The 57,671-nt window shown below is 63.5% G+C and carries 50 protein-coding genes and 1 tRNA gene (1 of these 51 running past the window's edge); 33 read left to right on the forward strand and 18 right to left on the reverse strand.

From position 1 onward, the window contains the following. Nucleotides 1-248 precede the first annotated feature (248 nt). The 3 genes from IV500_RS02340 to phoH2 all read left to right on the forward strand — a co-directional run bounded on the left by IV500_RS02340 (nt 249) and on the right by phoH2 (nt 3,287). Nucleotides 249-1,019: an isoprenyl transferase gene (locus tag IV500_RS02340; RefSeq protein ID WP_196395380.1), complete on the forward strand. Its 771-nt coding sequence runs from the start codon at nt 249-251 to the stop codon at nt 1,017-1,019. A gap of 18 nt (nt 1,020-1,037) precedes the next feature. After that, nucleotides 1,038-1,682: a YoaK family protein gene (locus IV500_RS02345; RefSeq protein WP_196395230.1), complete on the forward strand. Its 645-nt coding sequence runs from the start codon at nt 1,038-1,040 to the stop codon at nt 1,680-1,682. A gap of 276 nt (nt 1,683-1,958) precedes the next feature. Further along, nucleotides 1,959-3,287 (forward strand): RNA 5'-3' helicase PhoH2, encoded by a 1,329-nt coding sequence (phoH2, locus tag IV500_RS02350; protein ID WP_312875794.1) that lies wholly within the window; start codon nt 1,959-1,961, stop codon nt 3,285-3,287. Nucleotides 3,288-3,312: 25 nt separating this feature from the next. Here phoH2 and IV500_RS02355 read toward each other — a convergent pair whose 3' ends face one another. Continuing rightward, entirely contained in the window at nt 3,313-4,158 is an 846-nt protein-coding gene (locus IV500_RS02355; protein ID WP_196395231.1) for a hypothetical protein, read from the reverse strand. A gap of 57 nt (nt 4,159-4,215) precedes the next feature. Here IV500_RS02355 and IV500_RS02360 point away from each other — a divergent pair, with 57 nt between their 5' ends. Beyond that, nucleotides 4,216-4,725, forward strand: coding sequence for a prepilin peptidase (locus IV500_RS02360; RefSeq protein ID WP_196395232.1), 510 nt, complete (start codon nt 4,216-4,218; stop codon nt 4,723-4,725). 8 nt (nt 4,726-4,733) lie between these two features. After that, the gene (locus IV500_RS02365; protein ID WP_196395233.1) at nt 4,734-5,204 is read left to right on the forward strand and encodes an NUDIX hydrolase; all 471 of its coding nucleotides are present in this window, start codon (nt 4,734-4,736) and stop codon (nt 5,202-5,204) included. A 78-nt stretch (nt 5,205-5,282) separates the two neighbouring features. Here IV500_RS02365 and IV500_RS02370 read toward each other — a convergent pair whose 3' ends face one another. Beyond that, on the reverse strand, nt 5,283-6,725 hold the full coding sequence (locus tag IV500_RS02370) for a class II fumarate hydratase (RefSeq protein WP_196395234.1): 1,443 nt from the start codon (nt 6,723-6,725) through the stop codon (nt 5,283-5,285). Nucleotides 6,726-6,793: 68 nt separating this feature from the next. On the opposite strand from IV500_RS02370, the gene IV500_RS02375 reads away from it, so the two are divergent. Next, nucleotides 6,794-7,654 (forward strand): Fpg/Nei family DNA glycosylase, encoded by an 861-nt coding sequence (locus IV500_RS02375; RefSeq protein WP_196395235.1) that lies wholly within the window; start codon nt 6,794-6,796, stop codon nt 7,652-7,654. Between the two features lie 35 nt (nt 7,655-7,689). Here the strand turns inward: IV500_RS02375 and IV500_RS02380 are convergent, their stop codons facing one another. Both IV500_RS02380 and IV500_RS02385 read right to left on the reverse strand, forming a co-directional pair. Further along, nucleotides 7,690-8,340 carry a carbonic anhydrase gene (locus IV500_RS02380; protein WP_196395236.1) on the reverse strand — a complete coding sequence of 217 codons (651 nt, stop codon included), beginning with the start codon at nt 8,338-8,340 and terminating at the stop codon, nt 7,690-7,692. Then, a complete protein-coding gene (locus IV500_RS02385) occupies nt 8,337-9,017 on the reverse strand; it encodes a DUF4245 domain-containing protein (RefSeq protein ID WP_196395237.1) in 681 nt (226 codons plus the stop codon). Before IV500_RS02385 ends, IV500_RS02380 begins: the two co-directional genes overlap by 4 nt. Before the next feature lie 152 nt (nt 9,018-9,169). Here IV500_RS02385 and glpX point away from each other — a divergent pair, with 152 nt between their 5' ends. Next, on the forward strand, nt 9,170-10,219 hold the full coding sequence (glpX, locus tag IV500_RS02390) for a class II fructose-bisphosphatase (protein ID WP_196395238.1): 1,050 nt from the start codon (nt 9,170-9,172) through the stop codon (nt 10,217-10,219). Between the two features lie 72 nt (nt 10,220-10,291). Next, the gene (locus IV500_RS02395; RefSeq protein ID WP_196395239.1) at nt 10,292-11,350 is read left to right on the forward strand and encodes a lipid II:glycine glycyltransferase FemX; all 1,059 of its coding nucleotides are present in this window, start codon (nt 10,292-10,294) and stop codon (nt 11,348-11,350) included. A gap of 60 nt (nt 11,351-11,410) precedes the next feature. Here the strand turns inward: IV500_RS02395 and manA are convergent, their stop codons facing one another. From manA to IV500_RS02415, 4 genes are all read right to left on the reverse strand, one after another. Next, entirely contained in the window at nt 11,411-12,724 is a 1,314-nt protein-coding gene (manA, locus tag IV500_RS02400) for a mannose-6-phosphate isomerase, class I (protein WP_196395240.1), read from the reverse strand. Nucleotides 12,725-12,745: 21 nt separating this feature from the next. Then, on the reverse strand, nt 12,746-14,341 hold the full coding sequence (locus IV500_RS02405) for an LCP family protein (protein WP_196395241.1): 1,596 nt from the start codon (nt 14,339-14,341) through the stop codon (nt 12,746-12,748). A 9-nt stretch (nt 14,342-14,350) separates the two neighbouring features. Then, nucleotides 14,351-14,857: a 5-(carboxyamino)imidazole ribonucleotide mutase gene (gene purE / locus IV500_RS02410; protein ID WP_196395382.1), complete on the reverse strand. Its 507-nt coding sequence runs from the start codon at nt 14,855-14,857 to the stop codon at nt 14,351-14,353. Between the two features lie 104 nt (nt 14,858-14,961). Continuing rightward, nucleotides 14,962-16,191, reverse strand: a complete 1,230-nt coding sequence (locus tag IV500_RS02415) for a 5-(carboxyamino)imidazole ribonucleotide synthase (RefSeq protein WP_196395242.1) — start codon at nt 16,189-16,191, stop codon at nt 14,962-14,964. 150 nt (nt 16,192-16,341) lie between these two features. Between IV500_RS02415 and IV500_RS02420 the strand changes: the two genes are divergently transcribed. Next, nucleotides 16,342-16,857: a GtrA family protein gene (locus tag IV500_RS02420; RefSeq protein ID WP_196395243.1), complete on the forward strand. Its 516-nt coding sequence runs from the start codon at nt 16,342-16,344 to the stop codon at nt 16,855-16,857. 109 nt (nt 16,858-16,966) lie between these two features. Here IV500_RS02420 and IV500_RS02425 read toward each other — a convergent pair whose 3' ends face one another. Further along, nucleotides 16,967-17,719: a TIGR03089 family protein gene (locus tag IV500_RS02425; RefSeq protein WP_196395244.1), complete on the reverse strand. Its 753-nt coding sequence runs from the start codon at nt 17,717-17,719 to the stop codon at nt 16,967-16,969. 417 nt (nt 17,720-18,136) lie between these two features. Between IV500_RS02425 and IV500_RS21245 the strand changes: the two genes are divergently transcribed. The 3 genes from IV500_RS21245 to IV500_RS02440 all read left to right on the forward strand — a co-directional run bounded on the left by IV500_RS21245 (nt 18,137) and on the right by IV500_RS02440 (nt 24,022). Beyond that, on the forward strand, nt 18,137-18,751 hold the full coding sequence (locus tag IV500_RS21245; RefSeq protein ID WP_230854385.1) for a WhiB family transcriptional regulator: 615 nt from the start codon (nt 18,137-18,139) through the stop codon (nt 18,749-18,751). Then, nucleotides 18,751-22,323: a glycosyltransferase family 2 protein gene (locus IV500_RS02435; protein WP_196395383.1), complete on the forward strand. Its 3,573-nt coding sequence runs from the start codon at nt 18,751-18,753 to the stop codon at nt 22,321-22,323. The genes IV500_RS21245 and IV500_RS02435 overlap by 1 nt, the downstream gene beginning before the upstream one ends. Nucleotides 22,324-22,432: 109 nt before the next feature. Then, complete coding sequence (locus tag IV500_RS02440; protein WP_196395245.1) at nt 22,433-24,022, forward strand: DUF5719 family protein; 1,590 nt, start codon at nt 22,433-22,435, stop codon at nt 24,020-24,022. An 18-nt stretch (nt 24,023-24,040) separates the two neighbouring features. On the opposite strand, the gene IV500_RS02445 is transcribed toward IV500_RS02440, so the two are convergent. Both IV500_RS02445 and IV500_RS02450 read right to left on the reverse strand, forming a co-directional pair. Beyond that, nucleotides 24,041-24,547 carry a metallopeptidase family protein gene (locus tag IV500_RS02445; protein ID WP_196395246.1) on the reverse strand — a complete coding sequence of 169 codons (507 nt, stop codon included), beginning with the start codon at nt 24,545-24,547 and terminating at the stop codon, nt 24,041-24,043. 69 nt (nt 24,548-24,616) lie between these two features. Then, nucleotides 24,617-24,790, reverse strand: coding sequence for a hypothetical protein (locus tag IV500_RS02450; protein WP_196395247.1), 174 nt, complete (start codon nt 24,788-24,790; stop codon nt 24,617-24,619). A 122-nt stretch (nt 24,791-24,912) separates the two neighbouring features. Here IV500_RS02450 and IV500_RS02455 point away from each other — a divergent pair, with 122 nt between their 5' ends. The 5 genes from IV500_RS02455 to IV500_RS02475 all read left to right on the forward strand — a co-directional run bounded on the left by IV500_RS02455 (nt 24,913) and on the right by IV500_RS02475 (nt 29,538). Further along, complete coding sequence (locus IV500_RS02455) at nt 24,913-25,305, forward strand: DUF3499 domain-containing protein (RefSeq protein WP_196395385.1); 393 nt, start codon at nt 24,913-24,915, stop codon at nt 25,303-25,305. Nucleotides 25,306-25,406: 101 nt separating this feature from the next. Continuing rightward, the gene (locus tag IV500_RS02460; RefSeq protein WP_312875795.1) at nt 25,407-25,688 is read left to right on the forward strand and encodes a hypothetical protein; all 282 of its coding nucleotides are present in this window, start codon (nt 25,407-25,409) and stop codon (nt 25,686-25,688) included. Between the two features lie 19 nt (nt 25,689-25,707). Continuing rightward, the gene (locus IV500_RS02465; RefSeq protein WP_196395248.1) at nt 25,708-27,282 is read left to right on the forward strand and encodes an adenosylhomocysteinase; all 1,575 of its coding nucleotides are present in this window, start codon (nt 25,708-25,710) and stop codon (nt 27,280-27,282) included. 55 nt (nt 27,283-27,337) lie between these two features. After that, nucleotides 27,338-28,195: an MBL fold metallo-hydrolase gene (locus IV500_RS02470; RefSeq protein ID WP_196395249.1), complete on the forward strand. Its 858-nt coding sequence runs from the start codon at nt 27,338-27,340 to the stop codon at nt 28,193-28,195. Between the two features lie 116 nt (nt 28,196-28,311). Beyond that, nucleotides 28,312-29,538, forward strand: coding sequence for a L,D-transpeptidase (locus IV500_RS02475; protein WP_230854386.1), 1,227 nt, complete (start codon nt 28,312-28,314; stop codon nt 29,536-29,538). A gap of 89 nt (nt 29,539-29,627) precedes the next feature. Here the strand turns inward: IV500_RS02475 and IV500_RS02480 are convergent, their stop codons facing one another. After that, the gene (locus IV500_RS02480; protein WP_196395386.1) at nt 29,628-30,434 is read right to left on the reverse strand and encodes an RDD family protein; all 807 of its coding nucleotides are present in this window, start codon (nt 30,432-30,434) and stop codon (nt 29,628-29,630) included. 110 nt (nt 30,435-30,544) lie between these two features. Between IV500_RS02480 and IV500_RS02485 the strand changes: the two genes are divergently transcribed. Next, complete coding sequence (locus IV500_RS02485) at nt 30,545-31,537, forward strand: stage II sporulation protein M (protein WP_196395251.1); 993 nt, start codon at nt 30,545-30,547, stop codon at nt 31,535-31,537. 59 nt (nt 31,538-31,596) lie between these two features. Then, the gene (locus IV500_RS02490; protein ID WP_312875797.1) at nt 31,597-32,874 is read left to right on the forward strand and encodes a TIGR01906 family membrane protein; all 1,278 of its coding nucleotides are present in this window, start codon (nt 31,597-31,599) and stop codon (nt 32,872-32,874) included. Nucleotides 32,875-33,002: 128 nt separating this feature from the next. On the opposite strand, the gene IV500_RS02495 is transcribed toward IV500_RS02490, so the two are convergent. Further along, the gene (locus tag IV500_RS02495; protein ID WP_196395252.1) at nt 33,003-33,719 is read right to left on the reverse strand and encodes a hypothetical protein; all 717 of its coding nucleotides are present in this window, start codon (nt 33,717-33,719) and stop codon (nt 33,003-33,005) included. Between the two features lie 76 nt (nt 33,720-33,795). Beyond that, nucleotides 33,796-35,481, reverse strand: a complete 1,686-nt coding sequence (locus IV500_RS02500; protein WP_196395253.1) for a dolichyl-phosphate-mannose--protein mannosyltransferase — start codon at nt 35,479-35,481, stop codon at nt 33,796-33,798. 69 nt (nt 35,482-35,550) lie between these two features. Between IV500_RS02500 and rsmI the strand changes: the two genes are divergently transcribed. Beyond that, nucleotides 35,551-36,435 (forward strand): 16S rRNA (cytidine(1402)-2'-O)-methyltransferase, encoded by an 885-nt coding sequence (gene rsmI / locus IV500_RS02505; protein ID WP_196395254.1) that lies wholly within the window; start codon nt 35,551-35,553, stop codon nt 36,433-36,435. A gap of 7 nt (nt 36,436-36,442) precedes the next feature. Here rsmI and IV500_RS02510 read toward each other — a convergent pair whose 3' ends face one another. After that, on the reverse strand, nt 36,443-36,811 hold the full coding sequence (locus tag IV500_RS02510; RefSeq protein ID WP_196395255.1) for a hypothetical protein: 369 nt from the start codon (nt 36,809-36,811) through the stop codon (nt 36,443-36,445). 181 nt (nt 36,812-36,992) lie between these two features. Here IV500_RS02510 and IV500_RS02515 point away from each other — a divergent pair, with 181 nt between their 5' ends. Then, the gene (locus IV500_RS02515) at nt 36,993-38,489 is read left to right on the forward strand and encodes an NAD-dependent succinate-semialdehyde dehydrogenase (RefSeq protein WP_196395256.1); all 1,497 of its coding nucleotides are present in this window, start codon (nt 36,993-36,995) and stop codon (nt 38,487-38,489) included. Here the strand turns inward: IV500_RS02515 and IV500_RS02520 are convergent. From IV500_RS02520 to IV500_RS02530, 3 genes are read right to left on the reverse strand one after another with little or no spacing between them, the layout of a single operon-like run. Further along, a complete protein-coding gene (locus IV500_RS02520) occupies nt 38,486-41,029 on the reverse strand; it encodes a transglutaminase TgpA family protein (protein WP_196395257.1) in 2,544 nt (847 codons plus the stop codon). The genes IV500_RS02515 and IV500_RS02520 overlap by 4 nt on opposite strands. Continuing rightward, nucleotides 41,026-42,510, reverse strand: coding sequence for a DUF58 domain-containing protein (locus IV500_RS02525; RefSeq protein ID WP_196395258.1), 1,485 nt, complete (start codon nt 42,508-42,510; stop codon nt 41,026-41,028). The genes IV500_RS02520 and IV500_RS02525 overlap by 4 nt, the downstream gene beginning before the upstream one ends. Nucleotides 42,511-42,520: 10 nt before the next feature. Next, complete coding sequence (locus IV500_RS02530; protein ID WP_196395259.1) at nt 42,521-43,591, reverse strand: AAA family ATPase; 1,071 nt, start codon at nt 43,589-43,591, stop codon at nt 42,521-42,523. A 280-nt stretch (nt 43,592-43,871) separates the two neighbouring features. Between IV500_RS02530 and IV500_RS02535 the strand changes: the two genes are divergently transcribed. The 12 genes from IV500_RS02535 to IV500_RS02590 all read left to right on the forward strand — a co-directional run. After that, on the forward strand, nt 43,872-44,807 hold the full coding sequence (locus tag IV500_RS02535) for a TatD family hydrolase (protein ID WP_196395260.1): 936 nt from the start codon (nt 43,872-43,874) through the stop codon (nt 44,805-44,807). A gap of 429 nt (nt 44,808-45,236) precedes the next feature. Then, on the forward strand, nt 45,237-46,442 hold the full coding sequence (locus IV500_RS02540) for a resuscitation-promoting factor (protein ID WP_196395261.1): 1,206 nt from the start codon (nt 45,237-45,239) through the stop codon (nt 46,440-46,442). Between the two features lie 193 nt (nt 46,443-46,635). Then, on the forward strand, nt 46,636-47,526 hold the full coding sequence (gene rsmA, locus IV500_RS02545; protein ID WP_196395262.1) for a 16S rRNA (adenine(1518)-N(6)/adenine(1519)-N(6))-dimethyltransferase RsmA: 891 nt from the start codon (nt 46,636-46,638) through the stop codon (nt 47,524-47,526). A 245-nt stretch (nt 47,527-47,771) separates the two neighbouring features. Beyond that, nucleotides 47,772-48,797 carry a 4-(cytidine 5'-diphospho)-2-C-methyl-D-erythritol kinase gene (locus tag IV500_RS02550; RefSeq protein ID WP_196395263.1) on the forward strand — a complete coding sequence of 342 codons (1,026 nt, stop codon included), beginning with the start codon at nt 47,772-47,774 and terminating at the stop codon, nt 48,795-48,797. A gap of 66 nt (nt 48,798-48,863) precedes the next feature. After that, nucleotides 48,864-50,681 (forward strand): ABC-F family ATP-binding cassette domain-containing protein, encoded by a 1,818-nt coding sequence (locus IV500_RS02555; RefSeq protein WP_196395264.1) that lies wholly within the window; start codon nt 48,864-48,866, stop codon nt 50,679-50,681. A 214-nt stretch (nt 50,682-50,895) separates the two neighbouring features. Continuing rightward, nucleotides 50,896-51,708, forward strand: coding sequence for a type IV toxin-antitoxin system AbiEi family antitoxin domain-containing protein (locus IV500_RS02560; protein WP_196395265.1), 813 nt, complete (start codon nt 50,896-50,898; stop codon nt 51,706-51,708). Between the two features lie 189 nt (nt 51,709-51,897). Further along, nucleotides 51,898-51,969: transfer RNA gene (locus tag IV500_RS02565), tRNA-Gln, on the forward strand. A 131-nt stretch (nt 51,970-52,100) separates the two neighbouring features. Beyond that, nucleotides 52,101-53,609 carry a bifunctional UDP-N-acetylglucosamine diphosphorylase/glucosamine-1-phosphate N-acetyltransferase GlmU gene (glmU, locus tag IV500_RS02570; protein ID WP_196395388.1) on the forward strand — a complete coding sequence of 503 codons (1,509 nt, stop codon included), beginning with the start codon at nt 52,101-52,103 and terminating at the stop codon, nt 53,607-53,609. After that, nucleotides 53,606-54,586 (forward strand): ribose-phosphate diphosphokinase, encoded by a 981-nt coding sequence (locus tag IV500_RS02575; RefSeq protein ID WP_196395266.1) that lies wholly within the window; start codon nt 53,606-53,608, stop codon nt 54,584-54,586. Before glmU ends, IV500_RS02575 begins: the two co-directional genes overlap by 4 nt. Nucleotides 54,587-54,847: 261 nt before the next feature. Next, complete coding sequence (locus IV500_RS02580) at nt 54,848-55,462, forward strand: 50S ribosomal protein L25/general stress protein Ctc (RefSeq protein WP_196395267.1); 615 nt, start codon at nt 54,848-54,850, stop codon at nt 55,460-55,462. Between the two features lie 21 nt (nt 55,463-55,483). After that, complete coding sequence (pth, locus tag IV500_RS02585) at nt 55,484-56,068, forward strand: aminoacyl-tRNA hydrolase (RefSeq protein WP_196395268.1); 585 nt, start codon at nt 55,484-55,486, stop codon at nt 56,066-56,068. Between the two features lie 199 nt (nt 56,069-56,267). Further along, nucleotides 56,268-57,671, forward strand: the 5' portion of a protein-coding gene (locus IV500_RS02590) for a helix-turn-helix transcriptional regulator (protein WP_196395269.1). Its footprint extends 1,323 nt past the window's final position; 1,404 of the gene's 2,727 nt are visible here — the first part of the coding sequence; the start codon lies at nt 56,268-56,270; its stop codon lies beyond the right edge, outside the window.

Raw genomic sequence — 57,671 nt, forward strand, 5'->3', positions numbered from 1 at the left:
TGGGCGAAGAGACGACAGCCCGCTACGCCGGGAACCCCTGGATCCGCAACACCTACCACGACAACCTCAAAGACGCCCAAAACTTCGCCCGCACCATCATCACCGGCAGCGAGTAGTAGGGCTCTCCTAGGCGGAAGGTTTTCGGTGAGCCTCGAGGCGCAGCGGCAGGGGTAACGTAGGGGAAGCACATCAGCGCGGCCACTAGGCCCCAGAAGTTGGAAGCCAGGTGATAATTGTTGCAGCCGTACTTGTGGCCACGTAGGCTGCCTGCGCTGGTTTACGACTTCTATGAACGCCGACTGGCTCGATCGCTGAAGCTGGACAGAATCCCCAATCACATTGGCGTCATGGTGGACGGCAACCGGCGTTGGGCCAAGCAGTTCAATGCACCTACCCGGCAGGGTCACCAGGCGGGGGCGGATAAGATCCTGGAGTTTCTTGGCTGGTGTCAGGAACTGGGCGTCAACGTGGTCACGCTGTACATGCTTTCGACGGATAACATGGGGCGTTCTGCTGACGAACTCGACGAGCTGATGGGGATCATCGCGAACACTCTGGACCTGCTGGACGCGGACGCGAATATTAGCGTCCATGCAATGGGTGCCCCGGAGCTTTTGCCGGACTACCTCTCTGACAGACTTTCTACTCTCGCGGCACGGCGACCGGAGCAGGAGTGCCTCCACGTCAATGTGGCGATCGGTTACGGCGGCAGGCGCGAGATAGTGGATGCGGTGAGGGAGCTCCTCCATGACGCCGTCGCGCAGGGCAGCGACATCGGCAAGCTCGCAGATGAACTTGCGGTGGAGGACATCTCTAAGTATCTATACACCCGGGGCCAGCCGGATCCTGATCTGGTCATCCGAACATCGGGGGAACAACGGCTATCCGGTTTCCTGATGTGGCAAAGCGCCTACAGCGAGTTTTACTTCTGTGAGGCCCTTTGGCCGGCCTTCCGGAAGATCGATTTTCTGCGGGCATTGCGGGACTACGCGGGCAGACAACGCCGCTTCGGCGCCTGACCGGACCGGAAGAAAAAGATGCACCGGCACCATCGGACGGAAATCATGCTGGCTGCCGGGCTGTCCGCCGTCGCCGGCTTTGTTGACGCCGTCGGCTTCATCCATTTAGGCGGCTACTTCGTTTCCTTTATGAGCGGTAACTCCACCCGGGCGGGTGCGCTTCTGGCGGATGGGTCCTGGCTCGGCGTGATGCTCGCAATGGGCCTGGTGGCGGCATTCCTTGCGGGCGTGATTTGCGGTTCGCTGCTGCGTGGTGCGGTGCCTACACACAAGCGCATCGTCATCCTATTGTCCATTGCCGTGGTGCTGGCAGCCGCGGCCGTGATGTTCGACGCTGGATTCTGGGTAGCACTGGTTCCGCCAATGATGGCGTTTGCCATGGGGGCTGAGAACGTAGTCTTTGAACGCGATGGCGAGGTCAGCATCGGACTGACCTACATGACAGGCACGCTGGTGAAGATGGGACAGCGGATTGCTTCCGCGTTGGCCGGTGGTGAGAGACTCGCTTGGCTCCGGTACTTTTTATTGTGGTTTGCGCTGACCTGTGGCTCGGTTTTGGGCGGGCTGGCTTACCATGCGCTCAACTTGGACGCGCTGTGGCTCGCAGCAGCCGGAATCCTAACGGCGGCCGTAATATCCCGGCGCGTTCCGGTGCTCGGATAACAATTTCCGGTGCCTGGATAACAATTTGTCCCCCCTGCATCGGCCACTGCCGGCTGTTCTCCGGGATCGCGTAGACACACCGTGGCGGCAGGAACGGCTAAAATCCGGAATTGGGCGTAGCTTAGTGCTATCGGAGGGCTTCCTGCCCTTCGATCGGGAGGCCGGCTATGAAGCGCGATTTTGCGCAGATTACATCGCGGGGCCGTGCGCGGCCTACCGGCCCGCCCGCCTCACCCCTAGTAAATCCGGGTGCGTGCGCCTGGGACTGGAGTCGATGTGGCAATTTCTGAACGGGCCCGGATTGAACCAACGACGGCGGAGCACAGCTTCGTAGTGGACACCTCGGTGCTGCTGTCCGACCCACACGCGGTTCTGCGCTTCGCCGAACATGAGGTCATTGTTCCAATCGTGGTGATCAGCGAGTTGGAAGGAAAACGCCATGATCCCGAGTTGGGATACTTTGCCCGAAAAGCCCTTCGGTTGCTCGATGAATTGCGGGTAAAGCATGGCGGTCTTGACAAAGCAATCTCCCTTGGGGAAGAGGGCGGAACCCTTCGGGTGGAGCTGAACCACATTTCCTCCGACGTGCTGCCCGCCGGCTTCCGCAGCGGCGACAACGACAGCAGGATCCTGGCGGTGGCCAAAAACCTGGCCAATGAAGGCCGCAATGTGACGGTGGTGTCCAAAGACTTGCCGATGCGTGTAAAGGCTTCCGCCATGGGCCTGCAGTCGGACGAGTACCGCAATGAGCTGGTCAAGGATTCAGGCTGGACGGGCGTTGCTGAGCTGGATGTACTCGATGACGAGATCGGCACGCTGTACAGCCATGAGCCGGCGTTCATTCCTGCAGCAGCGGAAATGCCAACGAATACGGGGCTGGTCCTGCTGTCGAACCGCGGCTCAGCCCTCGGGCGGGTAGGGGCGGACAAGCAGGTAAGACTGGTCAAGGGGGACAGGGAGATCTTCGGTCTGCACGGGCGTTCGGCAGAGCAGCGCCTGGCGATCGATCTACTAATGGACCCCGAGGTCGGGATCGTGTCGCTGGGAGGCCGGGCAGGAACGGGGAAGTCGGCGCTGGCGTTGTGCGCGGGGCTTGAAGCGGTGTTGGAGCGGCGGGAACACCGAAAGGTGGTGATATTCCGTCCGCTGTACGCCGTAGGAGGCCAGGAGCTGGGCTACCTGCCTGGTTCCGAGAGCGAAAAAATGAATCCGTGGGCTCAGGCGGTCTTTGACACGTTGGGGGCATTGGTATCGCAGGAAGTTGTTGAGGAGGTTGTGGGCCGCGGCATGCTGGAGGTTCTGCCGTTGACTCATATCCGCGGCAGGTCCTTGCACGATTCGTTCGTGATCGTGGATGAGGCTCAGTCGTTGGAAAAAAATGTGCTGCTGACGGTGATGAGCCGGATCGGGCAAAACTCCAAGATCGTACTGACTCACGACGTGGCCCAGCGCGATAATTTGCGGGTCGGCCGGTACGACGGGATTGCCGCCGTCGTCGAGATCCTTAAGGGTCATCCGCTGTTCGGTCACATCACGCTCACCCGCTCCGAGCGGTCGCCGATTGCCGCGCTCGTCACCGAGCTGCTCGAAGGCATTGAGTCCTGACGCACTCACCGAAAGGGGCAGACGGCTAAGTGGCAGGGCCGAGGTCCCAGCTGATATGGCTGCGGACGTCGGTCAGGCCCATGCTGACCTCCACGAACAGATCGTCCAGCATATATTCGTCGACCCCGAGGACCTTCAGCCAGTGACCGGCGCCGGCCGTGGGTCCGTCCAACGACTGGCTGGCCACGCAGACCCCGGTCCCTGCGTCGATTCGGATGGCGGTGCGTCCTGGAAACAGCAGGGGATGGCCGGGGATGGTGGGGAGGTAAGTGTGATTGGCCGTCAGGATGCTTTCCAGCGCTGGACGGCCCTCGTGTTCGACTTGTTCAATCGGACCTGGTTCGGTCACATTGGCAAAGGGGTAGTCGAGTGGAACCGGTCTATCCCCGGCCAGTTCCACCGGGTCAAGCAGCGCCGGGAACCGGCCGTCGCCAAAGCGGGGCTCGCCATAGGCGGCCTCAGGGCGGCGCCGGACCAGGCCGTCGTCGTCGTACACCGGCGTGACTAAATGCGCCGGCAACAACCACGGCTTGCGCCGTCCGCTGATGAACAGGCCGTCCTTGGAATCGTTAATCCCGGTGGTGCTGTAGAGCATGGTTCCGTCCAGTGCTTCCACCCGGAGGGCGTGGGGCCGGCGCACCCAGCAGTTGACCGGCGCTTCTTCCTCAGCAGTGGCGGCCGGATCCTGCCGGTCAGACTCAGCAGCGACGGCCGGATCCAGCAGGTCAGCCACAGCGCCTTGACTGATGGGGCGGTCCAGGGTCCCAGCGAATCCCGGGGCCCGCCGAAAGCGCAATTCGAAGCGAAGGCTCTGCCATTTCCATGGCGACGATCTGCACAGATCCCTGAATTGCTCCGCTGCCGCAGTCATGTCCACAGCTTACGCCAGCACCCCCGGAGGGTAGGGGCAGTCGCGTACTATCGCTTTATGATCACACGGCTGGTGGAACTATGGGCGAACCACCCGGCGGCTGGCTGGCTGGTTCTGTTGGCCTGCGTTTGCCTGCTGGTGTCCGCGGTGCGTCTGAGCATGGTCGACATTCGAACACATCGGCTGCCGGACCGGATCATATTTCCGTCCTTCGCGGCCGCTTTGGTGCTGCTGCTGGCCGGCAGCCTGGTCGCGGAGGACCCGCGTTCCGCGCTGAGGACCGTGCTCGGTTCGATGGTGCTCGGTGGCTTTTATCTGCTGCTGCGGCTGATCTACCCCGCCGGCATGGGACGTGGCGACGTTAAACTTGCGGCCTTGCTCGGTCTGTATTTGGGGTATCTCGGCTGGCCCCAAGTGCTGTTCGGCATTATGGCCGGGTTCGTCTTGGGCGGACTGTTCGGTCTGGGACTGATCGTTACACACCGTGGCAGCGGTAAAACGCAGATACCGTTCGGCCCGTTCATGCTGGCCGGCGCCATCGCTGTCATGCTGGCCGCCGGCGGTTAGGCTGGCATATGCCTACTCCCGGCTTTGTCCTGACCCTGCGCGAGAAAATCGGCCATGACCCGTTGTGGCTCCCGGGTGTGACCGCGGTGGTGTTCGACGACGGCGGCAAGGTGCTGCTGGGGCAGCGCGCCGACACGGGGGACTGGACGCTGATCACCGGCATGCTTGATCCGGGCGAGGAGCCGGCCGTGGGAGCTGCCCGCGAGGTGCTGGAGGAAACGGGCGTGGTGGCCCGGATGGAAGGACTCGTGGCCGTGCACAGCCAGGCACCGATCACCTTTCCCAACGGAGATCAGTGCCAGTTCATGAACCTGGTCTTTAAGGCCCAATCGGTTTCCGGGGTGGCCCGGGTGAACGACGACGAGTCGGTGGACGTCGGATGGTTTGGTCTCGACGAACTGCCCCCGTTGCGTGCGGCGCATCAGCAGTGGTTGCAGTGGGCGCTCGATTTTGCCGGTGAGACCCGCTTCCTGCGCTGACGGCTACTGCGCTGACGGTTCCTGCGCTGACGGTTCCTGCGCTGACGGCTACTGCGCTGACGGTTCCTGCGCTGACGGCTACTGTGGTGGCCGCGTCATGGACAGCACGTCCAGGGAGGTATCGAGCTGTTCCTCCGTCAATTCGCCGCGCTCCACGAAGCCCAGGGCCACAACAGCCTCACGGATGGTCTGCCCTTCCTTGATGGCGTGCTTGGCAATCTTGGCGGCGTTTTCGTACCCGATGAACTTGTTCAGCGGGGTGACAATGGACGGTGAGGCTTCGGCGAGGAAGCGGGCCCGTTCCACGTTGGCCTCGATGCCGTCGATCATTTTGTCCGCCATCACGCGGGTGGAATTGGCGAGCAGGCGGATGGATTCGAGCAGGTTGGCCGCAATCACGGGGATACCAACGTTAAGCTCGAAGGCTCCGTTGGTACCGGACCACGCCACGGTGGCGTCGTTGCCTACCACCTGAGCGCAGACCTGCAATACGGCCTCACAGATCACCGGATTGACTTTGCCGGGCATAATCGAGGACCCGGGCTGCAGGTCGGGCAGGGAAATTTCGCCGAGGCCGGTGTTGGGACCGGAGCCAAGCCAGCGCAGGTCATTGCTGATCTTGCTCAGTGACACAGCGATTGTGCGCAGTTGCCCGGACATTTCCACCAGGCCGTCACGGTTGGCCTGTGCCTCGAAATGGTCCCGCGCCTCGGTCAGCGGCAGGCCGGTGTCCTGGGCCAGCAGTTCAATAACGCGCTCGGAGAAGCCCTTGGGGGTATTGATTCCGGTGCCTACGGCGGTGCCGCCCAGCGGGACCTCGGTGACGCGTGGGAGCGAGGCATTGATGCGTTCGACGCCGTAGCGCACCTGCGCGGCATAACCGCCGAACTCCTGTCCCAGCGTCACCGGAGTGGCATCCATCAGGTGGGTGCGGCCGGACTTGACCACGGTGGCGAACTCGTCCGACTTGCGCTTCAGCGAAGCGGCCAGGTGCTCCAGTGCCGGAATGAGATCCTTCGTCAGCGCGGACGCCGCAGCCACATGCACGGAGGTCGGGAAGACGTCGTTGGAGGATTGCGATGCATTGACGTGGTCATTGGGGTGAACGGACTTTTCGCTGCCGGCCGCCTTGAGCGCCCGGTTGGCCAGCGAGGCGAGGACTTCATTGGCATTCATATTGGACGAGGTGCCGGAGCCGGTCTGGAAGATGTCGATCGGGAAATCGCCGTCGAACTTCCCGGCGATGACCTCCTCGGCGGCGGATTCAATGGCACTGGCCAGTTCGCCGTCGAGCACGCCCAACTCGGCATTAGCGGTAGCAGCGGCCTTCTTCACCCGCGCCAGCGCCTCAATATGCGCCCGTTCCAACGTGGTCCCGGAAATCGGGAAGTTCTCCACTGCCCGCTGCGTCTGCGCGCCGTACAGGGCATTGGCCGGGACCCGGACCTCACCCATCGTGTCGTGTTCGATGCGGAACTGCTGATCGGTGGATGCGGTGCCCGGTGCGGAAGTCTCAGTCATGACGTCAAGAATACCGCTTTGGCGCCGAGGCCCTCGACGGATGCCGCAAGCTGATGGAGACTGAGAACGTGCCCGAGCTCCCCGAGATCCATGCCCTCGCCGCGGACCTGGACGCCCATCTCACCGGGCGCACCGTTAATCGCCTGGACATTCTGGCGGTTGCCGCGCTGAAGACATATGATCCGCCCATCTCGGCACTGGCCGGTCAGGTGGTGCGCGCGGTGACGCGGCGCGGCAAGTTTCTGGACATCAGCGTCGGTGAGATACATCTGGTCATGCATCTCGCGCGGGCCGGCTGGATCCGATGGCGTGCGGGGAGTCCCGCACCCCGCGGACGCGGCGGCAGGGGCCCGCTTGCCGCGCGACTGGTGCTCGACGACGGCGCCGGCATCGATATCACCGAGGCGGGCACCAAAAAGAGCCTCGGCATCTTCGTGGTCGGTGACCCCGCCGATGTGCCGGGCATCGCCAGGCTGGGGCCTGACCCGCTGAGCGTGCAATTCGCGAAGGAAACGTTCCTTGGCATACTCGCTGCGGCGGGGCGATCGCAGATCAAGGGCGTGCTGCGCAATCAGGCGATCATCGCCGGCATTGGCAACGCCTACTCCGATGAGATCCTGCACGCCGCCAAAATGTCCCCTTTTAAGCCGGCCTCGATGAGCGTGGAGGAAGCTTCCCGGTTGTTCGCTGCGATGCAAACGACGCTGCGGACTGCAATCTCGCGCTCAAACGGGCTTGCGGCCGCCGAGCTCAAGCGGGAGAAGAAATCTGCGATGCAGGTGCACGGCCGACAAGGGCAGGCGTGCCCCGTCTGCGGCGATACCGTTCTTCAAGTGAGCTTCGCTGACTCGGCTCTCCAGTACTGCCCTACTTGCCAGACCGGCGGGAAGCCGTTGGCGGACCGTGCGCTGTCGCGGCTGCTGAAGTGAGCTGTGCGCCGTCGGGCAGGACAAGCGGCGCCGCGTTAGAGGGTACCGAAATTGGAGACCAGGTCCGCGCGCCCTTCCTGCAGCCGGTAGGCAAGGCCGACGACGGCGGTCCGGTGCTCTGCGACGGCGGCGGCGATGATCGGGGAATTCTCCACCAGCCGCTCCGCCGTCTGCCGCACATGTTCCACGACCATGTCGTTGACCTCGTGCTCGTCGCGGCGCAGGGACGTCAGCACCGAAGGCGTGATTCGCTCCACTAAATCGCGGATAAACCCGGCCGGCATTTCTCCGGTCTCCACCGCACCCTTGGTGGCCGTGACCGCCCCACAACTGTCGTGACCCAAAATAACGATCAGCGGGACCTGCAGGTAGGCGATGCTGTATTCCAGCGAGCCCAGCACCGTGTTATCAATCACATGACCGGCCGTGCGGACCACGAAGGCGTCGCCCAAACCCAAATCGAAGATGATTTCAGCAGCCAGCCGGGAATCAGAACAACCAAAAATTACCGCGAAAGGATTCTGCGTGTTCACCAGCGCGGCCCGGTGCGAAGCATCCTGGTTCGGGTGCGAGGACGTACCGTTGACGAACCGCTTATTGCCGTCACCGAGCTTTTTCCAGGCCTCGGCCGGAGTCAGCACGTCAGCGGACAGTGCGAGCTCGCCGCCGTCTTCCGGGCCGCTCATTTGCTGCTCCCCGTGGTGGGTGTGGCAGCGCCGCCGGTAGGGGAGTCGAGCTGGTGATCGATCGACGCAATTGCCGCGGCGCCCAGCGTGTCGAAGTCGGTGAGAGGTGCGCTTCCGGTGAGAATCATTGTTGTGCCTCTGTATTGGAGGATCAGCGATTTATCTGATCCAGGTTTGTCGCGGAGCTCCCAGTTGTGCGCTCCGATCTGTCGTTCCCCGGTGACCGGGGCATTATTCGCATTCTGCGCCAACCAGCTGGGATTAGCCAGCGCGCTTTGTTTGAGCGAGATGAACTGTCCCGATGCGGATACATAACCGACCTCCCAGAAGGCCACTCCGTCCGCTCCGGCGGATTTCCAGCGCGCGTAGTTGACGCTCCAGCCCGGCGGCAGCGCCGCCACGGGCGCAAAACCGGCCACGTCCCTGGCCTGGGCGGCAATGACCGGAACATCAACATCCGGACGGTAGACGGAAGCGTTCTGGTGCGCGTTAAGTAAAATGACGGGAAGCACTACGGCCAGTGTCACCAACAGTGCCAGAACCATGCCCATGATCGAAGCATTCGCACGTTTGGCGGCCGATGCTGCGATAACGGGTCTGACCGCAGGAGCGGGTTTTTCCGGTTCCTGCGGAGGGAGAACGTCCGTCGGCGAACCGTCGTCATGTATATGCGTCACCGTTCCATAATCCACCATTCGCGATGGGTTCACATCTTCAGCGGCGGCGCGCTCGCGCTTGGGGCTCTACAGCCAACTATGATGAAGACTGACCGGTCCCGGCAAAAGTGCGGATTCCGGTGCCCATTCATTACCGTCAGCACAACTCAAAGATGAGGTTACTCGTGTCCGAGAACAACGATGAAGCTCAGTACTCGACCCTTTCCCCGGCGCTGGCTGTGGGAGATGACGAACCGGACCGCAACCTTGCGCTCGAACTGGTCCGGGTCACCGAAGCCGCCGCAATAGCCGGCGGCCACTGGGTCGGTTTCGGAGACAAGAACAAGGCCGACGGCGCCGCGGTAGACGCGATGCGCTCGCTGCTGTCGACGGTTCACTTCAATGGAATTGTGGTGATCGGCGAGGGCGAGAAGGACGAAGCGCCGATGCTGTTCAACGGCGAGCAGGTAGGGGACGGCTCCGGCCCCGAGTGCGACGTGGCGGTTGATCCAATCGACGGCACACGGCTGTGCGCCTTAGGCATTAACAACGCTCTTGCGGTACTGGCCGTGGCCGAGCGCGGCACCATGTTCGATCCCTCCGCCGTCTTCTACATGGAAAAGCTGGTCACCGGACCCGAAGCCGCCGACGTCGTCGACCTTCGGCTGCCGGTCAAGGAGAACCTTCGTCTGATCGCCAAAGCCAAGGGTGTCAAAGTCAACGCGCTGACCGTCATGGTGCTTGACCGCGACAGGCACCGTCCGCTGGTGGAGGAAATCCGCGATTCGGGCGCACGCACCAAGATGATCATGGACGGTGACGTCGCCGGCGCCATCGCTGCGGCCCGCACGGGAACCGGTGTGGATGCCCTGATGGGGATTGGCGGAACACCCGAAGGAATCGTTGCAGCGTGCGCGATTAAGACCCTCGGCGGGGTCATCCAGGGACGCTTGTGGCCCACGAGCGACGACGAGAAGCAGAAAGCGCTCGACGCAGGGCACGACCTGGACCGGGTTTTGTCGACGAACGATTTGGTCCGCAGCGACAACTGCTACTTCGCCGCGACCGGAATCACCGATGGTGACCTGCTCCGCGGAGTGCGTTACGACAAGAACAAGGTGCTCACGCAGTCGATCGTGATGCGTTCGAAGTCGGGCACAATCCGCTTCGTTGACGGCGAGCACCAGTCACACAAATGGGAGTCCTACGCCAGAATGGCCTAGCGGGCCTGGCGGGCCTGGCGGCGGATCGGCTGGTTTTCCGCCGGGCTGTACTGGCCGGATAGGCTTGCTGCTATGACTTTGAGCGTTGAGCAGTGCACGGACCGGACCGAGTGGGATGCCGCGGTGAATGCCGGGCGGGGCCATCCGATGCAGCTGTGGGGCTGGGGCCAGACGAAGGCGGCACACAACTGGTCCGTTGACCGCGTGCTGGTCCACGATGCTACCGGCACACTCGTCGGATCCGCCCAGTTGCTGTTCCGACGCCTGCCATTTCCCTTTCGTTCCCTGGCCTACATCCCGCGGGGCCCGCAGACGACGGAAAGTTCAAGCACCAAGGTCCTTGACGCCGTCGTCAATTATGTGAAGCTCACGCATGGCTCCGTGGTGCTGAGCATTGAACCTGACTGGGACATGGACTCGCCCAGTGCGACGGTACTGTTGGCAGCCGGCTGGCGGCGGACGGAAAGCACCATTTTGATGGGGCGTACTTTGATCCTGGATCTGCACCGCTCCGAAGATGAACTGCTGGCCGCAATGACGAAGAAAACCCGGCAGTACATCCGTAAATCAGGCCGGGAGGCGCTGGACTACCGCCCGGTCAGCCGCGAGGAGGTGCCGCAGTGCCTCGCCGTTTACCGGCTGACGGCCGATCGCGCCGGATTCGGCATCCACTCCGATGCCTATTATCTGGACATTTTCGACAATTTGGGGGGGGGGTCTGCGGTATTTGCTGCGTTCGACGGCGACGCGGTGGTGGCCTTCCTCTGGCTGGCCGCCAGCGGGGCGACCGCCTTCGAGCTTTATGGCGGGATGACTGACGTTGGGCAGAATCTGCGGGCCAACTTCACACTCAAGTGGACGGCCATTAGAGCCATGAAGGAGCGCGGCGTCGGTCGGTATGACTTCAACGGGCTCCTGAACGACGGAGTTTCGAAGTTTAAAATCGGGTTTGCCGATCATGAAAATCTGCTGGCGGGGACCTGGGACAAGCCGCTCTCGCCGCTCTACCCGGTCTACGCCAGGGTGCTGCCGCTGGCCCGCAAGGCTGTGAGGAAGACGGGAAGGTTCGTTTCCGGGGCGCCCGCTGTGCTCTCGGGCCTACGCAAAAGGGTGGCCGCCCCAACTAAGTAGCAGCAGGTGCACGCAAAACGTGAAATGAGTGCAGTTGCTGCTACTTAGTTGGGGCTGGGGCTAGCGCTGCCGGGTCGGTGCGGGCTCGGCAGGCGGAACGACGGCGGCAGGAACTGTGACAGCGTAAAGAACGGCAGCGGCGTCGGCGCCACTTACGGGGTGGGCGTTAACGGGGCTTTCCCGCGCCGGGACGAAGGCGCTGTCCCCGTGAGCGAGGATCAGGTCACCGCGTGGCGAATCGAGAATGACGGAACCGGTGACCGCGATAACAAGGAGCGGCCCGTTCTGGTCCAGTGGAATCGGTGGTCCGTCAGGTTCCAGAATCGCGCGCTGGAGCTGAAATTCCCGGAATGGCGGTTGCCAGATTTCCTGGCCCAGCTCGGTGCTGCCTGCGGCGATCAGCGGCACGGGCAAGGCGCGGAACTCCACCGTCTTCATCAGCTCCGGGACATCCACGTGCTTGGGTGTGAGCCCACCGCGGAGCACATTGTCCGAGGACGCCATGACCTCTACTCCAAGACCCTCCAGGTAGGCGTGGATGTTTCCCGGAGGGAGATAGATAGCTTCCCCGGGCCTGAGCGAGACGCGGTTCAGGAGCAGGGAGAGCAGCACGCCGGCATCCCCCGGATAGTTACTGTCCAGGTTGACCACGGTGGACAGCTCACGCTGGTATGCCGTGTGCGGCGGATGGGCAGCGGGGCCGGCATTGAGTACGGTAACGACGGCGCTCACGGCGTCGGTGACCTCGTTGCCTCCGGTGATGAGGCGGTGGAAGGCTGTCCGGATCGCCGTCGACTCGCCAGCTTCTGACTCTTCCACTGCGGACAGGTCCGAAATAACGTCCCGCAAGAGCTGCGGGAAGGTCTCCTCGGCCGTCTCAAAGAGGGCGGACAGGCGTTCAAAGATCGCCCTTGACTCCGTGGCCGGGCGAAAACCGCACAACGCCTCAAAATCCGTCAGCGCCAGGATCAGCTCGGGTTTGTGGTTATTGTCTTTGTAGTTTCGCTCGGCGGCGGCCTGCGGAATACCTGCCGCTTCTTCGCGGGCAAATGCTGCCTGAGCCTGGGCGAGAGTCGGGTGGACCTGTAAGGACAATGGCTGCGAGGCGGCCAGGATTTTAGCCAGGAAGGGCAGCCGGTCACCGAATTCCGCACGCACATCGGTACCAAGCATGCCGTCCGGATCGTCCGCGATCAGCTCGTCCAGCGACCCGGTGCTGCAGTCCGGCGCCGTGGCCAAGGAGGGTGAGCCGGGGTGCGCGCCAAGCCACAGTTCGGCTTCCGGCCCCCCGGAAGGCGCTCGGCCCAGCAGCGTCGAAATTGCAGTGCGTGAACCCCAGGCATAGGGACGCAATACGTTTGTCAAGGTGTACATTTGCTCTCCTAGAGTTCGTGGCTATCCGGCCGTGCAACTGCCGTTGTTGGCGAGCAGTGATTCGAGCATTGCGTCGTCGCCCTGTTCTGCCAGTTGCTGCAGGTACTCCTGGGTGACCTGCGGGCCCGGAGCCGGTGCCGCGGGGGCCGGAGCCGGTGCAGCGGGAGCTGCAGTGCTGGCATCTGGAGCGGCCGGTGCCGGCGCGGCTCCCTCCGGGCCTGTTGTGGGAGCGGGGCTGTTTCCCGCAATCAGTTCCTGCACCCGGGCATGGATGACATTGAAGTCGGGAAAGGTGGAAAAGTTAATGTCAAAGTCCGGGGGACCTATAGTCAGCCGCTTTAGTGGATGCTTTTTGGATTTCAGGGCCAGATCAACAAAACTGCCCAGCTGGGCGGCCGGAATATCCGATTCCATTACCTTCGTCCCGGCATTGAGAATCGACTCGAATTTGGAGAGCACAGTGGCGGGATCCATCTGCTTAAGCAGGGCCTGCTGGATGCACTGCTGCCGCTCGCTGCGGGCATATTCCAGGACCCATTGGCGTGATCTGGCGTACCAGAGCGCCTGCTGGCCATTTAGCGTCTGTTCACCCGGGGCAATCCAGCCCTCCGGCGGAGCGTGGCTGTAACCGCTGTCATCCAGGCTGGCGCCGCTGATCGGGACCCAGCCGCCGGCGTTGATCTTGACTCCGCCCAGTGCATCGATCAGCCGGGAAAAGCCGGACATGTCGATGAGGAGGTAACCCTGGATCTTCAGTCCCAGCGTCCCGCCGGCGGCGTCCATCATGGCGGCGGCGCCCGGATCAGACCGGCCCGGATACAGGTTGGCGTATTTCTCCGTGACCTCGGTGTAAAGGAAGTTGATGATGCAATTGTCCCCGCAGTTATAGCCGTTCGGATAGACGCTGCGCATCGGTGAGTCTGCCGTGAATTGGGCGTTCTGCAGGTTGCGCGGAATGCTGATCGTGACGGCCTGTCCGCTGGAGGCATCAACGCTGACAACAATGATGCTGTCCGGACGTCGTCCCACGCGGTCTGCGCCGGCATCCCCGCCCATCACCAGGAAGTTGTACCGCCCGTCCACGGGGGCCATATCGGGACCGGCGGAGAAAATGCTGTTAATGGCATTGCGGCCCGTATTGATCAGGTACGCCGAGTAGCCAACGGAGCCGGAGGTCAGCACCATGAGCAGTACCAGGACGACGCTGACGGTACCGCGCATTCCCGGGGCGAGCAGCGCGGGCCGGATAAGGCGCAGGGTGTTCAGGAACATGTAGGCCCAGCCCAACGCCAGCAGGACCAGCACCGCGATCAGCAGCAGGGAACTGAAGGGATTCGTGAAGACGCTGAAAAGCAGCCCACGGTTCAGCTGCGAGATAGCTAAGGCCAGTACGACGACGAGCCACACACCGAACGTGACGCGAAGCGCGAGTCGGCCCAGTTTTCGGTTGCCGGCAACGATCTGGGCGCTTCCGGGGAGCAGCAGCGTCAGCAGCAGCAGCACAAACGCACGTTTAGTGCGCACGGGTGCCGGAGCGGACTGTGGATAACGCACCGGGTTGGTGAGGACCGGAGGCTTCCGCGAGGCCTGGCTGACTTTCGGGCTGCTGATGCTCATAAGTCCTTCTTAGCCCACCAGGCCGGGGAAGGCCTGTGCGGCTTTTTGACGCAAAGAACCGCCCTTGACGGCGGCGGTCCGATTAAGATCGTTGGCGAACTCGGCCAATGCGCCGTGCAGCCGCGCCGCAGTGCCGTCGGCCCCACAGGCGAGCATTCGAACTGCCAGGAGCCCGGCATTGCGGGCACCGCCGATCGATACAGCCGCTACGGGTACCCCGGCCGGCATCTGGACGATCGACAGCAGGGAGTCCATTCCATCAAGGGTTTTCAGCGGCACCGGAACGCCGACGACAGGAAGGGTCGTGACGGAAGCGAGCATACCGGGCAGATGCGCGGCCCCGCCGGCACCGGCGATGATAACGCGCAGACCGCGGTCCCGGGCGGACTGGCCGTAGCTAATCATTTCAGTTGGCATCCGATGAGCCGATACCACATCGACCTCAAATGGGATGTCGAACTCGGACATGACCTCGGCGGCAGCCCTCATGACCGGCCAGTCCGAGTCGGAGCCCATAACGATGCCCACGAGTGCCGGTTGCGCCGCAGGAGCCGGGGTGGCAGTTGCGGCGGGAAGCGGGTTGGACGAGCTGTCGGGGGACACGTTTTCTGCTGATTGGCTCATTGGAGCTCCCTCTGGTCTGTGCCGGACGGTCCCGTGCCGGATGAGTCTGTGCCGGATGAGTCTGTGCCGGAAACCATTCCATCGCGGATAAGTGCGGCGACCTCGCAGGCGCGAGCGCGGACGGCAGCAGCGTCGTCGTAGGGCATTGAGAGCACATTAACATGTCCAATCTTGCGCCCTGGCCGCACGCTTTTGCCGTACATATGGACTTTGGCCCGGGGTTCCGCGGACAAAGCGCGCGGATAGGCGCTGAACAGGTCCTGGTTGGCGCCGCCGAGGATGTTCTTCATCACTGTAACGTCCGCCAGCGCCGCGGTGGCGCCGAGCGGAAGGTTCAATACGGCACGCAAGTGCTGCTCGAACTGGCCGGTGACTGAACCGTCCATGGTCCAGTGGCCCGAATTGTGCGGCCGCATGGCGAGTTCATTGACCAGAAAGCCACGGCCAAGACCGGGCGTTTCAAAGAGCTCCACCGCCATCACACCACTGACGCCAAGGTCCGCGGCGATCTGCAGCGCGGCGGCCTGCGCAGCCGCCGCCACCTCCGGCGGCAGAGATTGTGCAGGAGCTATCACCTCGTCGCAAACGCCATCCACCTGAATGGACTCGACCACTGGCCATGCGCTGGATGCACCATCGGGTGTGCGGGCCACCAGTGCGGAAAGCTCCCGGCTGAATTCGACTTTCGCCTCTACCAACAAGGGGTTCATGGCCGTGAACCAGTCAGCGGCCGCCGTGGCAGCATCGGCGTCGTCGAGCACCTTCACGCCCTTGCCGTCATACCCGCCGCGGGGCATCTTAAGAACCACCGGCCAGCCGTGCTGGTCTCCGAACGCAATGACGTCCGCTACCGAGGCTGCGGCGCTCCAGCGCGGATTCGGCAGGCCGAGCCGCTCGATAGCTGCACGCATGACGAGTTTGTCCTGGGCATGAATCAGGGCGTCGGGGCGTGGCTGGACGTTGACGCCGTCGGCCAGCAGCGCGCGCAGGTGTTCAGCTGGTACATGCTCATGATCAAAAGTCAGGACGTCGACACCGGCCGCGAAACGCCGTAAAACGGCCAGATCCCGGTAGTCTCCGACGGGCGCATGTGCCACGGCAGGAACCGCGCAGACGTCCGGCGTTTCGGCGAGAACGTGCAGCTCAAAACCAAGGGCGACGGCGGCAGGGGCCATCATTCGGGCCAGCTGGCCGCCGCCAACAACACCTACTACTGGAAAAGTCACAGTCCACAGACTACCGAACGCCTCCCGGATTTTCGGGGTCGACGTGCGGGAATGGGATGTTTATCGGGGAAATTGGCAGCGCCCACCAAGGCTTTTCCCGTAAGATCCTATAACTGGCCGTATGTTTGGCGGCAGCGACGGTGGAGGATCATGTTTGAATCAGCAGCAACACGCATTAGAGGTCTCTTTGGACTGTTCTGGCGCGAGGTTGCGAAATTTGGCGCCGTCGGTGGCGTTGCGTTCGTCATCGACACGGCAATTTATCTGTGGCTGTTGCATGGCGCCTTGTCCGACCACCCCACGCGGGCCAAGATTGTCTCTGCCGTTATCGCGACCATCTTTTCCTGGGTAGCGAACAGGTACTGGACCTTCCGGCACCGACGCCGGGCCAATATTTTGCGCGAGGTGGTCCTCTTCGCGGTCATGAATGGCATTGGGATTGCCATCGCGGCCGCCTGCGTTTACGTCTCGCACTGGGTACTTGGCTTTACCACTCCGTTCGCCGACTTCGTCTCCGGCAGCGTGATCGGTCTGGTGCTGGGTACGGTTTTCCGCTTCTTCGCCTACCGTTTCTGGGTTTTCACCGAGGAGTTGGACGAGGACCCCGGATTTGCGAAGGACCACGAGCTTGTGGAGCCGGGAAAGCCCCGCCCTCCTGTGGATTGAGGGGGCTGGCCCCCGGTGTTCAGCGGATTCGCGCTCAGCAAATACCTGCTCAGCGGATTCCTGCCGAGCGGATTCCTGCCGAGCGGATTCCTGCTCAGCGGATTCCTGCTCAGCGCTGCATCGTGACCCGCTCGGCCGAAAGCAGCCGTTCGGTTACCGGGACAGACGGATGTACCAGCACCACAGATCCGCCGGCACTGAAGATTCCCAGCGCATTGCGGACGGCGGATTCCAATCCGTCACCCGCGGTCAAGATGACGCGTTCGGACCGCTCTGCCGGGTGCGCATAGCTGCAGAGCAACGATCCGAAGGTGACCGATGCAAAGGGAGCAAGAGAGTCCGGCTTGCCGGAACCAACGACGGCGGCGTCGGTTCCCGAGGGTTCATCAAACGGCACAAAGATATCACCGTGGGCGCGAACTTCGGCGGCGTAGTCCAGTACGCCTGCCGGGAGGTCCCCGGTCCACCTCATCTCCAGCGCTCCAAGCGCCACGGCTACAGTGAGTGTCCGGGGACGGGAGGCTGCTGGCCCTGGAGCTGTTGGCGCTGTTGTCACAGTGACATCATGGTTCAGTCCGGCGCCGGGACCGTAACTGACTGCGGCCCCGGCATGCCAGGCGGCCAGTACCCAGCACAGCGAACGCCAATGAGCGGGCATGTCGATGGCAATGACGCTGCCGGGACCGGCGTCTAATTCATCGACCACATAGTTTGCCGTTTTTGCCACCCAGTTGTCCAGCACTTTCCCCGACAGTTCCACCCGTTCTCCGTCCGGCCCGTACCAGGTCAGGCGTGGCGAGGTGGCGTCCACCGTGCGAAGGGTCGTAAGAAGAGCCGGCACGGTGGAAATGTCTGAGGGCATGCCTTCATCCTGCCAGTAACGGCTGCGGTTCGGACGCTCCTGGCCGTCATCTGGGTGCTGCGGCCTCCACGAGCTGAAGTCTGACCCTGCTTAGGCCTGTGATGTTGGGCATGTTTACCGTGTTCGAACGGCCCGCTCCGGATCGGGAAATGCCTGATTTTCAGCGTGCAGCGCGCCCGGCGAGTATTCCGGAAAAAGCCACGCCCGGATTCCTCCGCTGATTCTCCGGGCGTGGCGCGGCCGCGTCTTGGCCCGTTGTGGATAGGATCACCCCGCCCGCTTGACGGAGCCCGTATTACAACGGTGTAATTAGACCCGGGGACATCGTCGCCAAGGTAGAAACACGCCGTTCAGCGGCACACTCACCGGACTTTAACTTGCCAAGATATTGGCTGCAATGGCAACAGGAGGACGACCATGGGACAAGCGGAACGCAGTGCACCTTCACCGGCGCAGCGCGTGGGGGACGGCTCCTTGACGACGGCAGACCTGGCCGGCCAGGCAACAGTTCAGGGACAGCCGGCCTTGCAGTACCGCTCCCTTGGTGTACCCAGTGACTGGTACGTCGACCCCGCGGATCCGCAGGCAGCGGACCGCTATGACCGCAGTGCGCGGGAATCATTGGAAGAAAAGGCGACGGCGTTCCTCGCCGATCACGAGGCGCTGGAGACCGCCCCCGACATCGGATCAAACCCCGACGGCAGCCCGCTTGCGCTCGTTGCAGGGCTGGCCGGAGCCGTAGTCCAGCCAATCTGGATTGGTCTTCCCTCCGGCACGCCCGGCTTCGGCGACACTGGCTTCAGCGACGACGGCGAGCTGGGCTGGCAGACCGATGCCCTCTGCGCACAGACAGACCCGGAAGCCTTTTTTCCCGAAAAGGGCGGTTCCACTCGGGATGCTAAGAAGGTCTGTGGCTCCTGCAATGTGCGTGCCCAGTGCCTGGAGTATGCGCTGGCCAATGACGAGCGCTTCGGCATCTGGGGCGGCCTGTCCGAGCGTGAGCGTCGCCGGCTTCGGAAGCGAGCGGTCTAATTCCTGCTGCAGTAAGTGTCACCGCCGTCGTCATTGCGCACAACGGCAGCAAATACCTACCCAGAATACTCGCGGCCGTTGCCGCTCAGACTCGCCCCGCTGACGCAGTTTTCGGCGCCGACACCGGCTCAAGCGATGGATCGCTGAAGTTGCTGGAGGACGCCCTCGGCAAGGGGAAGGTAATTACTCATTCGTCCTTCCGCGGTGGCTTCGGCTCCGCCGTTCAAGACGTTGTCCGCCAGTTGAGCGCTCCGGCGCAAACGGAGGGGGAACACGAATGGCTCTGGCTTCTGCACGACGATTCGGCACCGGCCCCTGATGCCCTCGCGGAACTGCTGCAGGCTGTCGAGCGCGCCCCGTCGGTAACGGTGGCCGGCTGTAAACAGCTCGATTGGGACGAACCACGGAAGCTGATCGACGTCGGGCTGTCAGCGAGCCGCTGGGCGGAGCGCGTGACCTTGATCGACCGCGACGAACACGATCAGGGCCAGCACGACGGCCGCAGTGACGTCTTTGCCGTCAACTCGGCCGGCATGCTGGTGCGCAGGGACATTTGGGAAAAACTGGACGGTTTTGACCCGGCGGTACCCGGCACCGGGGACGATATTGATTTCTGCTGGCGGAACAGACTTGCCGGGCACCGGGTCGTCGTAGTGCCACGGGCCGGAATGCGGCACGTTTCCCGCCGGCAGCGCAGTGTGGCCTCGCCGAAGGCGGCCCGCAAGGCGGAGGTGCATTTACGCCTCAAACATGCCCCGTTGTGGCAAGTGCCGTTTCTTGCCATCGGTGCCTTGTTGGGCGGTGTGTTCCGTCTTCTTGCCGGAATAGTGCTGAAGGAACCCGGCTACGGCGCCCGACAGTTTACCGGTACCTGTGCCGCTTTGGCCAGGCCGCTGATCCTGCGGCGCAGCCGCGCCGCCGCGGCGCGGACGCGGGTGCTGCCGCGTTCGGTGATGGGCGCACTGCAAGCGGGTGACCGTGAAATCCGTTCGCACCGGCGTTCATTGCTGGACTCCTTCACCGACGCCGACGCCGACGCCGATGACCCCGCAGGTGACGGATCCGTCCAGTTCGTTCCCAGCGGAGACGCTGCCGATGACTTTGCCGCACTCAGCACGGCCAACCGTCTGCCGCCAGCGACGGGAGCCGTCGCTGCGGTAGTTCTGCTGCTCGCCGTCGGCCTCCTCTGCCTGTACCGACTGGTCGGTGCCGGTGCAGTGGCCGGTGGTGGCCTCCTGCCACTGTCCGCCGGACTCGGGGGGATTTGGCACAACGCGTCGACCTGGTGGATTGCGGTCGGCGCAGGACTGCCCGGGCACGGTGATCCGTTCGGCTACGTTCTATGGCTGCTGGCGCTGGCGGGGCTGGGGAATGGATCCGCGGCGGTTGCCTGGCTGTTGATCCTGGCGCTTCCATTGGCCGGACTCGGGGCCTGGTTCGCCGCCGGGGCGCTCACCCGGCACCGCTGGGCACGTTTTGCCGCAGCTGTTATTTGGGCTTCGGCTCCTGCGCTGCAAATAGCAATCGGTCAGGGCCGTTTGGGTGCACTCCTGGCGCACATTCTAATTCCCTGGGTCCTGCTGGGCCTGATCCGCGCGGTGGGCGGATCCGTCCTGCGGCGTGGCGCCGCGGTCCAGCCGCCGGCCCGACGATCAGCAGCCGGCCCTTCGCGGACCATCATCGTGGGCCCGGGCCGGCCCGGGAGCGGACACGTGCCTTCCTGGACGGCGGCAGCGGCCGCCGGACTGGGACTGGCCATCATCACGGCCTCCGCACCGTCACTGTTGCCCGGCGCCGTCGTCGGTATCATCTTGGCGATGGTCTTTCTGCGCAGGCGCGGGCGCACACTATTCTGGGCATTGCTGCCGAGCATTGCGCTATTTGTCCCCTTTGTTATTTCCACGCTCAACCAGCCTCGGGCCATATTTGCGGACCCAGGCGTGCCGCTGGCCTACACGAACGCTCCGCTGTGGCAGCAAATTCTCGGTCAACCGGTGAGAATCGGCTCCGGAGCGGGTATTAACTCTCTCTCGTGGTTCCCCGGCGGAGCCTTTCCTTGGGCGCTGACAGCGATGATAGTGGTTGGTGGGCCGGTACTGTCATTGGCGGTCTGCGCTCTGCTGATCAAGACCAGGCGAGCCGGCCTGGTGCGGGCGCTGTGGGGCGTAGCCGTGCTGGCGCTGCTCAGCGGATTCTTTAGCGCAAGCATCGCCGTCGCGTTGGGCGGGACGTCACTGGTTACCCCCTTCAGCGGTCCCAGCGTCTCACTGACGGCCTTTGCGCTCCTCGCAGCCGCGCTGCTCGGGGTCGACGCGCTGCTGCAAGGAGCCCGCAGCAGTGCCCGATCTCCTGCCGGTGCCCGGCGTTCCGGGGCTTTCCGCGGCACAGCCGTTCTGATTTCGGTCTTTCTGGTGATCTCACCCGTGGCCAGCCTCAGCCTATGGGTGGCGCAAAACCTCGCGCACGGAGCCGATCAAAGAACGACGGCGGCGGATCCGGCACGCGCGCCGCTTGGGCAGGATGCAGGCACGCAAAGTGATATTACGAACCTGGGCGTGGAAACCGGCCCGACAGATGAACAATATGGGGTCAGCACGTTAGTCCGTCCCGGGTCCGCACGAACCTTGCCGGCCACGGCGACAGATCGTGGCAACGGCCCGGAACGTGCCCGGACCCTGGTGCTGAGCATTAATTCCGACGCCAGCGTCAGCGCAGCACTGATGCGCGGCGCCGGCACCACCATGGATTCGCTGTCCACGATTGCTTCCGCCCGGGGAATAACCGGAGCCCCCGGTGCCGAATCCGTTCAGGGCGACGATCCAGCCGGCGCATCCATCCGGCAGGCAGTGGCAACGATCATGGCCGGCACCGGAGTGGACCCGCGACCGCAGCTGACTGAGCTCGGGGTCGGATTTGTGGTGCTGCACAACGGCGACACGGCCGCGGAGTTAATGGCAAGTCAGATAGAGGCCGTTCCAGGCCTGGCTACCGTAGGCCCCACAGACGTCGGCTGGCTCTGGCGGGTGACGCCGGACGCGGTCTCCGGGCCGACGCCCGAGGTCGGGTCGCGGGTGCGGATTACGGACCCATCCGGAGTAACGCTTTCCTACCTGCCCTCTGACGTTCTGAACGTGGACACGCAGATCATGCCGGGTGCAGCAGACCGGCGATTGGTGCTCGCAGAGCGGGCCGATGCGGGCTGGGCAGCCTGGCTGGACGGCAGGCAACTTGCGTCCAGGACCTCGGACTGGGCCCAGGCCTTCACGCTTCCGGCATCAGGGGGGCATCTCGTAGTCCGCTACGAAAACCCTTGGGCCGGGCTGTGGAGCATCCTGCAGATCGTTGTGCTGGGACTAACCGTGCTGATGGCCATCCCAATGCCGGCGCGACGACGGCGGTCTAGCGCCGGTTCCACTGTTGCCTCGGTGGTGGGTAACCGATCCAGCGACCCGGTCGCTGATGGTGATGCGACCGTCGAAGCCGGTGCGGGTGCGCCGGCAGCGCGGGACGCTTTGACCAAGGCGGCAGCTGACTATGAGAGCGCGTTAGGCAAGGTAGGTACCCATGGTTGATGCATCCAAGGCAGCAGACCAACGACTGCCGGACTCCGGGCAGGGGTCTGAGCGGGCTGGATTGCCGGGCAAGGGAGATCGGACTGTTCGACGCCGCCGGGGACCATCCATGTCGCTAATCACCGGCTGCGGCGTCGCGGTGGTCGCCGCCGCGGTGGTGGCCGGCGGTTCGCTGGTGCCCGGGTTCGCTGCTGCGGCGGTTGTGGATCCGCCGGCGGTGGCGCTGCCGGCGGGGCAGAGCACGGCCGCCTGCCCGGGGCCGGCACGGCTGCTGGACGGCTCGGCGGCAGGAACGGATCCGCAGTTTTCGGCAGCCGCCAGCAGCTCCAGTTCCACCGTAACCGCCCTGGTCCTCAGCTCGCCCGACGGAACGATACCCGGCAGCGCCCTGAGCCCGCTGGGTGCGGGGGAGCCACTGGCGCTGTTGGCTCCAGCCGCCCCAGCCGGGTCCGGCAGCGCCAGCGCTGCCGGCACGGCTGGAGCCACTGCCGGCTCGGCTGCCACAGCGGACAACCGTAAGGCGGCGGTACTCAAAAGCCAGGCCGTCAGCGGCGCAACGGTGCTCCGGGCGGATCCGCTCGGAGGCAAGCGGGCCTTGATTGGGGCGGTCATGGCCTATGCCGCGCCGGACGGTGACCTCGCAGGTCTGGCCGCAGACAGCTGCCAGCCGCCGGCAAACGACCTTTGGCTGGCAGGCGCCAGCACCACCGTAGGCCGGACGGCGATTTTGAATATTTCGAACTCGTCGCAGACGGCCGCGACGGTGAATCTTGAGCTCTTTGGGGATAAAGGACCCGTCCAGGCACCCGGAGCCAAGGGGTTGCTGGTCCCGGCGGGAACGAGCAGATCCGTGGTTCTTGCCGGGCTGGCTGCCGGGCAGTCAAACCTTTCGATGCGGCTAAAAAGCACCGGCGGCCCGGTTGCGGCAACGATCCAACAGTCGGTTTTGCGCGGGCTGACTTCCGGTGGAGTGGAAGTTATCTCTCCGGTCAGCGCGCCGGCGGCCCGACAGGTGGTGACCGGCGTTGCAGTCCAGGAGCCGGCTCTGGCCACTGCGGTGGCAGGACAATCGGGGTACTCTGACGCCGGGGCGGCACTGCAGGTCACAGTGCCGGGCAGCACGGACGCGCTTGTCCAGGTCAAGGTTTACGGTCCCAGCGGGCAGCAGCAGTTGCCGGGAGGCGGCGTCTTTACCGCGAAAGCAGGCGGCGTTTCCGAACTTTCGCTCGCGGGGCTGCCAGCAGGAACTTACACCCTGGATATCGGTTCGGATGTTGCGTTCACGGCCACCGCCAGGGTTGCAAGCGCGATCAAGGACGGCGAACCCGTCGACTTCGGTTCGGCGGCTGCCGGAGCCAAATTGGGGAATGGCCAGCTGATTACCGTGCCTCAGGGAGTCGTTTCCACGCTTGTCTTTGGCGTTCCGGCAGGCCGGGCGAAAGTTTCGCTGACTCCGGTTTCACTCAGTGGCGCTTTCCTGCCCGTCAAGACTGTCGACGTCGCCGGGGGAACAACTCTGACGGTGGACCCGGCGCAGTTGGCCGGCGAGGCCGTGGCGGGGTTTGTTGTTTCCGCCACCGGGGACGCGGTGTACGGCGCGCAGCTCTTGGGTATTAAGGACAAAGCCGCCGTTTCCGTTCTGGGCGTCCCCCGGGGCGTTTCGGGGCCGCAGGATCTGAAGGTAATTCTGGGGTATTGAGAGCCGGTGCTGATCCGGTCAGTACCGGCGAAACCTGCGATAGGCCGGGTCTACGGCGTCCGGGGAGAGGTTGAGCAGACCGGCAACCTGCTCGATCACCACCTCATGGATGATTTCGCCCAGCTCGTCCGGAGTATCGGCCAGCTGTTCAATCGGGCGCCGATAGAGCGTTATCACTGCGGGAGCTTCAGCGCTGGCGGCCTGGAACAGTGCCATCGGCACGCGTTCCCCGGTACCGGTCAAACGCTCAAGCGCCACTGGAATGTCCTCAACGGCGAATTCGACCGGGCCCAGGGCCGCGCCCCAAAGTTCGCTGAGCCGTTCGGCTGAGTCCATCAGAAGTTCGGTGAATCTTTCCGCCCGGGTGAGCGATCCCGGCAGTGCCTGGAGCAGCAGTTCGCCGCGCAGTCCCCGGTCGTGACGGTTCCTGCGGCGGGCGTGGAAGGTACGTCCGCGTCCCTGCGGTCCGCCGGCAGAGGCCGATTCAAGATTGATGGTGAAGCCGTCATTGGACGTGAACTGCATATAACGACTCTAGGCCTCCGGAATGAGATTAATCGACCAGCCGGAACCAATCGTCACCGGCCAGCACCGCTAGGCAGCATCTTCGATCGTGCGGCGCTTGGCTTCACGCCGCCGCTCATGCTCTGCTTCGGCCATTCGCTGGGCCCGTCGGTTCTTTTGGGCGCCCATCATGAATCTGATGATGACCAGAACGGCCAGTGCCCATGCTACGACGACCGCGGCGATGATGAGGAAGATTTCCAAGAACGTGCTCCTTAATTGACACCATTGTTTCACCCGCAGGCCCGTCCTACGAATACCGCCACGGGGCAGGCTCCAGCGAGTCTGAGCGCGCAGGCTCCCAAAGGCGGGTAATCTTGGAAACCGTGGGAACCATGCGCATGTGCTCAAGATCCGGCTGCCGGGAAGCGGCAGCGGCAACTTTGACGTACGTCTATGCAGATTCCACCGCCGTCCTGGGACCGCTTGCTACTTTTGCCGAACCGCATTGTTACGACTTGTGTACCCTGCATGCAGGAAGGCTCAGCGTGCCGCGCGGCTGGGAAGTGCTGCGGCTCGCAATGCCCTCGACCCCGACCGGGCCCGGGCCTGATGATCTGCTGGCACTGGTCGACGCCGTTCGCGAGGCGGCGGGGACTCCTGCAGCCGAACCCGCAGCACTGGGACAGCGGGGCTTGAAGTCGGCACTGGAGCCTCCTGCCGGCGCCGCCACGGCCGCCCCGGGCCGGCGCAGTCATTTGCGCATTCTGCGGGACTGAACGCATCGGACTAGAGTTGTGAACGGATGAAACGTCCGCCGCAGACCTCCGATATACATTGGCCTGTACTTGTTAAACTGCTTTTATAAGGGAGTGCACCGGTGCCGCATGTCAGAGACGAACTCCTGGTTTTGCTGCGATGCCCCGTGACCCGGTCATCGCTGGTGCCAGATGGCGGGGAACTGATCAGCACCGCCCCCGGCCCTGATGGTCAGCCGTTGCGCTACCGGATCGAGGACCAGATAGTGCTGTTACTGCGCCCGGAACAGGTTGCCGCCGCCGTTGCCGCCGGTTCCGACCAACATGGCGGGCAGACACCGGGCCAATTACCCATGGACAGCCGGCCCGGGACCACCTCGTTAAGCGATCATCCCTCCACCTGAATATTAAGGAATTATGCAGATGACTTCCGAGCTTTCTTCCGAACTGTCTTCTGAGCACCAAACGGTTGATACTGCCGACTTTAAAGTCGCCGACATTACCCTTGCGGAGGCGGGTCGCCACCAGATCCGGCTGGCCGAACATGAGATGCCCGGACTTATGTCGCTGCGGGCCGAATTTGGCGCCAGCCAGCCGCTGCGCGGCGCCCGGATCGCCGGGTCGCTGCACATGACGGTGCAGACAGCCGTGCTCATTGAGACGCTGGTAACCCTCGGCGCGCAGGTCCGCTGGGCCTCCTGCAATATCTTCTCGACGCAGGATGAGGCGGCCGCCGCCGTCGTCGTCGGGTCTGGAACAGTCGACGATCCGCGGGGCGTCCCGGTTTTTGCCTGGAAGGGCGAGACACTTGCTGACTACTGGTGGACAGCACAACAGATCCTGAGCTGGCCCGGTGCGGACGCGGACCCGCAGCTCGGTCCGAACATGATCCTTGACGACGGCGGAGACGCCACCATGCTGCTGCACAAGGGCGTGGAATTCGAAGCCGCAGGAGAGGTTCCGGCAGGAACCGACGCCGATCCGCAGGAGCATCGGGTATTCCTTGACGTGCTGCGGGAGACCCTTGCACTGGACGGCCAAAAGTGGACCCGGGTTGCGCGTGGTATCCGAGGTGTCACCGAGGAAACCACTACGGGCGTGATGCGGCTTTACCAGCTTGCCGAGCAGGGGAAGCTGCTTTTTCCTGCCATCAATGTCAATGACTCGGTCACCAAGAGCAAATTCGACAACAAATACGGTATCCGGCATTCGCTACCGGACGGTCTCAACCGCGCAACTGACGTACTGATGGGCGGCAAGGTCGCCGTCGTCTGCGGTTACGGTGACGTCGGCAAGGGTGCTGCGGAAGCACTGCGGGGGCAGGGCTCGCGGGTGATCGTAACCGAAATCGATCCGATCTGCGCGCTGCAGGCGGCCATGGACGGCTACCAGGTGGCGAAGCTTGAATCGGTCCTCAGCGAGGGACATATCTTCATCACTACCACCGGCAATAAGGGCGTGATCACGGCAGCGCACATGTCGGAAATGCGGAACAAAGCGATCGTCGGCAACATTGGTCATTTCGACAACGAGATTGACATGGCGGGACTGGCGCGTATTCCGGGCATCAGGAAAGTGGAAATTAAGCCGCAGGTGCATGAATGGGTGTTCGACGACGGCGAGTCCGGTGGTGGTGCATCCGGTCACGGTGCGTCCGGCGAAAGGGACGAGCCGCGATCCATTATTGTGCTCTCCGAGGGACGCCTGCTGAACCTTGGGAATGCCACCGGCCATCCTTCCTTTGTGATGAGCAATTCGTTCGCCAACCAGACAATTGCGCAAATTGAAATTTTCAGCAAGCACGGGCAAACGGATGCCGACGGGAATCCGCCCTACCGCAATGAGGTCTACGTACTGCCGAAGATTCTCGATGAAAAGGTTGCCCGGCTGCATTTGGCTGCGTTGGACGTGGAACTGACCGAACTTAGCCAGGAGCAGGCCGAATATCTGGGACTCGATGTTGCGGGCCCCTACAAGTCAGAGCACTACCGCTACTGAGCCGGCACAGTCGTTTTAATGTGGAGCTCAATGAACCGGCTGGGGAAGGAAGGGCATGCTTACGAACAGTGACCCCTGGACCCACAGCAGCATGCTGACGCGGTTCAGGCTCGGCCCCAACCCCGGACCCATGACGCTGGAGGGTACCAACAGCTACGTCATTTCCAGCCCGGCCCCTGACTTTGCTTCGCGCGGCTCTGATTCGGCCGGCGGCGTGGTGGTTGTCGATCCGGGTCCTGCGGATGAACCGCACCTGCGCGCACTCGCCGATTGCGGCGCCGTCGAGCTGGTGCTGATCACCCATCATCATCGGGACCACACGGCAGGCCGCGTGAGATTCCACGAAATGACCGGCGCCCCTATCCGGGCGCTGGACCCCGCGTATTGCATTGCTGCCGCGCCGCTTACCCCGGGGGAGCGCATTTTCGCCGCGGGCGTGTGGATTGAGGTGATCGCCACCCCCGGACACACAGCGGATTCGCTCTGCTTCGCATTGCCGGACGACGGCGAACACGGCTCGGTGCTGACGGGGGACACCATCTTAGGTCGGGGGAGCACCGTCATCTGCTACCCGGACGGAAGACTCGGTTCCTATCTTCGGTCGCTGGAAACGCTCCAGCAGCTCGGCCCGGCGTTGGTGTTGCCGGCACATGGGCCGGTCCGGGCCGGGCTGGACGCGGTGGCACGGGAGTACTTGGCGCATCGGCACTTGCGGCTGGCGCAACTTCGGTCAGCGCTGCTCAGACTGGGACCGGAGGCTTCCGCGCGGGAGGTTGCTGCCGACGTATATTCCGATGTTCCCGGGTCCGTGCGCGCCGCGGCGGAACTTTCCGTGGCGGCCCAGCTGGACTACTTGGGCCGCGCAGGGGGCGACGTTCCCCGGCCCGGCGGGTGCGAAGATGGCGTAAAATGATTGTTGATCCGGTGTGGCTGCTGTGCTGTGCGCGGGTGCCCGGCTGAGGAAGCCAGTTGACGAAAAATGCGTGTCGGAACTTTGCCTGTTGGGGGAGAAAAATGCAGGATCTGCAGATGCGTAAGAGTCGTAAGGGTTGGAAGATCGGGCTGATTTCCCTCGTCTGCCTCGGCGTCGTGGGCGGCGGTGTTGGTGCTGCGACGGCCCCCACCTGGGCCGGCGCCCCGATCGAGTCCGAGGCCCAGAGTCCGGCCAGAACCACCCAGGGACTGGCCGCTCCAGTGGTGCAGGCGATGGAGCTCGGCGTTACCCCCACCGATGGTGCGGCACAGGTCAATCCGGCGGCACCGGCAGTCATCAAAGTAGACCATGGCAGCATCAAATCCGTCGCGCTGAGCGATTCCGTATCCAAAGCTGCCGTTGACGGTGTGATCAGCGCCGACAGATCAACGTGGACCGCGGCCGGGGCACTGACATTCGCCACCTCCTACAACTATGACTTCACCGTGGTCGACGGTGTGGGGCGGATAACGCACAAAACGCAGACTTTCACCACCGTCCCTGCCTCCCACGAAGCCGATGCTTCCGTCTATCCGCGCAGCGGCCAGAAGGTCGGTGTCGGGCAACCACTCCAGATCACCTTCAGCGAGCCGGTGACTAACAAAGAAGCGGTGGAAAAGGCACTCAAGATTACGACGACGGCCGGCCAGGTCGGTGCGTTCCACTGGTACAGCGACACGATGGTCAGATACCGTCCGGAAACCTTCTGGGCCGCGAACAGCACGATCACCATGGACATGCAGCTGTTCGGCGTGGATCTGGGCAAGGGCCAGATCGGCAACTTTAATAAGACCATCACCATCCCTATCGGTGACAAGAAAGTGATGGTCGCAGACTCGGCCAATTTCGTCGCCGACGTGTACATCAACGACCAGCCCGCCCAGCACTTCCTGGCCACGATGGGCGACGAGCGCTTCCCGTCCGCTTCCGGATTCATGCCGCTGATGGACAAGCAGCGGTACGCGCACTTCGTCGCCGCTTCGATCGGACTCAAACCAGGGGACCCTGCCAACTATGGAGAATTGGACGTCAACTACGCTACCCGGCTGACCAATAGCGGGGAATTTATCCACCAGGCTACGGATTCGGCGGTACCGTATATCGGCAAGCTGAACCTCTCGCATGGCTGTATCGGCCTGAACGAAGCGGGAGCCTCCTGGGTGTTCAATAACATGGGCATCGGAGACTTGGTGCAGGTCATCAACAGCGTCAGCGAACCGGCTGCTCCGACGGACGGCTTCGGCGACTGGAACATCCCATGGGCGCAGTACGCGTCCCGCTAGGAATCGCGCCCATCCGCTGAAGCCGGCAGCAGCTGCCACCAGCATTCAGTGCTGTCAGCCGAAATCCCAGCCGACCGCCAGCCGAACGTTCAGTCGTTCTGCTCAAAGGGCAGTGTGTGGAGCCGCCGGGCGAGTTCTTCGGAGTATTTGAGCCCGGTCATCATACGGCGCAGCTCGCGTTCGTACCGCTCGGATGTCAGGGCCACCAGATAAGCATCGGCAGTGGTGCCCGGTGGGGGAGGTGGGGAGACAAACGCGGCGGCCTCGGTGGCGAGATCGGCGGCAAGCTGCCGGCGGGATGCGGGCGTCATCTTCGCATACTGATTTATGAAGGCGGAGATTCTGCGCGCCAATGAGGCAGGCAACGGGCCAATGTCGGCCAATCGTGCCCAGGACTGCAAATGAGCCGGGGGGCGAGGTTTGAACGCAGGCGCGGCAGGCATCCTTTCGCGCATGGCATATGTCCCGGCGAGCATATCTCCGAGCCGCTTTGACCGCTCGTTGAACAGGGAGACCAGGAACGCGACGGAGCCGAGCATCATGTACAGCTCAAAGACACCCAGCAGCCCGCGGATCAGTGCCTGCCGGAATCGGATGGATCCGCCGTCGTCGCGCACTATGCGTAGCCCCATGATCAACTTGCCCAGCGATTTTCCGCGGGTCAGCGTCTCGACGCCGATCGGCAGAATTACCAGCACGAACACCGCCCCGGCCAACAGCAGAGCACTGGCCGCAGCGGAATCAAGATCCGCCAGTCCCGCCCAGAGCAACAGAGCGGACCCGATCAGCAGCAGCACCAGGACCACCGCGTCGATCATCGCGCCCAGGGACCGAGCCGCAAAAGACGCCGGACGCAATTCCAGGATCACGGCCTCGCCGGTAATGATTGAGCTGATGGCAGCTCTCCTTTCCCGTCGGCGGGCCTATTCGCGCCCGTGTCGAATAGCTTGTCCAATAGATTCTAGAATGCGGTGCGCGGCAGGTGGACCGGCAGTAGGGTGAGAGCGTGGACTTGGACGTGTTTGCCGCCGTGCATCGGACTCAATGGGATCGGCTCAATGAGCTGGCCCGGCTTCGCCGCCTTTCCGGCGAGCAAGCCGACGAGCTGCTCCGGCTGTACCGCACTGCATCCACGCATTTGTCGATGATTAGGTCGGTGTCGCCCGAAAGCGCGCTCTCGGCCTCCCTTTCGACCCTGCTCGCCAGGGCCAGGACACGTTTCACCGGTGCCCGGTCCAATTTTGCCCAGGATGCGGCACATTTCTTCGTGCTGGCACTACCGTCCGCCTTTTATCGGCTCCGTTGGCTGAGTCTCGCGGTGGGAGCCGTGTTCGTGGTCATCGCGGTGCTGTACGGGACGTGGGCCGCAGGAAATCCTCTGGTGCTCGGGGCTCTCGGCGGCGATGAAAGGCTGCGGCAGCTGGTGGACCACGATTTTGTGGATTACTACTCAGCGAATCCCGGTGCTTCCTTCGCCGGGCAGGTCTGGACCAATAATTCCTGGCTCGCAGCCCAGGCCGTCGCTCTGGGTGTCACCGGCGTATATGTCCCGTTCATGGTCTATCAGAACGCGATGGGCGTTGGGCTCACCGGCGGCGTGATGTTCGGCTACGGGCGCGGGGACGTTTTCTTTAGTTACATCCTGCCGCATGGGCTGATGGAGTTGACCGCCGTCTTCGTGGCCTGTGCGGCGGGACTGCGGATCTTCTGGGCCTGGGTCTCGCCGGGTCCGCAGCCGCGGCTCGTTTCGCTGGCCAACGAGGGGCGGTCCCTCATTACGGTTGCCATCGGTCTACTGATTGTGTTGTTTGTTTCCGGCCTGGTGGAGGCATTTGTCACGCCATCGCCCTTGCCGGTGTGGGTGAAAATCGGGATCGGTTCGGTGGTGTTGGCGTCCTACTGGGCCTACACGCTCATTCTGGGTCGTCCGGCCTGGCAGGCGGGGGAACGCGGCGACCTGGACACCATCGACGCCGGCGACACGTTGGCAACGACCTAAAGCAGGGGCCTTCGGGGTGGCGGCCACGTCGCGGGACCTCCGGCAGGTACGCTGAAAATGTGAGTGAGAACAAGAAGAAAGTTTCAGCCGACGATGCTGCGGAGCCGGCATTGGACGGTGCGAAGATTGATATGCAGCCACGCGCTGGGCTGGACGGCGGCAGCCGCTCAACGGCACCTGCCGCTGACGCTCCGGACGACGACGAACCCGCCTTCGCCTGGATGGTGCCGTCGGGCGGCAAAATGACCAAGGCCGGCAACCCCGTGGCGGATGCGCCGGCCAAGGCCGTTAACCCGGCGCGGGAAGAGCCGGCCACCACCGGCATACCGGCGCACGCAGGTGCTTCGGCTCTCGCGCCAAAACACGGTGGTGGCCACCTGCCCGTGAAAATCGCCCCGGCGGGCAGTACCGGTGAAACGGAGCCAGCGCGGGCCACCGGTAATCTTCCCGACCGGCACGCATCCGGAAATGTCGCGCCGCAGGCCGCAGGCTCCGCAGCGCCGAACGACACATCTTCGGTCTTCCGTGAGCCGCTTCCCACCAGCATGCTCCAGGTCCGTCCGCCGCAGGAGGACGTGGACCGCCGTGCCGCCCAGCGTGAAGAAGCCGCCAAGGTCCAGCCCGTGCTGCCGCGTGTCATGCAGGTCCTGCTGGCAGTCTGTTATCCCTTCGTGCTGCTGGTGCTGGCGATCCGGCTGATCACCACGCCGTTGTTTCTATGGGTGGAGTATCACCGACCCGGCTTCCCTGCAGATTCGTTTGGTTTCAGCACGGACGATCGGATGACGTACGGGTCCTATGTGGTGGATTACCTGCTCAATTTTTCCGGTCCCCGGTTCCTCGGTGACCTGGTCAAGCCCGGTGGACGAGCACTTTTCAATGCAGGCGAAGTCAGCCATATGGCGGATGTGAAATCCGTGATCAGCATGGCATTCACCGTGGGGACCGTGCTCGCCGTGGTAATTATTATCGGGATTATCTACCTCATGCGCCGCAGCACGGGCGGAGTGCGCCGGGGGCTCTTCGCGGGTTCAATCGCCACGTTGGTACTGGTGATCGGACTGGCCGTGCTGGCGTTTATGGGCTGGGAGACGTTCTTCACGGACTTCCACAGAATATTCTTCAAGAACGGCACCTGGACCTTTTACCTCGACGACTCGTTGATCAGATTGTTCCCGGAGCAGTTCTGGACCGATTCGGGTCTCCTGATCGGCGTCGTCGTCTTCCTGGTCTCCACGCTGACGCTTGCTTTCACCTGGCCCACCAAACAGCGCCGCAATGTCAGTGCCAGGGCCAAGAGCCGCAGGCAGGGCCGGCGTGCGGTGGCCGGCGGCTAGCCCGGCCTCGTGCCGTCTCATCCGGCCCCGTGCGTCAAGCTCCTATGGGCGGCGGGCGGCGGGCGGCGGGCGGCGGGCGGCGGGCGGCGGGCGGCGGGCGGCGGACGGCCCGTGACAGCGGACGACTGTTACGTCACGCAGATGCGCAAATAAGCCTGAAAGGCGCCGCCATTGTTCCACGCAGCTGCCGTCATCGTCTTTTTGACCTTGCCCACATATTGCCCGGCAGCGGAGAGCATACGGCTGGAGAGTCCGTGTAGGTCGACTACCCGCTGTACCTCCGTGATGTTGTAACCCGCGTCCGATACTGCTTGTGTGAGGTCAAGGTAAATGCCGGCCGCTGAGGGTGACTGCGCAGTTCGGGATGGGGACGAGGCATCCATCCCGTTGGCAAACGCGGCGCATGCCGATTCCTTGCCGATCGCCTTGCCGGCCGCTTCCATCGTGCGTTGCATGGCTTCGCTGGGCTGCCGCAGGAAAGCCCCTCTCAACAGCGTCACGGAGTCCGCGCTGATCAGGCCTTTGACCTCATCAGCGACGCCGAGCATACCGGCAATTTCCGTCAGTGCAGCGGACCGTTGCCTCGCCGACTCGACGATGGCCCTCTCACCTTCGTTCAGGGCGGACCCCTTGGGGGCAGTTTTGAGGATGTCCTCCAGCGTAGTTGAGGCGCCGCTAAGCTCCGAGGCATCCGCTGCGCGTGAGACAAGCCTGCCTGCATCGTCCATAGCGCTGCTTAGCCGCGAGAGGGCTCCAGGCGTACCGCTGCAGGCCGCGACAGGCAGCAGGAAAACGGTAAGGATCAGTGCAACGAGACGAATCGGTCTTTTCTGACGCTGGTTCATCGGACCCCACTTGAGAGCGGACTGTACTATCCGGTATACGCCTGAGAGCTTCTGCTGTCCACCGCTGTGCAGGGGTTTAGATCCAGCTCGGCATCCACATCCGGTTCCGCCATTGCCCGTACGGGATAAGTTCGGCAGTCCAAATCGGGTAGAAATACGTACTGACGGCGATTACCAGGACCAGGAACAATCCCACCAGCAGGGCGCCCTGCATCCGCCGCCACCGGGGGTCCGAAGCCGTTCCCAAGATCAGGCCGAGCACAAAGACGAGTGCCAGAATCAGGTACGGCTCATACGCGATCGCGTAAAAGAAGAAGATGGTGCGGTTAGGATACAGCAGCCATGGCAGGTAGCCGGCCGCCAGCCCGGCAAGAATTGCGCCGGCGCGCCAGTCGCGACGCGCTATCCAATAGACGAACACGAACACTACGGCGAGGGCGGCGGACCACCAAATCACCGGGTTTCCCACCGAGGAGACGACGGCGGCACAACTGTCCGCCACACACCCCTTCTCGCCGTGCTTGGGATAGTCCGTGTAGAAGGACGTCGGCCTTCCCATCACCAGCCAGGACCAGGCGTTCGCCTTGTATGGGTGGTCGGAGTCGAGTCCGGTGTGGAAAGTATAGGCCGTTAAGTGGTAATGCCAGAGGGAACGCAACGGTCCCGGTAGCCAGGCCCAACTGCCGCCGGGGTTGGCGCTGGCCCAGTGGCGGTCCCACGAGTCTGCGGACATAAACCAGCCGGTCCAGCTGGCCAGGTAGGTCAGAAAGGCCACCGGAACCATCGACACAAACGCAAAGATGCCGTCTTTGAGGATGCCGCCGGCAAACCAGTTGCGGACGCCGGCAATCCGGCGGGCGCTGAGATCCCAGAAGACGCTCAACAGGCCGTAAGCGAGCAGGAAGAAGATGCCCGACCACTTGGTTCCAGTGCATAACCCCAGCGCGACGCCCGCGGCCAGCCGCCACCACCTGATGCCAAGCCACGGCCCGAAAATCAGCTCCTTGCGCGCGGGAATTCCGCCGCGCCGCGCCGCCGCCGCGGCCAGTCTTTTAGCGAGCCTGTTCCGTCCGTCGTCGCGGTCCATCAGCAGTGCGCCGAATGCCACCAGGGCCCAGAACATCACAAAGATGTCCAGCAGGGACGTCCGCGACTGGACTATGGCGTGTCCGTCAACGGCGAAGAGGAGTCCCGCTACCGCGCCCATGATGGTGGAGCGGAACATCTTTTGAGCGATCAGCGCCAGCACAAAGATGGACAGTGTTCCCACGAGGGCTGCCGAAAAACGCCATCCGAAGCTGCTGGAGGGCCCGAAAAGCCACATCCCGAAGGCGATCATCCATTTACCGACGGGTGGATGGACCACATATTCCGGCGTATCCAAAAGCGAGCTGAAATCACCCGTGATGAAGTGTTCGTTGGCCTTCTCTGCCCAGTTACGTTCGTAGCCGCTCTGCAGCAGGGAGTATGCGTCTTTGATGTAATACGTCTCGTCGAAAACAAGAGCATGTGGTTCGCCCAGCCGGACAAACCGCAGAATTCCGCCAATTACGGCCATCAGGGCCGGCGCAAGCCAAAACCACAGCCGCAGGGACAGCGGTGTATCGAGCCAGCGCCAGCGTGTCCCCAGCAGCCGGGCCCGCAAGGCCTCGAGGGTGAAAGCCTTCTTCGGATCGATAAGCCAGCTCCCGCGTGCACCGGATACCGGCGGCAGCGGCGGCAACGGGCGCGCCTTCGGGTCCGTCACATGCAAGCTCACCATGCCAATGTTACCTTCGGCGAACGGTCCTCCCCGGCCGGGAACGGCAGAGGGGGACACTAGGCTGGAACCATGGATATCGATCGCCCGGCCACACCGCACTCCGGAGCTGCAGCGTCCGCAGGAGTCGGCTACATCGTCCTGGCGGCAACGCCGATCGGCAATTTCGGTGACGCCTCCTCGCGCCTGATCGAGTGGCTCGGTTCCGCTGATCTGATCGCGGCCGAGGACACCCGCAGACTGCATCGCCTCGTCCAGGGGCTGGGGGTTACCGTTACCGGACGTGTTATCAGTTATCACGAACACAACGAGCTCGCCAAGACGCCGGATCTGCTGGCCCAGGTCAGGGACGGGAAGACGCTGCTGATGGTGACGGATGCGGGAATGCCCGCCGTCTCCGATCCGGGGTTCCGGCTGGTGGAGGCGGCCGTTGCGGCGGGGATACGGGTGACGGCGGCACCGGGACCGTCAGCGGTGCTGACGGCGCTGGCACTGTCCGGTCTGCCGACGGACAGGTTTTGTTTTGAGGGCTTCCTGCCGCGCAAGAGCGGTGAACGGGCCACCCGCCTGAGCGCGCTGAAGGGGGAGCAGCGGACCATGGTGTTCTTCGAAGCACCGCACCGGCTGGAGCCCATGCTCCGGGCACTGCAGGAAGCTTTCGGGGCGGACCGCCGGGCAGCGGTCGCCCGCGAGCTGACGAAAACGTACGAGGAGGTGCTTCGTGGACCCATGCGCGAATTGCTGCAGTGGGCCGAAACGACCGAAGTGCGCGGTGAGATCGCGGTAGTGGTAGGTGGCGCTCCGGACTCCGTTCCCGCCACGGTGGAGGACCAGGTTGCGGCCGTGAACGGGTTAATTGCGCAGGGGATCCGCCTGAAGGAAGCTGTTGCTGCTGTCGCGGAAGAAGAACACGTGAGCAAACGCGAGCTCTACAGCGCCGTGCTCGCCGCAAGATAAATCTCACTCAACTCCCGGTGTTGTCACTGATGACGTTGCCATCAGCGGCGTCAATTTGCACCGAGCGCTTGACCGAGCCGTCCAATATGTCACCTTCCCAAACCGTCTTGCCCAGTTCCGTCTTGCCCAGTTCCGTCTTGCCCAGTTCCGTCTTGCCCCGTTCCGTCTTGTCCTGTTCGGTCTTGTCCTGTTCGGTGTCAGGATTCAGCTCCGTGATAGTGCCGCCCAGCACCCCGGCGGGCATTTTCTGCGCAGCTTCCTGGTAATCAATCTTGGCCGCTTTGACACGGTTCTGGTTCCGGGACTTGTCTGCTTCGTCGTCGCTTTTAACTGTGCGGGCAGCAACCACCGCACTGCCGTCCGCAGCGATCTCCATGACAATGTCCGGCTCCGTCGGGTGTGGAAGCTGAACTTCTTACCAGCGGTCCCGTTGCTTGTGCAGTTGCACAGCTTCCGGCGATGCTGCGGTGCTCAACGGCGTAGACATACCTTGCGTCCGCGAACTACCGTGATCAGCAGGAGCAAGTCCGTCCGATATACCTGACATAGGAGTCCGTATGAGCGCCAGTACCCAGACCATCACATCCGCGCGGGAAAGCGAACTGATCGCCGGCATTCCCACCGGACTATTGATCGGCGGCGTCTGGCGTCCGGCCGCGGACGGCAGGACGTTCGACGTCGAAGATCCAGCGACCGGGAAAGCGCTGCTGTCCATAGCCGACGCCGGCGCAACGGACGGTGCGGCGGCTCTGGATGCCGCCGTCGCCGCCCAGGCCGGCTGGGCCGCCACGGCGCCCAGAGAGCGTGGCGAGATTCTGCGCCGGGCGTTCGAACTGGTCACCGCCCGGGCAGAGGATTTTGCCCTGCTGATGACGCTCGAAATGGGCAAGCCGCTTGCCGAGGCACGCGGTGAGGTTACCTACGGTGCGGAGTTCCTGCGCTGGTTTTCCGAGGAGGCGGTACGTGCCTTTGGCCGTTACTCGATCGCCCCGGACGGGAAATCCCGATTGCTGGTCAGCAAAAAACCGGTGGGCCCGTGTCTGCTGATCACCCCGTGGAATTTTCCGCTTGCCATGGCGACGCGCAAAATTGCTCCGGCAGTAGCAGCAGGCTGCACGATGGTGCTCAAGCCCGCGAACCTCACACCGCTGACCTCACTTCTTTTTGCCCAGGTCATGCAGGAAGCCGGCCTCCCGGACGGTGTGCTCAATGTCGTCTCCACCACGTCGGCGGCCGACGTCACCGGACCGCTGATAAAGGACTCCCGGTTGCGCAAATTGTCGTTCACCGGTTCCACCGAAGTGGGCCGGAGCCTCCTGGCCGCCGCCTCCACCAATGTTTTGCGCACCTCGATGGAACTTGGCGGCAATGCGCCGTTCCTGGTTTTCGACGATGCAGATCTGGACGCTGCCGTGACCGGCGCCATGGCGGCCAAACTCCGGAACATGGGCGAGGCATGCACAGCCGCTAACCGCTTCATTGTGCATGAGGGCGTGGCAGCGGAATTTGCGCAGAAGCTTGCGGCAAAGATGGACGCCATGACCACCGGCCGCGGAACGGAGGGCGATACCACTGTGGGTCCGCTGATTGATGCTAAGAGTCGGAACAAGGTGCATTCCCTGGTTACCGATGCACTTGCCGACGGTGCAACCGCGCTGACCGGCGGAGCGGCCGTGGACGGCCCGGGCTACTTCTACCAGCCCACAGTCCTGACCGGGGTAGAGCGGGGATCGCGTATTCTCAACGAGGAGATCTTCGGCCCGGTGGCCCCAATTGTGACGTTCAAGAACGAAGACGAGGCCGTCGCATTGGCCAATGACACCGAATTCGGCCTCGTTGCCTACGTTTTTACCAAGGACCTGAACCGCGGGCTGCGCATGGGTGAACGCTTGGAAACCGGCATGCTGGGGTTGAACGCGGGGGTTATCTCCAATGCGGCAGCACCTTTCGGCGGCGTGAAGCAATCCGGACTGGGACGCGAAGGCGGGCTGGAAGGTATCGAGGAATATCTGTATACCCAGTACATCGGCATCGCTGACCCGTACGCTTCCTAACCGGTCGGCTTTGTCGGGGGCCGGCTAGCCGAACGGGAACGCCGGTTCCACGGCAAGGCCGACGGCGGCACTAACTCTGCGCGAAGGCGGCGGCCGGCCGTTGAGCTGGCCCGCAGCGTCCGATGCACCACATCGAGTGCTTCCAGCAGCGGATGCCCGGGTCCATCCGGCCCCTTTGCCGGGCCGTCGGACCCGCCCGGTCCCGCGGCGGCGCCCGCGGACGATCCGTTGGAGAGTTCTGTCGGTGCGGCTTCTTCGGGTCCGTAGACACGCCGCTCGTAAGCTGTCAGCAAAACCCGCACAGCTCCTGGGCCCGTCCCGGGACCGTCCGCAATCCCGGAGGCGGAACCGGGATCGTCGGGCGGCTGCTGGATGCTCCGTTGCCATCCGCTCAGCGGTCCCCGCAGCAATCTGCTGGTGAACGTCCGCGGGGTGTCACCTGTGGCCGCGGGCATCCCGTAGTCGTAAGCCAGTTCTTCCAGTTCGGCCCAGGCAGCGAGCTCCGGGACTTCGCCGGGACGGGCCGAGCGCACGGTTTTGCGTCTACGTCCGCGTTTTCCGCTGCGCACCAGCAAGGGAGTGGCCAGCATCAGCAGCAGGGCCGCAGCGGCGGCGCTGATCCACAGTGGCTCAGCGGCGTTGGCTGCGCGGGGACCGGCGGCGTTCGGCACTGCCGGCGTCGGCGATGCTGATGCCGACGCCGGAGGTGTAGCCGCAGCGTTGCGCCTGGCATTGAGGACATCATCAGGGCTGTCCGCAGCGGCACCGGGAGCACCCGGCAACCGGGCGTAAACCGGCACCTGGCCGCGTCCTGGCGTGGGCTCGAAGGGCACCCAGCCCAATCCGGTGAAGTATAGTTCAGGCCACGAATGGGCACTGTGTCCATCCACCTGATATTCATTGAGCTGTTTGCCGCCCAGAAATACGGTGGCGCCGGTCAGCTGGCCGGGTGCGTAGCCCACCACAATCCGGCTGGGAATTCCGGCGACTCTCGCCATAACCGACATGGCCGCCGAAAAGTGCACGCAGTAGCCGCTTTTCACCTGAAGGAACTTGGCTAAGACGTCCATCCCGCTGCCGTCGTAGCCGTTGGCCACAGGGGTCTGTTCGGAATAACTGAACTGCGGGCTACGCAGATAATTCTGGATGGCCAGTGCCTTGTCGAATTGTGTCTGCGCCCCGGCCGTGGCTTCCTCGGTCCGTTGCCGGACGATGTCCGGAGTGTCACCGGGCAGGGACATGAACACCGGGTCCAAGGTTTCCGGTGGTGTCTGCGCCGCCTGCGACAGTACGGAGCGGGTGAGCACCGGCATGACACTGCGGACGGTGTATTTTTGCCGCAGCGCTGTTGCGTCGATACCCTCGATAGCCAACGTTTCCGGATCCCAGCTCCAGCGCCCGGCCAAACCGCTGACGCTGGTAGGGGCGTACGGGACGGGGAGCCAGGGGGTGCTGAAGTCGCTTGATTCCACCACAGTGGTGGTCGTGAGATGATCGCTGCCGGCATCGGCGGACGAATCTTCGCCGATAGCACTCAGATCAAGTCGCCGCGTTGCATCGCGCACAGTTGGCTCCCATGAGCGGCCGCTGAAGTCTTCGAGGGTGGTGGTCCGCAAATAGAGTCCGGTCGGAGCGTCCGTGGCATACACCAACTTGCCCGCCCCGCGGGGCTGGCGGAGATCGTTTCCCAACGTCAGCATGGGGTTCAGCCCGGAAACGTTCCCGAAGGCACTTAGATGTGATCCCTGCGGAAAAATCCCGGTGCTGAAGCCCGGGATCAGCGAGGCCGCCAGCGCCGTGATGACAACGGCGGCGGCGGCCAGAGCCGCTGCGCGCCGGAATTGTCCGGTTGACCTCGTTGCAGCCTGGCTGGTGCCGGCCACCGGCGCGTACCACTGGCCGAAAGCGAGGATCAGCAGGTAACCGGCCGCGCCGCCAAGAAAGCCCGGAATGCCGAGGCTGTCCGGCTTGATGAGGGCGGGGATGAGGACGATCGCGAGCAGGCCCAGGCCGCTGATGGCCGGCATTGCCAGCGCCACAGCCAGGGCGTCGATCAGCAGCGCAGCCAGTCCTATCCCCGCACAAATGACTAAGACGACGCCTGATTCGGGGAGTACCGGCGCGGTGCCGGTGATGATGGTGTCCGATGCCTGGCCCAGCAGGGCGCCCAAAGCGTCCAGAGTAGCTTTCGTAGGAAATATCCCCAGCACGGCTGAGGAATTGAAGAACAGCAGCGTCAGGACCATAACCAATGCCAGCAGACCCAGCAACTGGGTTCCGATTTGAGGAATCCGCAGACTACGTGCGGTGGCGGTGGTCAACAGCACCACGGCGACCGTAATGATCACCAGGATCAGCCAACTCCAGCCGCGCAGCACTCCGTTGAGGCCAAGGGACGTCCCTACTACTGCCACGAAGACCGCACCGGCCATTGCCCACGGCGCTGCTGAGAGCCGGCGGCGACTGTTTCCTGCAGGTCGGCCCGGGGTGCGGGAGCGGGCGCCATCGGCAGACGGCCGCTGACTGGTATCCGTGCTCATGCTCGCCCTCGCAAGGAATCCCCGCGGGAGAGCGCGCCGGATCCGGATCCGGATACCGTGCCGCTGGCCGCGAGGAAGAACTCCGCGTCGTCGAAATATCCCCAGACAACGGGCAACTCGGCCCTCGGGTCCACGGCAACGGCGCGCCAGCCGCCGCCGCGCAGGATGTTCAGCACTGCACCGGCTTCCTGTGGACGGTCGCTGCAGATTATGGCAAAGGCCCCGGCACCATATTCAGCCGCCGGCGCCAGCGCCGCTGCGGAATCCAGGGAAAGGTGGCCGAACAGAGCCACCAATGGCCCGTGCTGCCGCCTGGCCGCGAGCTGGTCCAGCAAGCGCTCCGTCGGTGCCCCGCACCCGGAAAGGACCGTGCTGCGGCTGTGCGCGGCCTGATTCGCCGTCAGCTCCAGAGCGGCCAAGGCAAGCGCCACTGCTGAGAGCCCGGCGTCGCCTTCGAAGCTCTCCTCCCACGGGTCTACGGCAGATTTTGAGGTGTGGAAGCCCGGCTCACCGCTGGTGTTCAGGATCCGAAGACTAAAGCCCCGTTCGATCAGATGAGCGGCCACGGACATGGCTGCCACTACGGTCCACTCGAACGCATCCGAAGTTTCCAGCTCCGCAGACTCCGTGCCCGCACCGGGAGCACTCCCCGCACCGGGAGCACCCCCCGCGCCGGAAGCACTGCCCGCGCCGGAAGCACTGCCCGAGGCATGCCCGGCGGGTGCGAAATTTCCCAGCCGGCTGTCCAGCAGCAGTGTTGCTTCCGGTGTGCTGACGGATTCCTCCTGGCGCACCATGAGCTCGCCGTGCCGTGCCGTGGCGGGCCAGTGCACCCGGCGCATCGGGTCCCCGTGCCGGTATTCACGGGTCATCACGTCATCGTCGCTGGGGTTGGCGCGCCTGGTCGTCGCTTTCGTCCCGTCCTCGGCCCGGGTGCCGGCCAGCTTGGTGCCGGGCAGCTCGACGGCGGCCGGCGTTACGGTCAGCAGGTCGGCCCGTCCCACATTCTGCCGATGTCCACTGAGCCCAAAAGGGTCAGCGAAATCCGCAGTCACCGGGCCAACGCCGAACTGACCACGGGCGCGCGGACTCAGATGGTACTCATATCGGCTGACGCCACCGATGCCGCTGTTTCGGGACGGGTAAGTAAAGGATGGCGGCGTGCCGAAGCGCGGCGGTAATTGCTCGCTCATGCTGACCCGGCCGCCGCCGAAGCTGTTCCCCGAAAGCGCTAAGTGCACCGTCGCCGTCGTGCCGACTTCCACGCTGGCCGGCGAAAAGCCGCGCTGGACGGCAAACTGTGGCCGAAGCATCCGCATGCCCCACGCCGCCAGCAGCGGCAGCGCCACCAGGAATATGCCCAAAGCCAGTAGGTCCCGGCGGCCCATGACTTGTGCCAGCAGCAGGCAGAGGGCTCCCGTTCCCAGCAGACCGCAGCCGCGCAGCAGGAGGACGCGGTGCGGGAACCAGCGGGAGCTCATCTGTTGGCCGCTAACGTTGGGCGCCGCTGCGGCTGCTGCGCACGGGGCTCACCGGCTGCTCGTCGAGGATGGCGGCGATGATCCCTGCTGCTGTCTGTCCGGTGCTGGCCGAACGGCGCTCAAGAATGAGCCGGTGTGCCAGCACAACGTCGGCCATTGTCACCACATCATCGGGGAGCACAAAGTTGCGTTGGCGTAATGCGGCGTGGGCCTTGGCAGCACGGAGCAGCTGCAGCAGCGCCCTCGGACTGGCGCCCAGACGCAACTGGGCGCTTTCCCGCGTTGCCTGCCCGAGGCGCACGACGTATTCTTTCACGGCCGATGAAACATAGACCGCATCGACGGTATCCATCATCGCTGCCACCTCCCGCACGGTGGCGATGGACCGGACAGCTTCCAGCGGCGACACCGATTGGTGGGTGGAGAGCATATCGATCTCGGAGGCACGGTCGGGGTAGCCCATCGAAATCCTCGCCATGAAGCGGTCCCGCTGCGCTTCCGGCAGCGGATATGTTCCCTCCATTTCAATCGGATTCTGCGTCGCGACGACCATGAATGGTTCGGGCAGCCGGTGCGAGGTGCCGTCGGTCGTGACTCGATGTTCTTCCATGCTCTCCAACAGGGCTGATTGGGTCTTCGCGGACGCCCGGTTGATTTCGTCGCCGATGACGATATTGGCGAAAACCGCGCCGGCCCGGAACTCGAATTTCTGCGTCGACTGGTTATATATTGAGACACCGGTGATGTCCGAAGGCAGCAGATCGGGCGTGAACTGGATACGGCTGACTGAACAGTCGATCGTCCTGGCCAGTGTCTTGGCCAGCAGCGTCTTGCCGACGCCCGGAACGTCTTCCACCAGCAAGTGTCCGCGGGCCAGCAGCACCGTCAATGCGATTTCCGCGGCCCGGGCCTTGCCGTCGATCACCGTGTTAACGCTGGCTAGAATCCGCTCGCTGAGGTCCTGGAACTGATCGGCGGTCATGAGTGTCTGCGCTGTCACCGGGCCGGCGCTATCGGCTGTCCGGCCGTTGGCGGGCATAGGCCCTGCCGGTGCCCGCCACGGGACCGGTGGTCCTGTCATGGTGTGATTCTGAGGGTCCATCGTTGACCTTTCGCGACGCCGCCCGCCCCGGAACGCCCTGATGAGCGCTGCATCCTGGATTGAACGGTGATGAGACATACGTTACTAGTTCTTACCCAATCACGGGGCCGCACAGTAAAGCACAGCGGTGGCTGGAACCGGCGTCGGACCGGTGCAGTGCCCCCGACAGGGGGGCAATTGTCTCCGGTGCCCCGCCTATATAGAGCTCAGTCGATACAGGTCTCAGTCGATACAGGTCTCAGTCGATACAGTGGATCCTATGAGCAGCAGCGCATCGATTCCCCGTCAGTACCGTGCAGCGGAGCAGCTGGACGACGACGCCAGCGGTCCGCCGCCGTCGGCCGGCGACGGGAAGCGGGGCGGGAAGCGGCACTACCCTTTCGCACCCGCTCCTTTGCCGGTCGCCGTGATCGACAATCACACCCATCTGGACTTCGAGGAGGGACTGATCCAGGTGGGGGTAAAGGACGCATTGGACGCAGCCGAAGCCGTTGGTGTCAAGGGAGCCGTGCAGGTCGGCTGCGATTTGGCATCCTCACGCTTCACCGTGCAGGCAGTTGAGTCGGACCGGCGACTCCTGGGCGCCGTCGCTCTTCACCCCAACGACGCACCGGAGCGTGCAGCAGCCGGCGGGCTGGAAAGTGCGCTGGTGGAAATCGAACAGCTTGCGGCGCATCCGCGGGTGCGGGCCATTGGTGAGACCGGCCTGGACTATTTCAGGACCGGGGAAGCCGGCCTTACTGCGCAACGGTATTCATTCCGACGCCACATCGACATGGCCAAAAGGCTGGGACTGGCGCTGCAGATCCATGACAGGGATGCGCACTCTGACGTGGTCGCCACCCTTAAAGAGGAGGGAGCGCCTGCAAAAGTGGTGCTGCACTGTTTTTCCGGCGATGAGGAACTGGCACGGATCTGCAATGACAACGGGTGGTACATGTCCTTCTCCGGAACCGTAACTTTCAAAAACGCGGCGGGCATCCGGGCCGCGCTGGCGGTGGCCGATCCACAGCTGGTGATGGTGGAAACCGACGCGCCGTTCCTAACTCCGCACCCCTATCGGGGGAAGCCCAATGCCAGCTATATGATCCCTTATACCGTGCGTTCAATGGCGGAGATCCTGGACCAGGACGTTGCCGTGCTGGGGACCGCCCTGGCGGCCAATACGGAAGCGGTCTACGGATCTTGGGGGTGATGCAGGCCTGGCAGCCAGACGTGACAAAACCCTGATCTGCGCTTGACATGAGGCCGGGAGGGAGTCTGTCAATTATCTGTTATGCAGTGTGAGATCCTTTCTTCTGTCCGCCTCTGGCAGGAGCTGATCCCGTTATGGTCTTGGCATAAAGATCACGATTAGGTTACGCTGAGGGACTATTAGCCGGGGTCGGGGAAGGCCATCGGGTAAATTCACTTCACGTTTGCACACGGTTTCACGGTGTGCCGGCGCCGTTCGCAGGGCTTTTGCCCGGCATGGGAATTCTTTTTTTGATGACCCTTTTACGCGCGCCACAAACCAGCAAGTGTGGCGGCGCAGTCACCTGCCGCGCGGACGCTTCTGCGCCCTCCGCGCGCTGGTTCTGCGCCGATTCCCCGTGCCCGGATGCTTGAGTAGTGACGGGTTGCTGTGCATAACTTCTTCAAATCCGAGGGCAGACCTAGCCTGGTAAAAATCGGCGGCCAGGCGTTGGTCCTGCTGGCTTTGGTGCTTGGTCTGGTGGCCTTCGTCGGCAACAATAAGACCATCACTGTGACCGTGGATGGTCAGGCCAGCGCGGTCCAGACGTTCGGCGGCTCAGTTAGCCAGGTGCTGCAGCGGGCGAACGTGGACGTGAAATCCGCCGATAGTGTCAGCCCGGCGCTGGACACCGCTGTCGCGGATGGAACCGTCATCACGGTGAACACATCCAAGCAGATCAAGGTCAAGCTGGACGGCTCCGATACCACCGTGCAGACAACCTCGGTCAAGGTCTCGGACCTGATGAAACAGCTCGGAGTAGCGGCCAGCGCGATGATCTCCGCTCCCAAAGACATGCAGCTTGCCAGCAGCGACACAATCAATATCGTCACCCCGAAGACCGTCACCGTCCTGGCCGACGGCAAGAGCGTTGACCGGACGACGACGGACGGCACCGTGGGTGCGGTCCTGCGGTCCGCCGGGGTTGCAGCAGGCCCTGCGGACCTCGTATCCCAGCCCAAGGATGCCCCGGTCGTGGACCACATGGTCATCAGGGTATCCCGCGTGGACAGCAGTATCAGAACATCGACTACCGAAGATGTTCCGTTCAGCACAGAGAAAACAGCGGACTCCAACCTGTTCAAGGACCAGCAGAAGACCACCCGCGCCGGTACCGTCGGAAAACTGGAGAAAACCTATTCCGTGACCACCATCGACGGCCGGGAAGTAAGCCGCGCCGGAACCGGGGAAAAGGTAACCGTCCAGCCGTTGGCCGAACAGATCGCCGTCGGTGTCAAAGACCGTCCTGCCCCTGCCGCCCCTGCAGCACCTGCAGCACCTGCCGTGACTCCAACCGTTGCCGCGACGCCGGCGCCGACGGCCGGCAGCACCGGTGCGCCGGCTCCGGCCGTAATGAACGCGGCCATGTGGGACAAAATCGCCCAGTGCGAGTCAACCGGCAACTGGTCCATCAACTCCGGTAACGGCTACTATGGCGGTTTGCAGTTTGATATCCCGTCCTGGTTGGCCAATGGCGGCGGACAGTATGCGCCGCGGGCGGACCTTGCCAGCCGGGAGCAACAGATCGCCGTGGCGAACACGTACTACGCCAAGGCGGGCCTTGGTCCGTGGGGCTGCGCAGGCGCCGCAGGCTAAGCGGTCTGACAACCTTGGCAGGGGTCAGCCGTTGGCGGGAGGTCTGCCGATGGTGAGATGGCCTGCTGCTGAAATGGCCGGCTGCTGAGATGGCCGGCACCTAAGATGGCCTGCTGCTGAGATGGCCGGCACCTAAGATGGCCTGCTGCTGAGATGGCCGGCACCTAAGATGGCCTGCTGTTAAGATGGCACAGTGACTGAGCCAGCTTCCCGCCCCGAGAGTGCCTTTCCCGTTTTACCGCTTCTCGGGGCGTCCGACGTGCGACGTCTGGCGGCCGAAATTGGTATCCGGCCGACCAAGACGCTGGGGCAGAATTTTGTCATCGACGGCAACACCATTCGTCGTATTGTTGCCGCGGCCCGCCTGAGCGCGGACGAAACAGTCTTAGAGGTTGGGCCAGGACTTGGCTCGTTGACCTTAGGGCTGCTGGACGCCGCTGCCCGCGTGGTCGCCGTCGAAATTGATCCGGTACTGGCCACCAGGCTGCCCGATACGATTGCCGCTTTTCGACCCGGCCGCGCGGCGAATCTCGATGTTGTGCTCTCCGATGCCATGCGCATCACCGAACTCCCGGTACAGCCAACCTCGCTGGTCGCAAACCTGCCCTACAATGTGGCCGTACCCGTCGTCCTGAACCTGCTGGAGCGTTTCCCGTCGTTGCGCCATGGGCTGGTCATGGTCCAGGACGAGGTTGCCGATCGGCTGGCCGCAGGGCCGGGGTCAAAAACCTACGGCATCCCATCGGTGAAGGCAGCCTGGTATTCGCAGATGCGCAAGGCGGGCGTGATCGGGATGAACGTTTTCTGGCCGGCGCCGAAGATCTCCTCCGGATTGGTGGCCTTTACCCGGCACGAGCCTCCGGTGACCCGGGCAAGCCGGGAAGAGGTCTTCGCGGTCATTGATGCCGCGTTTGCGCAGCGACGCAAAACTCTTCGCGCGGCGCTGGCAGGCTGGGCCGGGGGAGCCGCGGAGGCTGAACGCTGCCTGACCGCCGCCGGCGTTGACCCACGGGCGCGCGGAGAAGTCATCGATGTCGCCGCCTACGCCCGGATCGCGGAGGCAAAAATTCCCTTGCTCGCCTGAAACCCCCGGGCGGGAATCTCCCTTCGAGCCGGGTCGTCGAAAAATGTCACCGACAGGCGCAACCGGCAGGCGCAACCGGACAGGCGCAAACCCAACGGGAGCAAACCGACAAACGCAAAATAGTATCTGCGCCGTAGCGTATTTTCGCGTCAACCGGCGTCCTGGTTTGCTTCGACGCCGAGGTTTGCCCGGGTACCGGGCTGTGTTACTTGGCCGCTGCCCAGTGGTGCCCTAAGTTGGACGCTATGAACTCAGCGCGCACTTCTCCGCCGGGCCGCACCGTCCGGGTCAGGGCGCCGGGTAAGATCAATGTCTTCTTCCGGGTCGGACCGCTGCGGCCCGATGGCTATCACTCGGTCGCTAGTTTGTACCTCGCCGTCTCCCTCTATGAAGAAATTTCGGCCACCAGCACCGCCGCCCCTGGAAATACCCGCGGCAATACCGTTACCAGTGCAAGCGGCCGGGTAAACACCGCAAAGGACGGGAACATTGTTGTTCGGCTCAAGGGCACTGCTCTGAACTCTGAGGGTCCGCTGGCGGTCCCCTTGGACGAGCGGAATCTGGCGGTCCGTGCCGCCAGGCTCATGGCAGATGTCTGCGAGAATGCCGGCGCCGTGCGGCTCGAAATCACCAAACGTGTTCCCGTTTCCGGCGGAATGGGCGGCGGCTCCGCGGATGCAGCGGCGGCGCTGCTGGCCTGCGAGAAGCTGTGGGACAGCGGTCTCTCACGCGAGGAAGTCTCGCATTTGGCGGCCGAATTGGGTGCGGACGTTCCCTTCGGGCTGCTCGGTGGCGCCGCCGTCGGTCTCGGTGTTGGCGATGAACTGACTCCGGCGCTGGCACCGTCGCCGCTGCACTGGGTGCTGGTACAAGCGGATTTCGGCCTGCCGACACCGGAAGTATTCCGTCAGCTGGACCGCATGCGGATGGCCGACGGCGTCGAGCCCGTGGTGCCCGGACAGGTAGACCCCGCCGTCCTGGCGGCATTACGGGCAGGTGATGCCGCCGCGCTGGCAGCTGTGCTGACCAACGATTTGCAGCCTGCCGCCGTCGCGCTGGCTCCGCAACTGGCGGACGTTCTCGCCGCCGGAAAGCAGCACGGCGCCCTCGCTACCCTGGTCTCGGGCTCAGGACCGACCATCGCGATGCTCGCGGCTGACGAAGCCGCCGCGCTCGAGCTGGCCGGGAAGCTCGCGGCAGAGGGGCACAATTGCCTCGCCGTCCACGGTCCCGTCCACGGGGCCAAAATTGTTTCCGACGTCAGCCGCTGAATCTACGGGCTTCTACCCCGCGGGGTAGAATGGAATGCTTTGATTCTTACCGAAAGTAGTTGATCCGTGGCACACCTCCTTGGTGGCGAAAGCCTTACCGTCCAGTTTGCGACCCGTACCGTGCTGGACGGCGTCACGCTGGGCCTGGAAGAAGGGGACCGGATCGGCATCGTCGGCCGCAATGGCGATGGCAAATCCACCCTGATGCGCCTGCTGGCCCAACGTCAGAGCCCGGATGAGGGCCGGGTGACGCTGCGCGGAAATGTCCAGGTCGGTTATCTGGACCAGACGGATGTACTCGACGGTGACCTGACGGTCGGGGAAGCGATTGTCGGCGATGCGGCGGATCATGAATGGGCCTCCAACCCGAAGGTCCGCGAAGTCATGGGCGGTTTGGTCGGTGAGGTGGACTGGCATGCCAACGTGCACTCCCTCTCCGGCGGCCAGAAGCGGCGGGTGGCGCTGGCCAAGCTGCTGATCGGCGATGACGACGTCATCATGCTCGATGAGCCCACCAACCATCTGGATGTGGAGGGTGTGGCCTGGCTGGCGCGCCACTTGAAGACCCGGTGGCGCGCGAACGAGGGCGCGTTCGTCGTCGTCACCCACGACCGTTGGTTCCTCGATGAGGTCTGCACCCGGACCTGGGAGGTGCACGACGGCATCGTTGACCCGTTCGACGGCGGGTACGCCGCGTACGTACTGGCCCGTGCCGAGCGTGACCGGTCCGCCTCAGTGATGGAAAGCAAGCGCGTGCAGCTGGTCAAGAAGGAACTGGCCTGGCTGCGCCGGGGAGCTCCCGCCCGGACCGCGAAGCCAAAGTTCCGGATCGAAGCGGCGAACGAGCTGATTTCCGATGTGCCGGAGCCGCGCGATTCGGTTTCGCTGAGTAAAATGGCGACTGCCCGCCTCGGCAAGGATGTGCTGGATCTGGAGGACGTAACCCTCTCTTATGCAACGGCCGACGACGGTGCCAAGCCCTTGCTGGACAACATCACCTTGCGTCTGGCCCCCGGTGAGCGGCTGGGGCTTGTCGGAGTCAACGGCTCCGGTAAGACGACTCTGCTGAAGCTGCTCAATGGCCAGGTACAGCCCAGCAAGGGCACGCTCAAGCGCGGCAAAACCGTCCAGACGGCGGTCCTGACGCAGGAGGTCGACGAGCTCGATGACGTCCTGGATATGCGCGTCGTGGAGGTCATCGAGCGGGAAAAACGCTCCTTCGCCGTCGGCGGCAAGGATATGACCGCCGGGCAGCTCGTAGAACAGCTTGGTTTCACCAAGGACAAGCAATGGACCCGGGTCAGTGAACTCTCCGGCGGTGAGCGGCGCCGCCTGCAGCTGCTGCGCCTGCTGGTGGGGGAGCCGAATGTGCTGATGCTCGATGAACCCACGAACGATCTGGATACCGACACGCTCGCTGCTGTGGAGGATGTGCTGGACGGCTGGCCCGGCACGCTCGTGGTGGTCTCGCATGACCGTTACCTGCTGGAGCGTGTCACGGACCGACAGATGGCGCTCCTGGGCGACGGCAAGATCCGCGATCTGCCCGGCGGCGTGGACCAGTACCTTCAGCTCCGCGAGGCCGCGCTGTCCGGGAAGCCTGCAAGCTCCGGGCCGGCCGCGGCAGCCGGTGGCACCGGCGGCACGCAGCCCAAGACGGGCCCGAGCGAGGCCGAGAAGCGCGAGGCGCGCAAGGGCCTGGGCCGGATCGAGCGCCAGTTGGGCAAGCTCACGGCACAGGAGGAAAAACTCAATACCCAAATGGAGGCGAATGTTGGCAACCATGAGCTGCTGACCGGGCTGAACCGCAAGCTGCAGGGCCTGGCAACAGACCGTGAAGCTCTTGAGGAAGAGTGGATGCGCGCCTCCGACACTCTGGCCTGAGCCGGGCCGCGGTCCGTCCGGCGGTCGCGGCGGTGGATCTGCGTAACGCCGGCGCGTGGTTGTGCGCACGATTCACTCCTGCGCAGCGCTGGGGCCTTACGCTGCGCAGCCTGGAGCGTGCTGCCCTCCTCCACCGGGGCCAAGTGATGCGCACTTGTCCCCGGCGCCCCTTCCGGTCCTGACGCTGCGGCCCGGAGGCGGCGATTCTTGTCCCATGAAGAACGTGGAAGCCGTTCTGGCGGCGCTGGGTAATGCGGCCTGCCGCAGGGATATCATCTCTGCGGGGATTTCCCAGCATGCGCTGCTGACCGCCGTCCGGGCCGGTGCAATTCATGCTGTGGCCAGAGGCGTTTATGCTCTCCCGGCTGCCACCGGCATGGAACTCCATCTTGCGAAGAACCATGTGGTGCCGGGCTGTATCAGCGCCGCCGTCGCTCTGGGCTTGTGGACTATCAGCGTCCCGGCTCAACCGCATGTTGCTGCCGCGCATGGGCGTAAAGTTGTTGGCTGTGTTGTCCACCGGCACGCGGGCCCGCTCACGGTGACGGATATTGTCGGCCAATGTGTCAGGTGCCTGCCGGAGGTTGAGGCGCTGGTGGTCATGGAGTCCGCCGTCGTCCTCAGGAAATGCTCGCTGGGTCAGTTGCGGCTGGCGTTTGAAGGCCGCGGCGCCAGCACAGCCCGACGGATTATGGACACGCTGGATCCACAATCCATGTCCGCCGTTGAGACCTCCGCGCGCTACTGGCTGCGTCGGGCAGGGTACAACGTCCAGGCCCAGTATGCGGTCCGCGGGATGGGCCACCTGGATCTGATGATTGACGGCGTATTGGGGATCGAGATCGAGAGCGAGCAATATCACAATAACGCCGCCGCATTCGCAGAAGATCTGCGCCGCGGCAATGTTTTGGTCATCCGCGGCATCCCCACGTTGCGGATCGGGGGCAGTATCGCGCTCTGGAAGCCTGAACTGATGCTTAAATCCGTCGCTCAGGCGCTCGAGACGATCAAAGCTGCGCACCGCTAGGCGCCTCGCACGCGCACGGGTAAACCTGCGCAGCTGGAGCGGCCAAGTCTGCGCAGGTTTGTCCGGTAACGTCCCGAGTCGCGGGCATGGCCGCCGGCGTGGCAAACTAGATACTCGTGCGGCCGCCCGCATAGCGACAGGGCCCCTCCGGGCCACCCGTCGCCAGCGGAATCAGCGGCGACGGCATGATCCGCCCTGGTGTAATGGCAGCACCCCAGCCTTTGGAGCTGTGGAGTATAGGTTCGAATCCTATGGGCGGAACGGCCACGCAATGACGGGCGCGTAATATTGCGTTAACCCTTTGCTCAGCTTGACGACGGATTCAGTCCGGGTAGGAGCGCCCCTTAGTGAGCCCCCAAAACACCAGTAAAGTTCCGACAAGTGCAGCCGAAATGACTGCAGCAGGAACTGTGCCGTTCCCCGTGCGGCCGGCTGCCGTGATCATTCTCGCCGCCGGCGCAGGCACCCGGATGAAGTCCCGAAAACCCAAGATTCTGCATGAAATCGGTGGAATATCGATGATCGGACACGCGCTTGCAGCGGCCCGCGCGCTCGATCCCAAGGTCCTTGTAGCCGTCGTCCGCCATGAACGTGATCTGGTCGCGGAACATATCGCGGCCATGGACCCGTCCGCGGTAATAGTTGACCAGGATAACGTTCCCGGCACCGGCCGGGCCGTGCAGGCGGCGCTGGAAAGCCTCCCGGACACCCTAACCGGCACCGTTGTCGTGACCTACGGCGATGTGCCGTTACTCACAACTGCCTTGTTGGCGGAGCTTGTCGAGGTACACAGCACGGACCGGAATGCGGTGACGGTGCTGACGGCGGTGCTTGACAACGCCACGGGCTACGGCCGGATTCTTCGCGCCGGCGACGGTACCGTGCTGGGAATCCGGGAGCATAAGGACGCCGACGCCGCGGAACGGGACATCCGGGAAATCAACTCCGGCATTTACGCCTTTGACGCCGCCGTGCTCCGTGCCGCGCTTGGGCGGGTTACGGCGGACAATTCGCAGGGCGAAATGTACCTCACCGATGTCCTGTCGATCGCAAGGAACGACGGCGGACGGGTCGCCGCCGTCGTGACCGGGGACCGATGGCAGGTCGAGGGCGCCAACGACCGCGTCCAGCTCGCCGCGCTCGGGGTGGAACACAACCGGCGCACGGTGACCGCCTGGATGCGTGCCGGCGTGACGGTGATTGATCCCGCCAGCACCTGGATTGACTCGACGGTGCGCCTGGCGGAGGACGTAACGATCCTGCCCGGCAGCCAACTGCACGGCTCCTGCACCGTGGCCAGGGACGCCGTCGTCGGCCCTGACTGCACGTTAACGGATGTACAGATCGGCGAGGGCGCCGAGGTGACCCGGACGCACGGCAGCGGCGCCAGGATCGGCGTGCACGCCCACGTCGGCCCGTTCACGTACCTGCGTCCCGGTACGGACTTAGGCGCGGACGGCAGGATCGGTGCCTTCTACGAAACCAAAAACGTCACCATCGGCCGCGGCTCCAAGCTCTCGCACCTGGGTTATGCCGGCGACGCTGAGATCGGCGAAGACACCAATATCGGCTGCGGCAACATCACCGCGAATTACGACGGCGAAAACAAGCACCGCACGATCATCGGCTCCGGCGTGCGGACCGGCTCAAATACCGTCTTCGTCGCACCGGTCGTTGTCGGCAACGGTGCCTACAGCGGAGCCGGCACCGTTATCCGCAAGGACGTGCCAGCCGGCGCGCTCAGCGTCAATGCCTCCGGGCAGCGCACTATGGAAGGCTGGACGTTGGCCAAGCGGCCGGATTCCGTTTCCGCCCGGCACGCACGCTCCGTCTCCGCCGGGAGCACAGACCCCAACTCCTCACGCATCCAGTCATTTATAGAAGAGGGCACACACGAATGAGCGGAATTACGGTACACGGCGAAAAGAAACTGGTACTTGCGGCCGGCCGGGCACACCCGGAATTGGCGCAGGAAATCGCCAAGGAGCTGGGCACTGAACTGCTGCCCATCGACATGTACGATTTCGCTAACGGGGAGATCTACGTCCGGTCCGCGGAAAGTGTCCGGGGCACGGACGTTTTCGTCCTGCAGGCACACCCTGCTCCGCTGAATAACTGGCTGATGGAGCAGCTGATCATGGTCGATTCGCTCAAGCGCGCCTCTGCCAAGCGCATTACCGTGGTATCCCCGTTCTACCCGTACGCCCGCCAGGATAAGAAGGGCCGGGGGCGCGAGCCGATTTCCGCCCGCCTGGTCGCAGACCTGTATAAGACCGCCGGTGCACACCGCATCATGAGCGTTGACCTGCACACCTCTCAGATCCAGGGTTTCTTCGACGGTCCGGTGGACCACCTGATGGCCATTCCTCTGCTGGCGGATTACATTCGGACCCGGGTCGGGGGCGACAACGTCACGGTGGTATCCCCGGACACCGGCCGGGTCCGGGTGGCGGAGCAGTGGGCCGAGCGGCTTGGCGGAGCGCCGCTGGCGTTTGTGCATAAAAGCCGTGATCTGACAGTGCCGAACCAGGCCATGTCCAAGACGGTGGTAGGGCAGGTCCAGGGCCGTACCTGTGTGTTGATCGATGACATGATCGACACCGGCGGAACCATTTCCGGCGCTGTCCAGGTGCTCAAGAATGCCGGGGCCAAGGACGTCATCATTGCGGCCACGCACGGCGTTTTCTCCGGCACCGCGGCGAAGCGTCTTTCGGAAAGCGGTGCCCGCGAAGTGGTGGTGACCAATACCTTGCCGATTACGGCGGAAAAGCGCTTCCCGCAGCTGACGGTGCTCTCGATCGCGCCGCTGATCGCCCGCGCCATCCGGGAAGTGTTCGAGGACGGTTCCGTCACGTCACTGTTCGACGGGCAGGCCTAACTCCCAGTCGGTTCATTACCACTCCGGGGTGCCGGGACCGGCTGGCGCCACGAGCCCCAACGGTGCTGGTAAACTTATTCCGATACCTTGGCGAGGGATCAACGCCGTACGCGGCTGCGAATCCGTTATCGACTGGGTCTGAAGCTCCTTCGCGTTTTCGTGTCGGCTCGGTTTAGGCCACAGTTCCGGTCTCAGGTTTCGACCCCAGGTTTAGACCGGGGACCACCGCTGATCAACGAAAAACGACTTGAAGGAGCCATCATGGCTGAGAAAGCTATCAGGAAGGACGAGCAGAAGCTCGTCGCCGTCATCCGCACCGAGTTCGGCAAGGGCGCAGCCCGCCGTACCCGCCGTGCCAACCAGATCCCTGCGGTCATCTACGGACACGGCGCCACCCCGATCCACATCGCTGTTCCGGAGCGCCAGGCGACCCGCGCAGTGCGTGGAGCCAACGCTTTGCTGACGTTGGATATTCAGGGCGAAGAGCACCTCGCGCTGGTCAAGGACATCCAGCGGGATCCGCTGCTGCAGATCATCGAACACATTGATCTGCTTACGGTCCGCAAGGGCGAGAAGGTCATCGTTGACGTCCCCGTCATTCTGGTCGGTGAAGTCGCCCCGGGCGCGGCCACCTACCAGGAGGAAGTCACCATCTCCCTGGAGGCGGAAGCCACCAACCTGCCCAAGCACGTTGAGGTCGACATCGCCGGGCGCGAGGCGGGTGCTCACATCTACGCCGCCGACCTGGTGCTGCCTGCCGGCTCCGTCCTGCTGGCTGATCCGGAGCTGCTGATCGTGAACATCTCCGAGCCGGAAGAGCAGGATCTGGGCGAAGCCGCTGAGATTCCCGCCGCCGACGCACCTGCAGGCGAGTAATAGACACAGTGTTCTGCACGCATGAGTGATACCTGGCTTGTAGTCGGGCTCGGTAACCCCGGGCCCGGCTACAGCCGTAACCGGCACAATATCGGTTATCTGGTCGTGGAGGAATTGGCCCGACGGATGGACGCGGGGTTCCGGACCCACAAAGCGCGCGCTCTTGTGGCAGAGGGCCGGCTTGGCATCGGCGGTCCGAAGCTGATCCTGGCCAAATCGATGACCTTTATGAATCTCTCCGGCGGTCCGGCATCGGCACTGGCAAAGTTCTTTGACCTCGGCTCCGGCCATGTCATCGCCGTCCATGACGAGATTGATATCCCTTTTAATACGATCAAACTCAAGATCGGTGGGGGAGAAGGCGGCCACAACGGGCTCCGCGACATGTCCAAGGCGCTGGGCAGCAAGGATTACTACCGCGTTCGAGTGGGGGTAGGCCGGCCGCCGGGTCGCTCGGATGCTGCAACGCACGTGTTAAAGGACTTCTCCGCCACTGAGGTTAAGGAACTCCCTTTCCTGATCGATGAAGCCGCGGATGCCGTCGAGCTCATAATTACCGGCGGTTTGTTGGAGGCCCAGCAGAAATTCCACGGTTCGGGAGCCTGATTAAGCCTGCACAGCAGAAATACTGCAGAATATAACTGTAAGAATTCTTTGTAATATCTGTCATGGTCTGTGATACGTTGTTTCGTGTCAGGCTATTACCCTTCTTTCTGGTTAAGTCTCCTGTGGTGCGGTAGTCTTCCAACAAGCGCGGCGTCGGCCAGGCCCGCGGGACTCTCGTTGGAGTTTGGGGGGCACGTGCATGAAGTTGTGGAGAGAAGTCTCCGCGTCCGTTGACGCCGGGATAGGGGGCCTACGCCTCAAGGGGCATGACGTCCTTGAACGGGGCAGAGCCTTGGGGACGGCCCGTGAGGCAGAGATCAGCGTCGTGCGGCGGACCTTGGCCAACCTCGACAAACTGGGAGTACTTGTCACAGGCGACGCTGGCGTCGGGAAATCCGCCTTTGCCCGTGCCTGCCTCGGCTTCTCCGATGATGTCCACCCCGTCTACTTTCGCGGCGAGCGCGCCGGCAAGGATCTTCCGTACGGATATTTGGGCTTCATGCTGGCACGGGTGCCGCGGCAGGCCCTGGACAACCCAAGGTCCGTCATCGCGGGCATCACCGCCGCTATTGCTGAAGATGCCCAGGGTAAGCGCGTTTTTCTTGTTCTCGACAACGTTCAGTTCATGGATGAATTGAGCATTGCAGTCATTCTTCATTTACTCGCCTCGGGGACGGTCCGCCTCATCGTACTGACCCGCGACACGGGTCTTGTTCCACCGGACCTGCTCTATTTCCTGGACACCGGCGAACTCGTTCAACTCGATCTCGATCCCTTTACCTTGGCGCAGACGAAGACAATTCTGCACGGAATCTTAGGCCATTACGTCAGCTCCGGTACGGTGGCCGTGCTGCATTCACTGTCGCGGGGTAATGCGCGCATCCTGCATGCGTTGACGTCCGAGCAGGAACGTACCGGAAACTTGGTTCTGCGGGACGAGACCTGGGTTCTGAAGGAACTGCCCACGTTTGGCGGCAATGTGGAGGACTTGTTTAAAGCCACGTGGGCCCGCGCCGACGAAGCGACCCGCGAAGTTCTGGAAGTTCTGGCTCTGGCAAGGCGGTTACCGCTGAGCGTGGCAGTGGACATGTTCGGGGCCGCCGAGCTTTCTTCGATGGAGGACGATGGCCTGATCAGCGTCGAAGGCGCGGCGCAGCAATGGGTTGCATTACGTGACCACTATGCCGCCGATATTGTCCGACGATGGGTTCCTGCAGGCCGGAGCCGGGAGTTGCATGCCCGGATTGTCCGTGTCCTCAAACCCGACACCTCGGTGATGAGTGTGGATGACATTCTTGCCCATGCGGCGTGGACCCAGGATTGTGGGGCTTCACTGGAGCCGGCGGCAGCATTAACCTCGGCCCGGATAGCGGTGCAGCTTTACAACCCGCACTTCGCCCTGCGTGCTGCTGCAAATATTCCTCGGCAGGACCGGCTTTGGGCTGCGGGCCAGGAAGTCAAGGCTGCTGCGCATCTGCTGCTGGCTGATCCTGGTTCGGCGCTGCAGGAGCTCCGCAATGTTTCACCGAGCCAGGTTGAGCTGTTAGGTCCGATTGAATATATCGACCACATAGTGATCCTGTGCCAGGCAATGCTGCCGATG

It is taken from the genome of Arthrobacter terrae (assembly GCF_015708085.1).
Classification (GTDB): domain Bacteria; phylum Actinomycetota; class Actinomycetes; order Actinomycetales; family Micrococcaceae; genus Arthrobacter_M; species Arthrobacter_M terrae.

Excerpts from the sequence above, each read along its gene's own strand:
- IV500_RS02345 (WP_196395230.1), top strand. The coding sequence starts at position 1,038 with ATGCACCGGCACCATCGGACGGAAATCATGCTGGCTGCCGGGCTGTCC.
- IV500_RS02355 (WP_196395231.1), bottom strand. The coding sequence starts at position 4,158 with ATGACTGCGGCAGCGGAGCAATTCAGGGATCTGTGCAGATCGTCGCCA.
- IV500_RS02360 (WP_196395232.1), top strand. The coding sequence starts at position 4,216 with ATGATCACACGGCTGGTGGAACTATGGGCGAACCACCCGGCGGCTGGC.
- IV500_RS02365 (WP_196395233.1), top strand. The coding sequence starts at position 4,734 with ATGCCTACTCCCGGCTTTGTCCTGACCCTGCGCGAGAAAATCGGCCAT.
- IV500_RS02370 (WP_196395234.1), bottom strand. The coding sequence starts at position 6,725 with ATGACTGAGACTTCCGCACCGGGCACCGCATCCACCGATCAGCAGTTC.
- IV500_RS02380 (WP_196395236.1), bottom strand. The coding sequence starts at position 8,340 with ATGAGCGGCCCGGAAGACGGCGGCGAGCTCGCACTGTCCGCTGACGTG.
- glpX (WP_196395238.1), top strand. The coding sequence starts at position 9,170 with ATGAGGTTACTCGTGTCCGAGAACAACGATGAAGCTCAGTACTCGACC.
- IV500_RS02395 (WP_196395239.1), top strand. The coding sequence starts at position 10,292 with ATGACTTTGAGCGTTGAGCAGTGCACGGACCGGACCGAGTGGGATGCC.
- manA (WP_196395240.1), bottom strand. The coding sequence starts at position 12,724 with ATGTACACCTTGACAAACGTATTGCGTCCCTATGCCTGGGGTTCACGC.
- IV500_RS02405 (WP_196395241.1), bottom strand. The coding sequence starts at position 14,341 with ATGAGCATCAGCAGCCCGAAAGTCAGCCAGGCCTCGCGGAAGCCTCCG.
- purE (WP_196395382.1), bottom strand. The coding sequence starts at position 14,857 with ATGGGCTCCGACTCGGACTGGCCGGTCATGAGGGCTGCCGCCGAGGTC.
- IV500_RS02420 (WP_196395243.1), top strand. The coding sequence starts at position 16,342 with ATGTTTGAATCAGCAGCAACACGCATTAGAGGTCTCTTTGGACTGTTC.
- IV500_RS02425 (WP_196395244.1), bottom strand. The coding sequence starts at position 17,719 with ATGCCCTCAGACATTTCCACCGTGCCGGCTCTTCTTACGACCCTTCGC.
- IV500_RS21245 (WP_230854385.1), top strand. The coding sequence starts at position 18,137 with ATGGGACAAGCGGAACGCAGTGCACCTTCACCGGCGCAGCGCGTGGGG.
- IV500_RS02440 (WP_196395245.1), top strand. The coding sequence starts at position 22,433 with ATGTCGCTAATCACCGGCTGCGGCGTCGCGGTGGTCGCCGCCGCGGTG.
- IV500_RS02445 (WP_196395246.1), bottom strand. The coding sequence starts at position 24,547 with ATGCAGTTCACGTCCAATGACGGCTTCACCATCAATCTTGAATCGGCC.
- IV500_RS02465 (WP_196395248.1), top strand. The coding sequence starts at position 25,708 with ATGACTTCCGAGCTTTCTTCCGAACTGTCTTCTGAGCACCAAACGGTT.
- IV500_RS02470 (WP_196395249.1), top strand. The coding sequence starts at position 27,338 with ATGCTTACGAACAGTGACCCCTGGACCCACAGCAGCATGCTGACGCGG.
- IV500_RS02475 (WP_230854386.1), top strand. The coding sequence starts at position 28,312 with ATGCGTAAGAGTCGTAAGGGTTGGAAGATCGGGCTGATTTCCCTCGTC.
- IV500_RS02495 (WP_196395252.1), bottom strand. The coding sequence starts at position 33,719 with ATGAACCAGCGTCAGAAAAGACCGATTCGTCTCGTTGCACTGATCCTT.
- IV500_RS02500 (WP_196395253.1), bottom strand. The coding sequence starts at position 35,481 with ATGGTGAGCTTGCATGTGACGGACCCGAAGGCGCGCCCGTTGCCGCCG.
- rsmI (WP_196395254.1), top strand. The coding sequence starts at position 35,551 with ATGGATATCGATCGCCCGGCCACACCGCACTCCGGAGCTGCAGCGTCC.
- IV500_RS02510 (WP_196395255.1), bottom strand. The coding sequence starts at position 36,811 with ATGGAGATCGCTGCGGACGGCAGTGCGGTGGTTGCTGCCCGCACAGTT.
- IV500_RS02515 (WP_196395256.1), top strand. The coding sequence starts at position 36,993 with ATGAGCGCCAGTACCCAGACCATCACATCCGCGCGGGAAAGCGAACTG.
- IV500_RS02520 (WP_196395257.1), bottom strand. The coding sequence starts at position 41,029 with ATGAGCACGGATACCAGTCAGCGGCCGTCTGCCGATGGCGCCCGCTCC.
- IV500_RS02525 (WP_196395258.1), bottom strand. The coding sequence starts at position 42,510 with ATGAGCTCCCGCTGGTTCCCGCACCGCGTCCTCCTGCTGCGCGGCTGC.
- IV500_RS02530 (WP_196395259.1), bottom strand. The coding sequence starts at position 43,591 with ATGACAGGACCACCGGTCCCGTGGCGGGCACCGGCAGGGCCTATGCCC.
- IV500_RS02535 (WP_196395260.1), top strand. The coding sequence starts at position 43,872 with ATGAGCAGCAGCGCATCGATTCCCCGTCAGTACCGTGCAGCGGAGCAG.
- IV500_RS02550 (WP_196395263.1), top strand. The coding sequence starts at position 47,772 with ATGAACTCAGCGCGCACTTCTCCGCCGGGCCGCACCGTCCGGGTCAGG.
- IV500_RS02560 (WP_196395265.1), top strand. The coding sequence starts at position 50,896 with ATGAAGAACGTGGAAGCCGTTCTGGCGGCGCTGGGTAATGCGGCCTGC.
- glmU (WP_196395388.1), top strand. The coding sequence starts at position 52,101 with ATGACTGCAGCAGGAACTGTGCCGTTCCCCGTGCGGCCGGCTGCCGTG.
- IV500_RS02575 (WP_196395266.1), top strand. The coding sequence starts at position 53,606 with ATGAGCGGAATTACGGTACACGGCGAAAAGAAACTGGTACTTGCGGCC.
- IV500_RS02580 (WP_196395267.1), top strand. The coding sequence starts at position 54,848 with ATGGCTGAGAAAGCTATCAGGAAGGACGAGCAGAAGCTCGTCGCCGTC.
- pth (WP_196395268.1), top strand. The coding sequence starts at position 55,484 with ATGAGTGATACCTGGCTTGTAGTCGGGCTCGGTAACCCCGGGCCCGGC.